The organism is Desulfonatronum sp. SC1 (assembly GCF_003046795.1).
Lineage (GTDB): Bacteria > Desulfobacterota > Desulfovibrionia > Desulfovibrionales > Desulfonatronaceae > Desulfonatronum.
In genome coordinates, this window is sequence record NZ_PZKN01000005.1 from 56,259 (window position 1) to 113,929 (window position 57,671).

The 57,671-nt window shown below is 57.6% G+C and carries 53 protein-coding genes and 2 riboswitches (2 of these 55 cut by a window edge); of the genes, 44 read left to right on the forward strand and 9 right to left on the reverse strand.

Annotated elements, in window-relative coordinates; translation table 11 throughout:
* The 24 genes from C6366_RS04060 to C6366_RS04175 all read left to right on the forward strand — a co-directional run.
* A protein-coding gene (locus tag C6366_RS04060; RefSeq protein WP_107736070.1) for an NAD(P)/FAD-dependent oxidoreductase crosses the window boundary here: on the forward strand, positions 1-397 show its 3' portion. Its footprint begins 524 nt before the window's first position; 397 of the gene's 921 nt are visible here — the last part of the coding sequence; its start codon lies beyond the left edge, outside the window; it ends in the stop codon at positions 395-397.
* The gene (locus tag C6366_RS04065; RefSeq protein WP_107736071.1) at positions 394-1,128 is read left to right on the forward strand and encodes an outer membrane protein assembly factor BamD; all 735 of its coding nucleotides are present in this window, start codon (positions 394-396) and stop codon (positions 1,126-1,128) included. Before C6366_RS04060 ends, C6366_RS04065 begins: the two co-directional genes overlap by 4 nt.
* 77 nt (positions 1,129-1,205) lie before the next feature.
* Positions 1,206-2,150: a hypothetical protein gene (locus C6366_RS04070; RefSeq protein ID WP_107736072.1), complete on the forward strand. Its 945-nt coding sequence runs from the start codon at positions 1,206-1,208 to the stop codon at positions 2,148-2,150.
* A gap of 135 nt (positions 2,151-2,285) precedes the next feature.
* On the forward strand, positions 2,286-4,376 hold the full coding sequence (fusA, locus tag C6366_RS04075) for an elongation factor G (RefSeq protein ID WP_107736073.1): 2,091 nt from the start codon (positions 2,286-2,288) through the stop codon (positions 4,374-4,376).
* A gap of 11 nt (positions 4,377-4,387) precedes the next feature.
* A complete protein-coding gene (locus C6366_RS04080; protein WP_107736074.1) occupies positions 4,388-4,954 on the forward strand; it encodes a DUF2062 domain-containing protein in 567 nt (188 codons plus the stop codon).
* Positions 4,951-5,769, forward strand: a complete 819-nt coding sequence (rsmA, locus tag C6366_RS04085; protein ID WP_233248386.1) for a 16S rRNA (adenine(1518)-N(6)/adenine(1519)-N(6))-dimethyltransferase RsmA — start codon at positions 4,951-4,953, stop codon at positions 5,767-5,769. The genes C6366_RS04080 and rsmA overlap by 4 nt, the downstream gene beginning before the upstream one ends.
* 216 nt (positions 5,770-5,985) lie before the next feature.
* Complete coding sequence (locus C6366_RS04090; protein WP_107736075.1) at positions 5,986-6,240, forward strand: PxxKW family cysteine-rich protein; 255 nt, start codon at positions 5,986-5,988, stop codon at positions 6,238-6,240.
* A 31-nt stretch (positions 6,241-6,271) separates the two neighbouring features.
* A complete protein-coding gene (locus C6366_RS04095) occupies positions 6,272-7,507 on the forward strand; it encodes a M20 family metallo-hydrolase (RefSeq protein WP_107736076.1) in 1,236 nt (411 codons plus the stop codon).
* A gap of 74 nt (positions 7,508-7,581) precedes the next feature.
* Entirely contained in the window at positions 7,582-9,567 is a 1,986-nt protein-coding gene (mnmG, locus tag C6366_RS04100; RefSeq protein ID WP_107736077.1) for a tRNA uridine-5-carboxymethylaminomethyl(34) synthesis enzyme MnmG, read from the forward strand.
* A complete protein-coding gene (locus tag C6366_RS04105) occupies positions 9,564-10,343 on the forward strand; it encodes an ABC transporter permease (RefSeq protein WP_107736078.1) in 780 nt (259 codons plus the stop codon). Before mnmG ends, C6366_RS04105 begins: the two co-directional genes overlap by 4 nt.
* A gap of 68 nt (positions 10,344-10,411) precedes the next feature.
* Positions 10,412-10,933 (forward strand): hypothetical protein, encoded by a 522-nt coding sequence (locus C6366_RS04110; RefSeq protein ID WP_107736079.1) that lies wholly within the window; start codon positions 10,412-10,414, stop codon positions 10,931-10,933.
* The gene (locus C6366_RS04115) at positions 10,930-11,913 is read left to right on the forward strand and encodes an MlaD family protein (protein ID WP_107736080.1); all 984 of its coding nucleotides are present in this window, start codon (positions 10,930-10,932) and stop codon (positions 11,911-11,913) included. Before C6366_RS04110 ends, C6366_RS04115 begins: the two co-directional genes overlap by 4 nt.
* An 11-nt stretch (positions 11,914-11,924) precedes the next feature.
* On the forward strand, positions 11,925-12,698 hold the full coding sequence (locus C6366_RS04120; protein WP_107736081.1) for a hypothetical protein: 774 nt from the start codon (positions 11,925-11,927) through the stop codon (positions 12,696-12,698).
* Positions 12,686-13,723, forward strand: a complete 1,038-nt coding sequence (locus C6366_RS04125; protein WP_107736082.1) for a hypothetical protein — start codon at positions 12,686-12,688, stop codon at positions 13,721-13,723. Before C6366_RS04120 ends, C6366_RS04125 begins: the two co-directional genes overlap by 13 nt.
* A 64-nt stretch (positions 13,724-13,787) precedes the next feature.
* Positions 13,788-14,618 carry a hemolysin family protein gene (locus tag C6366_RS04130; RefSeq protein ID WP_233248387.1) on the forward strand — a complete coding sequence of 277 codons (831 nt, stop codon included), beginning with the start codon at positions 13,788-13,790 and terminating at the stop codon, positions 14,616-14,618.
* Positions 14,618-16,153: an apolipoprotein N-acyltransferase gene (lnt, locus tag C6366_RS04135; RefSeq protein ID WP_107736084.1), complete on the forward strand. Its 1,536-nt coding sequence runs from the start codon at positions 14,618-14,620 to the stop codon at positions 16,151-16,153. Before C6366_RS04130 ends, lnt begins: the two co-directional genes overlap by 1 nt.
* A gap of 182 nt (positions 16,154-16,335) precedes the next feature.
* Positions 16,336-17,494, forward strand: a protein-coding gene (gene prfB, locus C6366_RS04140) for a peptide chain release factor 2 (protein ID WP_199221419.1) whose coding sequence is annotated in 2 segments (ribosomal slippage) — positions 16,336-16,443 and positions 16,445-17,494 — 1,158 coding nt in all. Because the reading frame shifts where the segments join, the coding sequence is not laid out codon by codon here.
* Entirely contained in the window at positions 17,475-18,338 is an 864-nt protein-coding gene (locus tag C6366_RS04145; protein ID WP_107736086.1) for a GGDEF domain-containing protein, read from the forward strand. Before prfB ends, C6366_RS04145 begins: the two co-directional genes overlap by 20 nt.
* Positions 18,339-18,360: 22 nt before the next feature.
* Positions 18,361-19,167 carry a MinD/ParA family protein gene (locus C6366_RS04150; RefSeq protein ID WP_107736087.1) on the forward strand — a complete coding sequence of 269 codons (807 nt, stop codon included), beginning with the start codon at positions 18,361-18,363 and terminating at the stop codon, positions 19,165-19,167.
* A 104-nt stretch (positions 19,168-19,271) separates the two neighbouring features.
* Positions 19,272-19,553 carry an HU family DNA-binding protein gene (locus C6366_RS04155; protein WP_107736088.1) on the forward strand — a complete coding sequence of 94 codons (282 nt, stop codon included), beginning with the start codon at positions 19,272-19,274 and terminating at the stop codon, positions 19,551-19,553.
* Positions 19,554-19,765: 212 nt separating this feature from the next.
* Positions 19,766-20,677 carry a diaminopimelate epimerase gene (dapF, locus tag C6366_RS04160; protein ID WP_107736089.1) on the forward strand — a complete coding sequence of 304 codons (912 nt, stop codon included), beginning with the start codon at positions 19,766-19,768 and terminating at the stop codon, positions 20,675-20,677.
* Between the two features lie 72 nt (positions 20,678-20,749).
* On the forward strand, positions 20,750-21,640 hold the full coding sequence (gene dapA, locus C6366_RS04165) for a 4-hydroxy-tetrahydrodipicolinate synthase (RefSeq protein WP_107736090.1): 891 nt from the start codon (positions 20,750-20,752) through the stop codon (positions 21,638-21,640).
* Between the two features lie 110 nt (positions 21,641-21,750).
* Positions 21,751-22,638: a DMT family transporter gene (locus tag C6366_RS04170; protein WP_199221420.1), complete on the forward strand. Its 888-nt coding sequence runs from the start codon at positions 21,751-21,753 to the stop codon at positions 22,636-22,638.
* A 192-nt stretch (positions 22,639-22,830) separates the two neighbouring features.
* Positions 22,831-24,159 carry an MFS transporter gene (locus tag C6366_RS04175; RefSeq protein WP_107736091.1) on the forward strand — a complete coding sequence of 443 codons (1,329 nt, stop codon included), beginning with the start codon at positions 22,831-22,833 and terminating at the stop codon, positions 24,157-24,159.
* A 59-nt stretch (positions 24,160-24,218) separates the two neighbouring features.
* Here the strand turns inward: C6366_RS04175 and C6366_RS04180 are convergent, their stop codons facing one another.
* Entirely contained in the window at positions 24,219-25,187 is a 969-nt protein-coding gene (locus tag C6366_RS04180; RefSeq protein WP_107736092.1) for an alpha/beta fold hydrolase, read from the reverse strand.
* A gap of 17 nt (positions 25,188-25,204) precedes the next feature.
* Complete coding sequence (gene ade / locus C6366_RS04185; RefSeq protein WP_107736093.1) at positions 25,205-26,851, reverse strand: adenine deaminase; 1,647 nt, start codon at positions 26,849-26,851, stop codon at positions 25,205-25,207.
* A 131-nt stretch (positions 26,852-26,982) separates the two neighbouring features.
* On the opposite strand from ade, the gene C6366_RS04190 reads away from it, so the two are divergent.
* The 3 genes from C6366_RS04190 (at position 26,983) to C6366_RS04200 (ending at position 29,479) form a co-directional block, all read left to right on the forward strand.
* Positions 26,983-28,347 carry a DUF1343 domain-containing protein gene (locus C6366_RS04190; protein WP_158269632.1) on the forward strand — a complete coding sequence of 455 codons (1,365 nt, stop codon included), beginning with the start codon at positions 26,983-26,985 and terminating at the stop codon, positions 28,345-28,347.
* A 131-nt stretch (positions 28,348-28,478) separates the two neighbouring features.
* The gene (locus C6366_RS04195; RefSeq protein WP_107736095.1) at positions 28,479-28,748 is read left to right on the forward strand and encodes an amphi-Trp domain-containing protein; all 270 of its coding nucleotides are present in this window, start codon (positions 28,479-28,481) and stop codon (positions 28,746-28,748) included.
* A complete protein-coding gene (locus tag C6366_RS04200) occupies positions 28,745-29,479 on the forward strand; it encodes a SagB/ThcOx family dehydrogenase (protein WP_199221421.1) in 735 nt (244 codons plus the stop codon). Before C6366_RS04195 ends, C6366_RS04200 begins: the two co-directional genes overlap by 4 nt.
* A gap of 44 nt (positions 29,480-29,523) precedes the next feature.
* Here C6366_RS04200 and C6366_RS04205 read toward each other — a convergent pair whose 3' ends face one another.
* The 3 genes from C6366_RS04205 to C6366_RS04215 form a co-directional block, all read right to left on the reverse strand.
* Positions 29,524-31,845 carry an HDOD domain-containing protein gene (locus tag C6366_RS04205; RefSeq protein WP_158269633.1) on the reverse strand — a complete coding sequence of 774 codons (2,322 nt, stop codon included), beginning with the start codon at positions 31,843-31,845 and terminating at the stop codon, positions 29,524-29,526.
* Between the two features lie 155 nt (positions 31,846-32,000).
* The gene (locus C6366_RS04210; protein ID WP_107736097.1) at positions 32,001-32,387 is read right to left on the reverse strand and encodes a type II toxin-antitoxin system VapC family toxin; all 387 of its coding nucleotides are present in this window, start codon (positions 32,385-32,387) and stop codon (positions 32,001-32,003) included.
* Complete coding sequence (locus tag C6366_RS04215) at positions 32,384-32,632, reverse strand: type II toxin-antitoxin system Phd/YefM family antitoxin (RefSeq protein WP_199221422.1); 249 nt, start codon at positions 32,630-32,632, stop codon at positions 32,384-32,386. Before C6366_RS04215 ends, C6366_RS04210 begins: the two co-directional genes overlap by 4 nt.
* A 636-nt stretch (positions 32,633-33,268) precedes the next feature.
* Here C6366_RS04215 and C6366_RS04220 point away from each other — a divergent pair.
* From C6366_RS04220 to C6366_RS04250, 7 genes are all read left to right on the forward strand, one after another.
* Positions 33,269-34,636 carry a flippase gene (locus tag C6366_RS04220; RefSeq protein ID WP_107736099.1) on the forward strand — a complete coding sequence of 456 codons (1,368 nt, stop codon included), beginning with the start codon at positions 33,269-33,271 and terminating at the stop codon, positions 34,634-34,636.
* Positions 34,633-35,430 (forward strand): sulfotransferase, encoded by a 798-nt coding sequence (locus C6366_RS04225; RefSeq protein ID WP_107736100.1) that lies wholly within the window; start codon positions 34,633-34,635, stop codon positions 35,428-35,430. Before C6366_RS04220 ends, C6366_RS04225 begins: the two co-directional genes overlap by 4 nt.
* A gap of 71 nt (positions 35,431-35,501) precedes the next feature.
* Positions 35,502-36,581 carry a glycosyltransferase gene (locus C6366_RS04230; RefSeq protein WP_199221423.1) on the forward strand — a complete coding sequence of 360 codons (1,080 nt, stop codon included), beginning with the start codon at positions 35,502-35,504 and terminating at the stop codon, positions 36,579-36,581.
* Positions 36,582-36,625: 44 nt separating this feature from the next.
* Entirely contained in the window at positions 36,626-37,819 is a 1,194-nt protein-coding gene (locus tag C6366_RS04235) for a glycosyltransferase (protein ID WP_107736102.1), read from the forward strand.
* A 1-nt stretch (position 37,820) separates the two neighbouring features.
* On the forward strand, positions 37,821-38,588 hold the full coding sequence (locus tag C6366_RS04240; RefSeq protein ID WP_107736103.1) for a glycosyltransferase family 2 protein: 768 nt from the start codon (positions 37,821-37,823) through the stop codon (positions 38,586-38,588).
* Between the two features lie 107 nt (positions 38,589-38,695).
* The gene (locus C6366_RS04245; protein ID WP_158269634.1) at positions 38,696-39,349 is read left to right on the forward strand and encodes a bifunctional 2-polyprenyl-6-hydroxyphenol methylase/3-demethylubiquinol 3-O-methyltransferase UbiG; all 654 of its coding nucleotides are present in this window, start codon (positions 38,696-38,698) and stop codon (positions 39,347-39,349) included.
* A 7-nt stretch (positions 39,350-39,356) separates the two neighbouring features.
* A complete protein-coding gene (locus tag C6366_RS04250) occupies positions 39,357-40,823 on the forward strand; it encodes an MraY family glycosyltransferase (protein ID WP_107736105.1) in 1,467 nt (488 codons plus the stop codon).
* Positions 40,824-40,868: 45 nt separating this feature from the next.
* Here the strand turns inward: C6366_RS04250 and C6366_RS04255 are convergent, their stop codons facing one another.
* Positions 40,869-43,085, reverse strand: a complete 2,217-nt coding sequence (locus C6366_RS04255; protein ID WP_158269635.1) for an STT3 domain-containing protein — start codon at positions 43,083-43,085, stop codon at positions 40,869-40,871.
* 489 nt (positions 43,086-43,574) lie between these two features.
* Positions 43,575-43,665: riboswitch (cyclic di-GMP riboswitch) on the forward strand.
* 240 nt (positions 43,666-43,905) lie between these two features.
* Here C6366_RS04255 and C6366_RS04260 point away from each other — a divergent pair.
* From C6366_RS04260 to C6366_RS04295, 8 genes are all read left to right on the forward strand, one after another.
* On the forward strand, positions 43,906-44,436 hold the full coding sequence (locus C6366_RS04260) for a GspH/FimT family pseudopilin (RefSeq protein ID WP_158269636.1): 531 nt from the start codon (positions 43,906-43,908) through the stop codon (positions 44,434-44,436).
* 115 nt (positions 44,437-44,551) lie between these two features.
* Complete coding sequence (locus C6366_RS04265; protein WP_107736108.1) at positions 44,552-46,744, forward strand: hypothetical protein; 2,193 nt, start codon at positions 44,552-44,554, stop codon at positions 46,742-46,744.
* A gap of 31 nt (positions 46,745-46,775) precedes the next feature.
* Positions 46,776-47,231 (forward strand): type IV pilus modification protein PilV, encoded by a 456-nt coding sequence (gene pilV / locus C6366_RS04270; protein WP_107736109.1) that lies wholly within the window; start codon positions 46,776-46,778, stop codon positions 47,229-47,231.
* A 10-nt stretch (positions 47,232-47,241) separates the two neighbouring features.
* Complete coding sequence (locus C6366_RS04275) at positions 47,242-48,288, forward strand: PilW family protein (protein WP_158269642.1); 1,047 nt, start codon at positions 47,242-47,244, stop codon at positions 48,286-48,288.
* Positions 48,289-48,299: 11 nt separating this feature from the next.
* The gene (locus tag C6366_RS04280) at positions 48,300-48,818 is read left to right on the forward strand and encodes a PilX N-terminal domain-containing pilus assembly protein (RefSeq protein ID WP_107736111.1); all 519 of its coding nucleotides are present in this window, start codon (positions 48,300-48,302) and stop codon (positions 48,816-48,818) included.
* A gap of 81 nt (positions 48,819-48,899) precedes the next feature.
* Complete coding sequence (locus C6366_RS04285; protein ID WP_146164764.1) at positions 48,900-49,199, forward strand: hypothetical protein; 300 nt, start codon at positions 48,900-48,902, stop codon at positions 49,197-49,199.
* A gap of 17 nt (positions 49,200-49,216) precedes the next feature.
* Positions 49,217-52,966, forward strand: coding sequence for a pilus assembly protein (locus tag C6366_RS04290; RefSeq protein ID WP_158269637.1), 3,750 nt, complete (start codon positions 49,217-49,219; stop codon positions 52,964-52,966).
* Positions 52,967-52,998: 32 nt separating this feature from the next.
* Positions 52,999-53,403 (forward strand): type IV pilin protein, encoded by a 405-nt coding sequence (locus C6366_RS04295; RefSeq protein ID WP_107736164.1) that lies wholly within the window; start codon positions 52,999-53,001, stop codon positions 53,401-53,403.
* Positions 53,404-54,136: 733 nt separating this feature from the next.
* Here the strand turns inward: C6366_RS04295 and C6366_RS20550 are convergent.
* Entirely contained in the window at positions 54,137-54,799 is a 663-nt protein-coding gene (locus tag C6366_RS20550; RefSeq protein ID WP_304481804.1) for a type IV pilin protein, read from the reverse strand.
* Positions 54,760-54,864: riboswitch (cyclic di-GMP riboswitch) on the reverse strand. It overlaps the preceding gene by 40 nt.
* Before the next feature lie 251 nt (positions 54,865-55,115).
* On the opposite strand from C6366_RS20550, the gene C6366_RS04305 reads away from it, so the two are divergent.
* Positions 55,116-55,370 carry an antitoxin gene (locus C6366_RS04305; protein ID WP_107736114.1) on the forward strand — a complete coding sequence of 85 codons (255 nt, stop codon included), beginning with the start codon at positions 55,116-55,118 and terminating at the stop codon, positions 55,368-55,370.
* Complete coding sequence (locus tag C6366_RS04310; RefSeq protein ID WP_107736115.1) at positions 55,367-55,777, forward strand: type II toxin-antitoxin system VapC family toxin; 411 nt, start codon at positions 55,367-55,369, stop codon at positions 55,775-55,777. Before C6366_RS04305 ends, C6366_RS04310 begins: the two co-directional genes overlap by 4 nt.
* Positions 55,778-55,790: 13 nt before the next feature.
* Here the strand turns inward: C6366_RS04310 and pstB are convergent, their stop codons facing one another.
* Complete coding sequence (gene pstB / locus C6366_RS04315; protein WP_199221426.1) at positions 55,791-56,561, reverse strand: phosphate ABC transporter ATP-binding protein PstB; 771 nt, start codon at positions 56,559-56,561, stop codon at positions 55,791-55,793.
* Between the two features lie 155 nt (positions 56,562-56,716).
* A protein-coding gene (gene pstA, locus C6366_RS04320) for a phosphate ABC transporter permease PstA (RefSeq protein WP_107736117.1) crosses the window boundary here: on the reverse strand, positions 56,717-57,671 show its 3' portion. 716 nt of this gene lie beyond the right edge of the window; the window shows 955 of its 1,671 coding nt (coding positions 717-1,671); the start codon falls outside the window, past its right edge — the gene reads right to left on this strand; the stop codon is at positions 56,717-56,719.

The window sequence follows — 57,671 nt, forward strand, 5'->3', positions numbered from 1 at the left end:
CCGTGACGCCTTCCGGGCCGACAAGATTCTTCAGGAACGGATCAAGACCGTTCCGAACATCGAGTGCGTGATGCAGTCCGTGGCCACGGAACTCGTGGGCGACACGGAACTCAAGGGAGTCCGGGTGAAGCGTCTGCCCGACGGAGGCGAACGCCTTCTGGACGTCTCCGGGCTGTTCGTCTTCGTGGGTTCCACTCCCTTGACCAGCTTCGCTCCCGAAACGCTGAACCTCTCCCCGACGCGCTTCATCGTCACGGACCAGGAAATGGCAACCAACCTGCCGGGAGTTTACGCTGCCGGCGACGTTCGCGACAAGCTCTGCCGCCAAGTGGCCACGGCCGTGGGAGACGGTGCCACTGCGGCTCATTCCGCATCCCTTTTTCTGGACACTCTGTGAACAAAACACCCATTTTCGCCTTCCTGTCCTGCGTGCTGCTCACCGTGTATCTGTCGGGATGCGGCATCATCGACTATTATTTTCTGACGCCTCCCGAGGACACGGCCCAGGAACTGGCCCAGGCCGGATTCGAAGCCATGGAGGAAAAGGATTATCGCCGGGCCATCACCGCCTTTACCAAGCTCAAGGACCGCTATCCCTTCAGTCCGTTTACCTCCGCGGCGGAACTGACCCTGGGCGACGCCTATTTTCTTTCGGAGCAATACGAGGCCGCGGTCCAGACCTATCTGGAGTTCGAGTCCCTGCACCCAGGACATGAGGCCATCCCCTACGTCCTGTTCCAGGTCGGCATGGCCAATCTCCGACAATTTCGCTCCATCGACCGCCCCACGGACAACCTGCATCTGGCCCTGCAGTATTTTCAACGCCTTCAACAGACCTTCCCCCAGTCTCCCCAGGCCCAGGACGCCGAGCAAGCCATCCAGGAGACCCGGACCCGCATCGCCGAGCACGAACTGTTCGTTGCCGACTTCTATTGGCGAAGAAGCCAATACGGGCCGGCTTGGCGGCGATATCAAGCCGTCCTTCAAGAGTTCGGTGACATTCCGGAAATTTCGGAGTACGCCCAGCGGCAAAGTGCTTTTTCCTACTACCGCTTCCAGAAACAGCAGTCCCAGGAAGACCGTGAAGAGCGGGAAGGCACCTGGAAGCGTCTGCTGGACTGGCTCTGATCCTGCCGCCCGTCGCGTAACGATGCTTTCGCTCCGTTTCCCCGCTTTTTCACGGCATTTCAGCCCGCCCGTTCGCCATGGCTGAACCCGGAAACTTGGCTTGGCCCGTTCTCTCAGACGAACTGCGCGTCCCGGATGACGTCCTGGCGAACGCCTATGCGTCAATCAACGATGTTGAGCGCTCCTGGATCAAGAAGAACATCGCCCAGCTCTACGCCCTGCACCCCCCTGCCGGCACGGACCGCGCCAGCACCCGAACCCGCTGGAACGGCGGCTTTGCCACCACCTCCACTCGCCTTGCCAGACCCTGGGCGTGTTTGGTGTACCCGGAATTTCCGAAAAGCCGAAGCGCTTCAGGTTGCCTTTCCAAATCCCTCGCCGGGTCCGGTCCGGCCGGAGTCGCCGCCGCCCTGGTGCCGGTGATGACCGCGGGCATTACCGACATTCTGACGATCCTGCACCCTTCGGCCTTGCGGTCCGCTCATCTGCTGACCACTCTTGAACTGTGCGGCCTGGAAAACGTGTACGCTGTTACTGGGGAAGCAATGCCAAAGGAACTCAACGCCCTGGTCGCACGGGAGCCGGCGGGCTTGATCCTGGATATGGGAGGTCTCGCGTCCCATGACCCGCTCTCAACAGAGGCCTTTCATCGGGCCATGGTCTGGCGTCCCCGACTTTCAGGGCGGCTCCGAATCTGGTGCGCCGCACCCGACCAGTGGGATTGGTCGACCCTGGAATGGAATCATCCGCGTGCCCGAATCGAAGCCTGGGGCCCGTGCCGCGACGCCGCGCCGGACCATTTCCTCCAGGTTGACGGAAACTGGGACGCCTTTCGTCGCTTACCCGGCGCTCTGGGCGTCGACGCGGACATGCTCCATGCCCCAGATTTGTCGGGAGTGTGGGGCCTTCCGGGCGACGGCCTGATCCTCACTCCGGGTCAGGAGGGCTGTTGGTACTGGCCGGACCTTGATCCGAGCTTCGTGTGTTTCCAAAACGGTATGGCCCTTGCTGATTCTCGATGACCACCGCCGAGGCGTTACCTTTCTCCTGCCCGTCGCGAACCAATCCGCAAGAAAGCAATCGTTCACTCCCCTTGGTACCCCCTTTCCTCGATTTCCCCTTGTAAGGCCGAGGGTTCATCTGTAAAAATCGCCTCCATGAGCAAAGCCAAATCCACGCCGACGACATCCTTCCCTGCCCACGGACCGGGAAAACGCTCCAGCTTGTCACTGGTTCGTAACATCGGGATCATCGCCCACATTGACGCCGGCAAGACCACGGTCACCGAGCGCATCCTTTATTTCAGCGGAGCCATTCACCGCATGGGCGAGGTGCACGAAGGCAACGCCACCATGGACTACCTGCCCGAGGAACAGGAACGGGGGATCACAATCACCTCGGCCTGCACCACCACCCAGTGGCATGAGTATATCCTGAACATCATCGACACTCCGGGCCATGTGGACTTCACCATTGAGGTGGAGCGCAGCCTGCGGGTCTTGGATGGGGCTGTGGGCGTGTTTTGCGCCGTCGGCGGGGTGGAGCCGCAGTCCGAGACGGTCTGGCGGCAGTCTGAAAAATTCGGTGTGCCCAAACTGGCCTTTATCAACAAACTTGACCGCCTGGGCGCGGACTTCGCCGCCGTGCTGGAGGACATGCGCTCCAAACTGCGCACCACGCCTCTGCCGCTGCAAATTCCGGACGGACAGGGCCAGGACTTCAAGGGCGTGATCGACCTGCTCCGGATGCGCTTTTTGAGCTTCCCCCCGGAGGACAAAGGCGCGAACGGCCAGTGGCAAGAGGCGGAGTTGACAGCTGAACAGGAACTGGCCGCTCAGCCCTGGCGGGAGCAGATTCTAGAAAAAGTCGCCGAACAGGACGACGCCCTGCTGGAGGCGTATCTTTCCGGCTTGCCAATGGACCTGGACGCTATTCAGGCCGTCATCCGCCACGCCACGCTGAAGGGCGCTCTGGTTCCCGTACTCTGCGGCTCAGCCCTTAAAAATGCCGGAATCCAGCCTCTGCTGGACGCGATCTGCTTCTACCTGCCTTCCCCCGAGGATGCCCCGGCCGCCAAAGGCGTCCATCCGGTCAGCCACGACTCCGTCTCCCTGTCCGCGGACCCCGGTGGGCCGCTGGCTGCCCTGGTCTTCAAGATCACCATTGAGGCCGGTCGGCGCTTGGCCTATACACGGGTCTACTCCGGCACCCTGGCCGAAGGCGAGCAGATCCGCAACGTGACCCAAGGCCAGGATGAACGTATTGCCCATATCTACCGGATGCACGCCGACAAAAAACAACGCCTGGACTCGGCGCAAGCCGGCCTGATCGTGGCCCTGGCCGGCTGCAAGGTCACCCGTACCGGGGATACGCTGGCGACGTTGAACAGCCCGGTGCTTCTGGAGCAAATCACCGCCTACCAGCCAGTGATCTCCCTGGCCCTGGAGCCCAAGACCCAGGCGGACGCCAAGAAACTCTCCGAGGCGCTTCAGTTTTTTCTGCTCCAGGACCCGACCCTGTTCCTGAGCCAGGACGAGGAAACCGACCAATTGATCCTATCCGGAATGGGCGAGCTGCACCTGGACGTTGTCCTTGAGCGGATGCACCGGGAGTACGGAGTTTCCCCACGGACCGGCAACCCGCAGGTGCTGCATCAGGAAACAATCCTCAAACCCGCCGAAGGGCAGGCCGTGTTCGAGCGCGAACTGGCCAAGATTCCACATTTCGGCGCGGTCCGGATCGCCGTGGCTCCGCGGGACCGGGACACGGGCAACGCCGTGCGCTGGACCATGGACATCCAAGGCTGGCCCGAAACCTGGATCAAGGCCGTGGAGCAAGGCGTCGCCGACGGCCTGCAAAGCGGCGTGGCCAAGGGATACCCGGTCCAGGACGTGCTGGTGGAAATCGTCCACTTGGAACGGCGCGACGGGGAATCCTCGCCGGTGGGCTACCAGATGGCCGCGGCCCAGGCCCTGAAGCAGGCCCTGAACGAAGCCGGCCCCGTGCTTTTGGAGCCGATCATGGACATCGAGATGACCGTGCCGGACGAATTCGTGGGCGAGGTGATCGGCCTCTTCAACTCCCGGGGCGGCCGCGTGGGCAACATGTTCGACCGCTCCGGAGCCAAGGTTATCACCGGCAGGGCTCCCATGCGACAACTATTCGGCTTTTCCACTGCCCTGCGCTCCGCCTCCCAGGGCCGGGCCGGCTTCACCATGCGCTTCGCCCGCTTCGACGCCCTGGCGTGATTCCCGCTCCCATGCAACCACGACGGACCAGGCTTTGGTGGGAAAACCTGATCAGGGGACTTCGCCATGGATACATGCGAATTCTGCGGCTCAAATCCAGCCCCCAAGACATCGCCCTGGGCATGGGACTGGGAGTGTTCATCGGCCTGCTGCCGATCATCCCGCTGCAGACCGTCGTGGTCCTGGCCCTGGCCCTGCTCCTGCGATGCAGCAAGCTGACCGCACTGATCGGCACCCTGATCACCAATCCGCTGACCATCCCGTTTTTTTACCTGATCATGCTCCGGATCGGCCGCTTTTTTCTTCCCGATGGGCGAGGACGGCTCAACCCGGATCATTGGACCATCGGAGAACTCCTGCAAGCCGGTTGGCATTTCTACGGCAGCATCCTGCTGGGCGGTTTCGTGATCGCCGTGCCCAGCGCCGTGCTGGCCTATTTCCTGACCCTGGCCGTGACCCGGGCACACCAAGCCCGCCGAGCCCGAAAGATGGCCACGTCGCCGTACAAAAAGCATCTCTATTCATCCTCGACCCAACCCTCCAGCCGACCTCCCGACTCCTCGGGATCGGGGGCATGATGCCGCCCGCTTTCAGAGCCGAGGGGCCGAAAACGCACCGGGTCGCGCACAGGCCCAAGCGCAGCCTGGGCCAGAATTTTTTGCACGACCAAGGCACGGCCTGGAAAATAGCGGACGCCCTGGAGGCTTGTTCCGGGCACCGGGTTCTGGAAATCGGGCCGGGGCGCGGTGCGCTGACCTGTCGACTCCTGGAGTCCGGCTGCGATCTGTACGCCCTGGAAAAGGACGGCGTCCTAGCCGGAGAACTGAAAAAACGCTGGCCGGAATTTTCAGTGACCGTCGCGGATGCGCTGCGGTTCAACTGGACGAAACTCGACGGTCCGTGGCGGATCATCGGCAACCTGCCCTACAATGTCGCCTCGCCGATCATCTGGGACTTGGTCGCCGACGTCCCGCGCCTGGAGCGGGGAGTATTCATGGTCCAAAAGGAAGTCGCCCAAAGGCTGGCCGCCGCACCGGGCTCGCGAAGCTACGGAGCCTTGAGCGTCTGGGTCCAGAGTCATGTCCAGGTTCGCGGTCTGTTCACCGTAGGGCCTCAAGTTTTCCACCCCCGCCCGAAAGTGGACTCCGCCGTGGTCCGCCTCACCACCTTGGCCCCAAAAGAACGCCTCCAACACTCCGATCCACTCCGCCGATTACTGCCCCTGTGCTTCCAGCAACGCCGCAAACAACTCAAGACCATCCTCCGCCCGCTGTGGGGCGACCACCTGGATCAGTGGTTCCAAGACCAAGCCCTGCGCCCGGAAAGCCGCCCCGAAGAACTCTCCCCCTGCCGCTTCCAACTCTTGGCGAACCTCGTTTTCCCATCATATTAATAAGCCGAAAAGCGCCCCTTCAGCCTCGCGCTGAGTATCTCGTGCTCGCAACGAATCGGCCAAGCCAGGCAAAGCAAGAAATAGCCGGCATTTTAACGGATGAGACTAGATGAAAACAAATTTTCCGCGGCCCCTCCTGATCATCACCTTGACAGACCGAAGCAGTTGTCCATAAGAGACTTCTTTTTTTCCAATTTCATTTTAGGGAGTTTTGCGATGCAAGTTGAAAAGACGAAAAACGGCGCCGCCGGCGCTTTTGTGTTTCAGGCCGTGGTGGAGAAGTGCGAGGGCTGTGAGCGGATCAAGGAAGACAATGGATTGCGCCATTGCACCAGCTACGCCGAACCCGAGGCCAAGTGGGCCTTGGGTGTCTGCAACTTCGCCACCCACGTCAAGGCCAGCGTGGACAAGCAGGGCAAGGTCAAGATCAACCCGCTGAAGGCTTCCAAACGCGCTGCTCGCGGACGTTAAGCGACCCTTTTGGTTTTGTGATCTTGTTCTGATGCGTGAAGCTTTGTGCTCCTTCATCTCCGGTGGACGCGACCGGTTGATTGAGTTGCAGCGAGACCTGGTGGCCATTCCGGCCCTGGGTCCGCTCAACGGCGGCCAGGGCGAACGGGAAAAAGCCGAATACCTCCTGCTCCTGCTGCGCTCCATGGGTATTCGGCAAATCGAGGAGATCCCGGCTCCGGATGACGCCGTGCCCAGCGGCTTCCGGCCCAATCTGGCCGCTGTGATTCCGGGCCGGGACGCCTCCCGGACCTTCTGGGTCATCTCCCATACCGACATCGTCCCTCCGGGCGATGCGGAGCTTTGGACCAGCCCCCCTTATGAGTTGCGGGTGGACGGAGATCTGATCTACGGACGCGGCGTGGAGGACAACCACCAGGGCTTGGTGGCTTCTTTGCTGGTGGCCGAAGCCGTGCTCGCCGGGTCTGAGCCGCCGCCCATCAATTTCGGAATGCTCTTTGTCGCGGACGAGGAGACCGCCAGCGCCAAAGGGTTGGACTACGTGCTCACCCACCGCCGGGATCTCTTCGCCCCCCAGGATTTGATCCTGATTCCGGACTTCGGAACCGCGGACGGAGAAATGGTTGAAGTGGCCGAGAAAAGCCTGCTCTGGCTGAAGTTCTCGGTCTTCGGCAAGCAGTGTCACGCCTCCACCCCCCAAAAAGGCGTCAACAGCCTGGTCGCCGCTTCGGACCTGATCCTGCGTCTGCGCTCCCTGTACGCCCGCTTCGACCACCAGGATCCGCTGTTCTTCCCCCCCACCTCCACCTTCGAAGCGACAAAGAAGGAAGCCAACGTCCCCAACGTGAACACCATTCCCGGGCTGGACGTCTTTTATGTTGACTGCCGGGTTCTGGTCCAATACGACCTGGATGAGATCCAGGCCGCCGTGGACGAGACCTGCGCCGGAGTGGCCGCGGATCACGGGGTGCGCGTGGAATGGGAGATCGTCCAGGAAGTCCGTTCGGCTCCGGCCACTTCACCGGACAGCCCCATTGTTCAGCGCATGCTGGCCGCGGTTCGAGCCGTGCATGGGACCAACCCCAGGCCCATGGGCATCGGCGGCGGCACCGTGGCTTCGTTTCTGCGCCGCCAAGGCATCCCCTGCGTGGTCTGGTCCACCCTTTTGGGCACGGCCCACCAGCCCAACGAGCATTCTTCCATCCGGAACACCCTGGCCGACGCCCAGGTCATGGCTCATGTCCTGTGCATGAATGACCCGGCCTGAAGACCGAACAGGAACTCGGGACGAATCTTTCCGAGATCGCCCGGACTTGACCCGGGTGATCCTTCGCCATCCCCATGCCTCGATCCTCCACCACTGAAGACCCTCCCTCTCCCCGGCCCTTTGACTGCGTAACCCTCCGCAAGCCCTTGGAGCCGGACCAGTTCGACGTAATCATCGTGGGTGCCGGCCATGCCGGGTGCGAGGCGGCCATGGCCGCTGCCCGGATGGGCCTGACCACTCTGCTGCTGACCATCAACATCGACCGTATCGGCCATCTTTCCTGTAATCCGGCCATCGGCGGCCTGGCCAAGGGACACATGGTCAAAGAGATCGACGCCCTGGGCGGATGCATGGGAGTCTGGGCCGACCAGGCCGGAATCCAATTCCGAATTCTGAACACCCGTAAGGGGCCGGCTGTCCGGGCCACTCGGGCCCAGATCGACCGGGACGCCTACATGCGGGTGGTCCAGCGGAACGTCTTCGCCCAGGAACGGCTCTGGGTCCGCCAGGAAATGGTGGATGGTCTGCTGGACCGGGACGGGCGCACCATGGGCGTGCGCACCCATCTGGGCGAGAACCTGCTCGCCCGGGCCGTGCTCCTGACCACGGGAACCTTTTTACGCGGCTTGATCCATATTGGCCTGGAACACTTTTCCGGGGGGCGACTCGGCGATCCGCCGACAAAATCGCTTTCCGCGGATCTGCTCCGGCTCGGCCTGGAATTGGGTCGACTGAAGACCGGCACCGTTCCCCGGCTGCGCCGCGACAGCATCGACTACCAGTCCATGACCCCGCAACCCGGAGACGATCCGCCGCGCCCCTTCAGCTTTCATTCTCCCGGCATCCGTCTGCCCCAGGTTCCCTGCCACCTGACCCATACCAACGCGGCCACCCACGCCGTGATCCGCTCCGGTCTTGACCGCTCCCCGTTGTATACCGGGATCATCCAGGGAACCGGCGCGAGATACTGCCCGTCCATCGAGGACAAAATCGCCCGGTTTCCGGACAAGGACCGCCACCAAGTCTTCGTGGAGCCCGAAGGCGTGGACCATCCGGAAGTCTATCCCAACGGCCTGCCCACCAGCCTGCCCCTGGAAGTTCAGCGGGCCATGCTGCGGACCATCCCCGGCCTGGAAGCGTCCCAGATCGTCCGCCCCGGCTACGCCATTGAGTACGATTTCGTCTTCCCGGAACAACTTCTGCCGACCCTGGAGACCAAAGTCGTTCGCGGTCTATACTTGGCCGGACAGATCAACGGCACCTCCGGCTACGAAGAGGCGGCGGCCCAGGGGCTCTGGGCAGCGCTGAACATCGCCGCGGCTCTGAACGGCGCCCCGCCTTTTCTTCTCGGACGCGACCAAGCCTACATGGCCGTGCTGGTGGACGACCTGGTGACCAAAGGCACCCGCGAGCCCTACCGGATGTTCACCTCCCGGGCCGAACACCGCCTTCTGCTACGCGAAGGCAACGCGGACCAGCGCCTGACCCCTTTGGGCCGGTCCCTGGGCTTGGTCCGGGACGATCACTGGCATATTTTTTCGCGAAAACACGGCGCCCTGCACGCCGCCTTGGAAGGACTGCGCTCCGTCACGGTCCGACCCGACGCTGCCACCAGGGCGTTTTGCGAGTCCCGGGGCACGGCCCTGCCGGGCAAGGCCCTCACCCTGGAGGAACTGCTCCGCCGACCGGAACTGCATCTGGCCGACCTGGCCGTATTCTGGCCGAACCTGGCCGGCCTGGAAGAGGATGTGGGCGAGGAAGTGGAAAACCGGGTCAAATACGCCGGATACCTGACCCGGCAGGAAGAACTGGCCGGCCGAGACCAGTTCCTGGAACGGCTTTGCTTGCCGGACGACCTGGATTACGAAATGGTGGCTGGACTTTCCCGTGAGGTTCGTGAAAAGTTGACTCGCGTCCGACCAATGAACCTGGGCCAAGCAGGCCGGATTTCCGGCGTCACCCCGGCTGCCCTGGGCTGTCTGCGCATTCACCTGCGTAAAATGGAGAAAACGCCTTCCCCACCATCACGGTCAAGTCCGTTGGGCACGCCCGAACCATGAACCTGCCCCTGGTCCGAACCCTGGGACGCTGGGCCATCGACCGGTCCCAAAGCTACACCGGGATGGCCCGCATTCTGACGCGGATCACCGCGGCCTTCCTGCGTCTTTCCGTTTTCAATCCGGCTGTTTTTTTCGTCCTCGTCCGGCAGATATACTTCACCGCGGTCCAGCCGCTGACCATCATCATCGTAGCGGCCCTGGTCCTGGGTTCGATCACGGTGCATATCCTCCTGCGCGCCCTGCTCACCCTGGGAGCCTACGAACAGATCGGAGACTATCTGATCACGGCCATGCTCCATCACATCGCGCCCATCACCTGCACCCTGATCATTGTCCTGCGTTCCGGGACCGCCGTGATCACCGAAATGGCCTTGATGAAGATCAACCGGGAAATCGACACCCTCGACGCCATGGCGGTGCCGGTGGAGGAATATCTCTATCTTCCGCGCTTTCTGGCGTTTGTGATCGCCGGTCCCTGCCTGAGCTTTTGTTTTTGCGTCATCGGCCTGTTCGGCGGCTTTTTGACACTGGGCTTTCTGCACGACATCACCTTTGCCAACTACCTGGACCGACTCCTGGCCGCGGTGCATGTCTCGGACGTGCTGAACCTGATCGCAAAGTCCGCGCTCATGGCCGGGTTGGTCTGCCTGGTGGCCCTGCAACGTGGGCTCAGTGTCCAGCGCTCCTTCACCGAAGTTCCGATCCGTTTGATCCAAGGCATGATCCAGATCGTGACCCTGATCATCGCCGTGAAAGTGCTCTTCAATCTGTTCTGAAGCTGGAATCGGTTCACCCCGAATCAACCCCAATCACCCAAAAACACCTCGAAACACCCAGAGTCACCATGTCCCCGTCACCGGCCTTCGTATCACAACTCACGGCAAAACGTCGGCATCTCCTTCTGGTTTCCGAAAACGAGCCGACAATTTCCCGGCTCACGGCCATGATTGTCCAGTCCGATTTCCACATCGGGGTCATCAGTGAGAACTTCCCCTTTTTGGCCAACCTTTCCGCACTGGAAAACATCGTTTTGGGGTGCATGTACCACAAGGCCATGTCCTTCCAGTCCTGCCGGGAGAGAATCCAGGGGCATATCGACATCCTGGGACTGAATGACGCCCTGGACCAGCGGGCCCAGATCCTGAGCAGATCGATGCTGCTGAAAATGCATCTCCTGCGCTGCATCGCCAACGAATCCGCCTTCATCATTTTACCTCTGCCTTCCCGCTCGGACTGCGACATCCTGAGCCGGGCCTTGGAAAGCTTGGAGCGCGAGATTTTTCTCTGGGTTGCCTGCTTGTCAAACAATCAGGATATCTATACTTCCTTGGAATACCCCATCATTGACCTGAACTCCCTGCAATGAGCCTCAATCAACGCACCCTGGAACTCAAAGTCGGCTTCTTCGTGCTGGCCATACTCGTCGCCGTGGTCCTTTTGATCGTCCATATCGGAATCAAAAAAGACCTCTTCGCCGAGCGCATCCAATATACCGTGGTCAGCCAGACCGGTGAACGGATCGAGCCGGGCGTTCCCGTTCGGCTTTCCGGCTTCAACGTCGGCCAGGTCACGGAAGTGACCCTGGATCGGGTGGACCAGGTCCGGATGACCATCCTCGTCCTGAAGCGCTATCAGCAATGGTTCACCGAGGACGCCAGGATCATTCTGGAACAGGAGGGCTTCATCGGCAACAGCTTCCTGAAACTGATGCCCGGCTCGGAAACCTCTCCGGTACTGGAGGAAGGCGCGGTGATCCGCCTGGACAAAATCGGCGGCATCAGCGAACTGATCCAGGACATGCAGCCGGTGATCGAGGCCCTCAGGGCCATCGTGATCAACGTCTGGGACCTGACCGACTACCTCGTTGACCAAGACGGGCCTGTGCGCCGCATTCTGGTCAACGCCGAAACCATGACCGAACGTCTGCTGGTCGAACACGGCCTGATCCACTACCTCGCCGAAGACCCCCGCCCCGTCGAGCATATCGACCAAATCCTGGCCCGAGCGGATACCGCGATGCTAGGCGTCAACCGCCTGTTGGACAGCACCGCGCTGCGGGTGGAGGACTTGGCTCCGATCCAGGAAGAGATCGCCGGGGTGATCCGGGAAGTGAACATGCTGGTCGTGGAGTTCCATGGCATCCGGGAAGACATCTCGCCGCTCTTGGCCAACGTCACCCAGATTTCCGAAGACGTAAAAACCGCGACCCATGACCTGGTCAGCCTGCGCCGCCAGGGTGAATACAGCCTGCGGCTGGGCACGGAACTGTTGCTGCGGCTCAAGGAAACCTGGCCGCTTTCCCGCCGGGAAGCGACCGGACCGAAACACGCCTACCCCTGGCCATGAGAGTGCGCAAAATGCAGTTTCCCGCCGACCCTCTCCAACTCGCCTCTTCCCGCCTTCAAGGGTTGTCTCGGGTCGCGTCGCTGATGCTGATCGTGATGTTTTTCTCGTCTCTGTGGGCATGTGGACCTTCCCAACCGCGGTCCGCGTACCCTCCCCCGGACACTCTGCGTATGGCCGAAGCCCAGCGCCACGAGTTCATCCAACTTTTTCTGCAAGGCCGCTGGTGCGAGGCCCAGGGACTGTTTGAGCGCAGTCTGGAAAGCTATCATATCCAGGACGACTTTTGCTCCGCCGCGCAAAACCACCTGATTGCCTGGAAACTGCACCAATACCTGAACCTGGACGCGGACCACCATCTGAGCGCGGCCCGGGATCAGGCCGGAACCGGGTTGGATTGCCCGGGGCTCAATCTGCCCGACCTTGACGCGGTCCACGAGGTCCCAGCCGACGATCACCTCACGCCGCGGGATCGAACCTACCGGAAAATGATCGATCAGGGTGCGTTCACGGCCCTGACCGCCAAGCTGCGCGCGGAGCCGGATCCGCTCTTCTCCTCGGTCTACGGACGCAAGGCCGCAAAGGCCGCCTTGGACGCGGACCATCCGGACCAAGCCCGGACGCTCATCCACCAGACCCGCGAACTGGATGCCGAGCAAGGTTGGATCGTCTTTCTCATCGAAGACTGGAGCTTCATCCTGTCCCTGACTCCGGCCCCGGACGAGGTTCGCCACATCCAAAACCGTATTGGTCTCCTGCGCAATCTGATTCAGCCATGTTCACCGTAAAAACATTCGGCCCCCTTCCGCTGCCCGTCAGCCAAACCGAGTTCTATTTCCAAAACTGGGAATTCAGCTTTTCGGACGCCCAGAAGCCGCTGACTATAACCATCGCTCTGATCCTGTTTCTGGTCCTGGTTTCCGCGGCGGTCACCCTGTATCGTCGCGCCAAGGGCTCCGAAACCGCCGGACTTTCCATTCACGAACCAGCCAAGATTCAAGATATTCTCAACGAAGCGCTCCAACAACGCGCCACGTATGAATTGCGCTTCCAGGACGAAAGCGCCCAGCGCACGAGATTTACCTGCTCCCCCGTGGGTTTTGCTCCCGCCGTGGGGATCTCGCTGGAGCTTTCCGGATATATCAAGCCCCGAAAGTCTTGGATTGGCCGAGGCGTCGTCTGCTACTTCAAAACCGCCGGGCAACGCAAAGAAATCAAATGGTCATTTTTCTCCTTCACGACCACCATCGTCGATCTCGTCTCCTCCCAAACCCGCCAACACATCGTCCTTGCCACCCCGGAAAAACTGGAACGCAAGCAGCGTCGCGGCCACCTGCGCCTGGACCCGCCCAGTGAAGACATCCCGGAGGTTCAAATCTGGCCGGAGACTCTTTCCAATCTCGACCGCCCGGAGGATGATCTCCCCCTCCTGGAATTCATGGTCACACAACAGGACAACCCCCTGCGCGTTCTGAACATTTCCGGTGGCGGCCTCTTGCTGGAGTTGCGCCCCCCCCTGCCGAAGGTTTTGGGAGCAGACCTGGAAAAAGGGCATCGGTTCTTCATCCGCCTGGGCCTCCGCGACCCGGAGCAAGGCACCGTGCGGTCATACCAGCTCTTAGCCCAGGTCCGGAATATTTTCATCGACCCGACCCATGGCAAACGCTTGATTGGACTCTCCTTCGTCGCCCACCTCCCCGAGACGGAAGGCCCAAGACGCTGGGAGCCCCTGAACGGCAATGGCGTTGAAGAAATCGAGGACTGGGTTTTTAAACGACATCTGGGTTTATACCGGGAAAAAGGCCTGGTTTGAGGGTGGGGCGGAACCCACTAAAACCCATAAACCAAACAACACGGGAGGAATCTTGGAAGAGGGCATGGAAGGCAAATTCTGGAGCATGTTCAAACGGATTTTTCGCAAGGACGACGCATCCAGCATTGAAGCCATCATTCTGGCGGCCAGGGACGAAGGCGAGATCCGCAAGGAGGAGGCCTCCATCGTTCTCAAAGTGCTGCGCCTGGGACGCAAGCAGGTCCACGAAATCATGATTCCGCGCACGGATATCGTCTGCGCCGAGATCGAGGACCGGATCGAAGACGTGGCCGAGTTGATCATCGCCCACGGTCACACCCGTATCCCGATTTACAAGGATAACAAGGACAACATCGTGGGCATCGTGCACGCCAAGGACCTGTTGCAGTTCGTGCTCCACCCCACGTCGTCTCCCCAAAACAGGCTGGAGGAAATCCTTCGCGAGCCCCTGTTCATTCCGGAAACCAAGAACGTCATGGAAATGCTCCAGGAGTTTCAGTCGCGCAAGAACCATCTGGCCGTCGCCCTTGACGAATACGGCGGGACTTCGGGCATGCTCACCTTCGAGGACGTCCTGGAGGAGATCGTCGGAGACATTGAGGACGAGTACGACGCCCCGCGGCCCGACGACATCCAGATCCAGGAAGATGGAGGCTACCTGATCTCCGGCAGGACCGAGCTGACCGAATTGCGGGAAAATCTTGTGGTGGCCCTAGACAGCGACCAAGTGGACACCATCGGGGGCTACCTGTCCCAACTGGCCGGTCGGGTACCGCGCAAGGGCGATGTTTTCGACATTCAGGGCTTCCGCTTCCGGATCAAGGACGCGGATCAGAAAAAGGTCCGCTGGATCGACGTCCATCCCCTGGAAACGGAAGCCGGCCCGGAAGCATGATGTCCTCCCCGCTGTCGGCCGCGCTTTTGGTCGCCCTGCTCGGAGCTTGGTTCGGCCACGCCAACCCGATCTCCCACGTGCCCGGAGCGGCCCTTCTTTTTCCAGCCGCGCTGTTCTGGATCGCCCTGAAGGCCTCCTCTCCCTCCGCTGCCTTTCGCTCCGGCTGGATCTGCGCCGCCGCGGCCTACGCGGCCTGCCTGTACTGGGTCTTCATCCCGGTCCACGTCCACGGGGGCCTGCCTTGGATACTGGCTCTGCCCTGCCCGATCCTCCTGGGTCTATATCTTGGCCTGTACGGCGGCGTTTTTTCGTCCCTGATCCATTGGGCGCGCCCCGCCCTTTCCCCCGCCTTCCTCGGCTTGAGTGCCGGCCTACTCTGGGGCGGGATGGAAATGGCCCAAGGCACGCTGTTCTCCGGCTTCTCCTGGTTGACCCTCCCGGCGGCCCTGGCCCCTTGGCCCGCGGCCATCCAGGGCTTGGCCCTGGTGGGCGAATACTGGCTGTCCGCGATGTTCGTGGCCGCGACGGCCTGGCTGATCCTGTCTCGCGAGAGCACGTTCAGCCTGTTGCTGGGCATCGCCACTCCCCTGATCCTGATCGGTTTCGGGATCATGACCCTAGCCAAGCCCCTCCCGGAAGGGGAGTCGGTCCGGGTCACGCTGGTCCAGGGCAATATCGACCAAACCGTAAAATGGGAGACGGAATACCAGGAAGCCACTGTCCGGGCATATCTGAATCTGACCGCCAAGGAATTGTCCTCCGGGCCGGAACTGGTGGTCTGGCCTGAGACGGCCATGCCCTTCTACCTTCAGGAAGAACACGCCTTGTCCAGGCAGGTCCGGGACTTCGTCCGCTCCCAGGAGCACTTCACCCTGCTCACCGGCGCTCCGCGTTACGAAGTGAACCTGTCCACCGGCGAGATCGGGTACGCCAACTCGGCCTTTTTGCTCGGCCCCAAAGGAGAAACCATCGACGTCTACGACAAGGAACACCTTGTCCCCTTCGGCGAGTACGTTCCCCTGGCTGGCCTCCTGCCCTTCATCCGCCGCCTGGCCCACAGCGAAGGCGACTTCGTGCCCGGCAACGACCCCGCTCCACTGCGTTGGGACCGGCTTGCTCTGGGCATGCTCATTTGCTACGAAGCAATCTTTCCCGGATTGAGCCGGGAACGGGTTCGCGCCGGAGCGAACCTCCTGGTGAACATCAGCAACGATGCCTGGTTCGGCCGATCATCCGCCCCGCGGCAGCACTTGAACCAGGCCGTCCTCAGGTCCGTGGAGCAGGGCCGATTTCTCGTTCGTTCCACCAATACGGGCGTCTCGGCGATCATCGACCCCCGGGGCCGACGACTGGAAGCCGGAGGATTGTTCCATCGCTTGACCCTCTCCTATCCGGAAGTTCTCCTTCTCGAAGACCGCACGTTTTATCATCGGCACTTCGCGTTCCTTCAGGCGCTCTTGCCCGCGGCCGTCGCCCTGTTGCTCGGATCGGTCTGGTGGCTTCGCCGACGACGAGCGTCTTTCGGGATGAAGTAAGTTTTTTTTGTAACTGCTCAGAAAATGTTGGTGTTAAAAAAAAGAGCGATCTCTTGAATGCCGCGGAAAGAACCTGGATTCCGGCCTTCGCCGGAATCCAGTCCGAATTGTCCCGAGTGAGCTGAGTAGTCCCTTTGTTTGACTATCATCATGCACCGCATTGAACCACGGAGTCTTGTTTCATGAGTACGGCTGAAGCCCAGCGCGCCGAGAAAGGGAAAAAACTATTGCAGTTTTCCGAACTGAAGACGGAAAACGCGAATATGGAAGAGCAATTCAACAGCTTCTGGAGGAGTCTTTGACCGGGATTCCTACGAAGCTCGCCTGGTGGAGATCGACAAGGCCATCTCCCATCCCGAGGCCTGGAATGACCCCCGGAGCATGACGCCCCTGCTTCAGGAAAAGACACGGCTCAGCGGAGCGCTTCAGGAATGGAATGGTCTGCGCAAAGCCAAACAGGATCTGGACGAGTGGCTGATCATGGCTGAGGACGAACCCGACCAGGAAGTCCTGGAAGAGGTTCAGAGACACATAACCGTTTTGTCCGACAAGCTGGAACAGGCGGAACTGCATACCTTGCTCAGCGCACCGGAAGACCAGCATCCGGTGATCCTGGAAATCCATCCCGGGGCCGGAGGCACCGAAGCCCAGGACTGGGCCGAAATGCTTCTGCGGATGTACCGGCGCTGGGCCGAGCGCCACCAGTTCAAGGTCCAAGTATTGGACTACCTGCCCGGAGACGAGGCGGGGGTGAAGAGCGTGGTGCTCCAGATCGAAGGTCCGTACGCCTACGGCCTATTGAAAAGCGAAAAGGGCATCCATCGCCTGATCCGCATCTCGCCCTTCGACTCCTCCGGCAGGCGGCACACCTCCTTCGCCTCCGTGGACGTCTATCCGGACGTGGGTCAGGAAATCGAAATCGAAATCAACGAGGAAGACCTGCGCATCGACGTATTCCGGGCCAGCGGCCCCGGCGGGCAGCACGTGAACAAAACCAGTTCCGCGATCCGGATCACTCACCTGCCCACGAACATCGTGACTCAGTGCCAGAATGAAAAGTCCCAGCACCGCAACAAGGACGCGGCCATGAAGATGCTCAAGGCCCGCCTCTACGAACTGGAGTTGCGTAAACGCGAGGACGAAAAACAGGCCCAATACGCCACAAAAGACGCCATTGCCTGGGGCAGCCAAATCCGGACCTACACCCTCCAGCCCTACCGTTTGATCAAGGACCATCGCACCAATTTCGAAATGGGCAACGTCGAGGCCGTGCTGGACGGAGACATCGACGACTTTATCCGAAACCATCTCCTGGAGACCCATGTCCGAAAAGCCGCCTAGCCTTCCCGCACCTTCGGAATTGCGGGCCGAGTTGGAAACCCTGCGTGGCCGACTGGCCTCCCTGCATCCGGACTCAGAGCCAAAAGACAATCCCGGTGCGGACGCGGTTCTGTTTCGACTGCTCAGGGGTCTTTCTCCGGAACGCTCCGACGACGTGCAGGCCGTGCTTCAAGGATTCCCCTGGGTTTTTCTGCCTCTGGAAGACAATGCCTACCCGGCTCTGAGTCGACTCCAGGCCCGGCTCGACGACCTGACCCACGCCGCCGGTCACGACGATCTGACCGGTCTGGCCCGACGAATCGTGTTCGATCAGGCCTTGCTCACGGAGATGGAGCGCGCTCGCCGCTCCAGGCTGTCCTTGAGTCTGGCCATATTGGACATCGACGATTTCAAGCAAATCAACGACGACTGCGGCCATGTCCACGGAGACTTGGTCCTGCGAACCGTGACCGAGGTCCTGCGTAAAAACATTCGCAGGGCCGATCTGGCAGCGCGCCTGGGCGGGGAGGAATTCGCCCTGCTGATGCCCGCCACGACACAGACCAGTGCTGTGTACCTGCTGGAACGGATCATGGACGCCGTCCGCAAACTGCGCTTCGACTGCCCCACCGCCAGCGGCCCCCAGGTGACCGTTTCCGTCGGACTGGCCTGCTACAAGGGATTCCGGGATATGCTGCCCGTGGAGTTGGTCGAACTGGCGGACAGCGCTCTGTACTCGGCCAAGCGGACCGGGAAGGACCGCCTGGAGAAAGCCCCTTTCAGGGACATCGCTCCGGATCCGGCCTCCCAAACCTTGGTGGATACCACGGAAAAAAACTTCCTCTTCCACGGTCTTTCCTCCTGATCACCTCAAGCACCGACATCTCATGCGAACCAACCCAAACAAAACTTTGAGCATTGCCGTATTCAGCGGCAAAGGCGGCGTCGGCAAGTCCAGCCTCAGCGCAAACCTGGGCTTTTGTCTGAGCGAATCCGGCCAGCGTTGCCTGCTGATGGATTGCGACCTCGGACTGGCCAATCTGGATGTCCTGCTGGGTATTTCCAGTGAAATCACCATCCAGGATCTCCTGACCCTGGACATCACCGCCCAGAGTATCGTCCAACCTGTGGCCCCGAACCTGGATCTGCTCCCCGCCGCAAGCGGCGTGCCCGAACTGGTGGAAATGGACGAGGATCAGCGCGCCCTGTTGCTGAAGAAGCTGGAACCGATCATATCCGAATACGCCTTCCTGATCCTGGACATGGCCGCCGGTCTGAACCCCACTCTGCTGTCCATGGCCAGGGCCGCGGCCAAGCGAATCGTCGTGCTCACACCGGAGCCCACCTCGTTGACCGACGCCTATGCCGTGATCAAAGTGCTTTCGACCAAGGCCGACATTCGCGATTTCCTGATCCTGGTCAACCAGGTTGCTGACCGGGAAGAAGCCCAAACCACCCATCGACGCCTGGACGCCGCCGTGGAAAAATTCCTCGGCTTCAAAACCCACTACCTGGGCATGGTCCGGAGTGATCCGAACATGGGCAAGGCCGTGGCCAAGCAGCAGGCCCTGATGCGCTTCGCGCCCGAATCGCCGGCCGCCGAGGACATCCGAGTGCTGGCCGAACGCCTGCGGTCCCTGCGCACGGCCCTGATGCCGGAACTGATCGACAAACCGGCTCTGGCAAATTTTTAGCCCTCAACCTATAGAATTTTTTCACGTATCGGTGTAAGTAGTCACGAATTGGCCCTCACCGTGTGTTTTATATCGTCTGCCATACCGCTTTGGGGAGAATGCTTATGAATAAAAGTGAATTGATCCGCACCCTGGCCGAAAAGAACGACATCCCGATGGAATACGCCAACATCGTGGTGAGCACCTTTTTTCAGTCCATCAAGGACGCGATGATCCAGGGCGATCGCGTGGAAATCAGGGGGTTCGGCAGCTTCAAGGTCAAGGACTACCAGGGGTACAAGGGCCGCAACCCCAAGACCGGTCAGTCCGTGGAAGTCCAACCCAAACGCCTGCCCTTCTTCCGACCAGGCAAGGAACTTAAGGACCACCTGAACGAAGACGCGTAGCGAGACGAGCGGAACACCGCAGTCAAATCGGAAAATTCGTGCTCGTGCTCAGCCGGTCACGGCGATGCTCGTGCTCGTAATCGCCTGTTTTTTCCGAGCTTCACAGCTCGATTCCGATTACGAGTATGAACACCGCTTCGCTGAGCACGACAGGACGGCCCGATTTTTTGACAGGTACCGCCACACGGCGTCGGTGCGCTTTAGGAATCGTTATGAACCAACGGATAGCAACCAGCGATGCGTTCGGTCCCTGGGTGGAGTGCTGCAAGATGCAGGGCAGCGGCAACGACTTCGTGGTCCTGGACAACCGGGCCTTGCAGCTTGCCCCGGATGAAATGCCCGACTGGGCCAAGGCGGTCTGCCGCAAGGCGTTCGGCGTGGGAGCCGATGGGCTGATCCTTTTGGACACGACGCCTCCGGGCGTGGACGCGGACTATATCTGGCACTTCTACAATGCCGACGGCTCCCGAGCCGAAATGTGCGGCAACGGCTCCCGGTGCGCCGCCAGGCTGGCCCATGAACTAGGGCTGGCCGAAAGGACGCATGTTTTGGGCACGGACGCCGGTCCCATCAAAGCCGAGGTTTTGCCCGACCAGGATATGGTCAAGGTCCAATTGACCCCGCACCATGATCTGCGCCTTGGATTGAACATCCCTTTGGAGTCGTCTTCTCTGGACGCTTCCGGGCAAACAGCCACGACATCTTCCTGGGAAGCCCACTTCGTGAACACCGGAGTCCCGCATCTGGTCGTCTTCTCTCCGGATGTGGCCGCCCTGGACGTCCAAGATCTCGGCCGTCGCTTCCGCAACCACCCCCGGTTCGCCCCCAACGGCACCAACGTCAATTTCATCCAGGTCCAGGACCGGGATAATCTGTTGTTGCGCACCTACGAACGCGGTGTGGAGGGCGAAACCTACGCCTGCGGCACCGGAGCCGCGGCTTCGGCCCTGATAGCCCACTCCCTGGGCAGAACCGGACCGGAAGTGAACATTCGCACATCCGGAGGCGAGCTTCTCGGCATCACCATCGGCCAAGACGCTGTCTTTCTGACTGGAAATGCCGTCTTGGTCTTCATGGCCAACCTCAATCTCCGATCCCTGGGTCTGAGTCGGACCGAGCCCTAATCGACGACACGGTCCGCGACGGGTTCTTCATACGCCCGGAACCGGGGCGCACGTACAGCACAAGGAGGAAATATGTCTTTTACTGGAGCGTTCACCGCGTTGGTCACGCCATTCAACAACGGCGTGGTCGATGAAGACGCCTACAGAAGTCTGATCGAATGGCAGATCGAAGCGGGCATCAACGGCTTGGTCCCCTGCGGCACCACCGGCGAATCCGCGACCCTTTCCCACGCCGAGCACGCCCAGGTCGTCAAGATCTGCGTCGATCAAGCCAAGGGTCGGGTTCCCGTGCTGGCCGGTTCGGGCTCCAACAGCACCAAGGAGGCCGTCGAACTGACCAAGGTGGCCAAACAAGCCAAGGCGGACGGCGTCCTGCTGATCACGCCCTACTACAACAAGCCGACCCAGGAAGGACTGGTGGCCCACTTCAAGGCCGTGGCCAAGGAAGTTTCCATCCCCATGATCCTGTACAATGTTCCGGGCCGGACCTGCGTGAACATGCTTCCGGAGACCCTTTCCCGGCTGTTCCGGGAGGTCCCGGAGGTCAAGGGCGTCAAGGAGGCCACCGGGAACATGGCCCAGGTTTCCGAAGTGCTCGAATACTGCGGACCGGATTTCATCGTTCTTTCCGGGGACGACTTCACGGTCCTGCCCCTCTTGGCCCTGGGCGGCAAAGGGGTCATCTCCGTGGTTTCCAACATCGCTCCGGACAAGATGAGCGACCTCTGCCGCGCATACCGGGAGGGCGACACCGCCAAGGCCCAGGACCTGCATTATGAGCTGGCCCCGCTGTGCCGGGCCATGTTCCTGGAGACCAACCCGGTGCCCGCCAAGACGGCCCTGTCCCTGATGGGCAGGATCAAGCCGGAGTTCCGCCTGCCCATGGTCAGGTTGCAGCCCAACAACGAGGCCCGGCTCAAGGACATCCTCGGGCAGGCGGGCCTGATCACCCTGAAGAAATAGTCCACCGCCGCGCAGGGTCCGGCGACCAGGGGCGGGGGCTCTCCCTCGTCCCTTTTTTATTTCGCGTCCCGCGATCAGCAACCATTCCAACACCCGGGTAAAGCTCCCCCGTGCTCAAAACCTACCTCAAGCTGCTCTGCACCTCCATGTTCTGGGGCGGCACTTTCGTAGCCGGGCGAGTGGTGGCCGCTGACCTGCCGCCGTTCTCCGCTGCGTTTCTGCGCTTCGCCATCGCCGCGGTCAGCCTGGTGATTCTGGTGCGCGTGTACGAAGGCGGCCTGCCGCGACTTCGCCTGGGTCAGTTGCTTCCGGTGTTCATCCTGGGCATGAGCGGCATCTTCGCCTACAATGTCCTGTTCTTCACCGGACTGCGCACCGTGGAAGCCGGACGAGCGGCGGTGATCGTGGCCACCAACCCCATCTTCATCGCCCTGCTGGCCGCCCCGCTATTCAAGGAACCACTGGGCATGGACAGGCTGACCGGCATCGGCCTTTCGGTCTGCGGGGCGACCCTGGCCATTACCGGTGGTCGGCCCCAGGATCTCTTTCATCAAGCTTTATCCTGGGGCGATGTGGCCATTTTCGGCTGCGTGGCCAGTTGGGTGATCTATCTCCTGGTGGGCAAGGTGATGATGAAGGATCTTTCGCCCCATGCGGCGGTGACCTGGTCCTGCCTGGTGGGCGTCGCGGCCCTGCTGCCCTTCAGCCTGGCCGAGGGCTTGCCGGGTCACGTCCTGGCGCTGACCTGGACGAGCTGGGCGGCCCTGATCTATCTTGGAGTATTCGGCACGGTGCTGGGGTTCACTTGGTTCTACCAGGGCGTCAAAACCATCGGGCCTTCCAGGGCCGCGGTGTTCATCAACTTCGTGCCCGTCTGGGCCATTGTCTCCGGATTTCTGATCCTGGGTGAAACCATCAGCCTGACCCTGATTCTGGGAGCGGCCATGGTCGGCCTTGGCGTGTACCTCACCAATCGCAAAGGGGCGGCGCCCCGATGAACAAGGCAGATTCCTTCTCAATCTTCGGACGCTATCCGGATCGGTATCGAAATCGAAATCGTGATCGAAATCGATTTCTGATAACTTTCCGATTGCGATAGCGATTTCGATTTCGACTGATGCTGGCCCACCCTGACATCTCCCATGCTTGAATTATTACAGTTTCACAAAGAACCAATTGAGACTGCCCCGATGAAGCCCCAAACAACGTTTATTGATGATCGCGCCCAAGCAAACCTCGCCCCTCCCCCCCTCGGGCTGTCCTGGCTGATCTGGGGGCTGGGGGCCGCGCTCTACTTCATGAGCTTTTACCAGCGGGTGGCCCCGGCGGTGATGACCGACCTTCTGATGAGCGACTTCCAGATCGGAGCCGCGGCCCTGGGAAATTTTTCGGCCTTTTACTTCTACAGCTACGTGGCCATGCAGGTTCCCACGGGTATGCTGGCGGACTACTGGGGACCGAGACGTCTGCTCACCGCCGGGGCCTTGCTGGCGGCCCTGGGAACCTTTTTTTTCGCCCTGGCCGACACCGTGCTCCTGGCCAACATTGGGAGGCTGCTCATCGGCGGTTCCGTGGCCGTGGCCTGGGTAACCCTGATGAAACTGGCCACCCACTGGTTCCCGCCGCGGATGTTCGCCTTTGTCACCGGGATCGGACTGCTGGTAGGGGTGATGGGCGCGGTCACCGCCGGGGCGCCGTTGCGCCTACTGGTCGACATGATGGGTTGGCGCGGGGTGATGTGGATTCTGGGACTGATCTGTCTGGCCCTGGGCGCGGCCATCTGGCTGATCGTCCGCGACGACCCGACGCAGCGAGGATATGCCTCCCATGCTCCCCTCCTGGCCGCGAAAACGGGCCACACCGGCGGGATGTTCCACGGGCTTGGAAGCATCTTCCAGTACCGGAACACCTTACTACTCACCGTGGCCCAGGGCGGCATGGTCGGCACGGTCCTGACCTTCGGCGGACTCTGGGGGGTTCCGTTCCTGGAGGCCCGCTACGCCCTTTCCACGCTGGCCGCCGCGGCTCTGAGTTCTGCGATCATGATCGCCTGGGCCCTCTCCGGCCCCCTCCTGGGATTCTTCTCGGACAAGTTGTGCGCCAGGAAACGGCTTTACGTCACCGCGTCCCTCATCGCCTTGACGGGCTGGTCTTCAGCCCTGCTCATCCCCGGACTACCCTTGCCCCTGTTCGCCGCGGCGGCCATGATCGGAGCCGCGGCCTGCGGCGTGGTCATCGTGGGCTTCGCCTTTGCCAAGGAATCCGTGCCACCGCGACTGGCCGGGACGGTCTCCGGAGTTTGCAACATGGGCACCATGTCCGGCCCGATGATCCTCCAGCCGCTGGTCGGCTGGCTCCTGGACCGTCAATGGCGGGGCGAGCTGCTCAACGGCGTCCGGGTCTATGACGCCCAGGCCTACCAAGCGGCCTTCCTGCCCATGCTTGCCTGGCTCTGCCTCACCCTCGCCCTGGCCTGGTTCACCAGGGAAACCCACTGCCGTCCGGCTCGCGAGACCTGATATCCGGTCCGGGAGAATCCATCCCTGACAGGAATCAATCCAGAGTACGTTTTCCTCTTTCACTCCACCGCCAGAAAACCACCGACCAACCCGGCCAGCCTTTCCGGCTCCTGATACATCACCCCGTGCCCGCCCCCCTGGATTTCGACGGCACGGGCGTGGGGCAGGGCTTGGGTCAGGATGTGGGCGTTTTGCGGGGGGATGACCCGGTCTTCGGTTCCGGTGATGATCAGGGTGGAGTTGGTGACGGTGGGGAGGCGGTCGCGGGTGCCGGGCCAGGAGCACAGGGTTTGGGCTTGGCGCTGGATGTGGGCGTCGATGATCGGGGCGGTGATGGGGGGAAGGTATGCGGAGGGGTCGGGGTTTTGGCGCAGCCAGTCCTGGGGGAAAAGGTTGTTCAGCATGCGCTGGATGCGCTCTTCCAGGGTGCCGGAAAGGTCGGTCAGGGATTTCCAGGTTGCCTCGTCCGGCCAGATCGCGGCCTCGCCGCCGCATGATCCCGTCAGGAGGATCAATCTGTCCACCCGGCGCGGATGGCGCAGGACCAGTTCCTGGGCAATGAACGCGCCCATGGACCAGCCCAGGACGTGGGCCCTTTCGATGCCCAACCCGTCCAGCACGGCCAGGGCGTCCTCGGCGAACAACTCGATGGAGTACGGCGCGTCCGAGGAACCGCTGAACCCCATGCCCCGATTGTCGAAAACGATCACCCGTCGGTCCCGCGCCAACCCCTGAATCAAAGCGGGCGGCCACATTTCCATCAGCCCGCCGTAGCCCATGATCAGCACCAGGGGCGGTCCGGAGAATGATCCGAGGGACGCTTTGGCAGGGATCTCCGATCCGGCCTCCAGCGGGCCGTATTGACGCCAGGCGATCTGAACGTCTCCGGCCTGGACAAAGCCGGACTTCATTGACTCTTCCATGATCAAATCCTCACTTCCCCCGGCCCGGGCCGTAGCGCCGCAAAGGACAAAGGCCATCAGCAGAAACACGGAAGCCAGAACAGAAAATACACCCTGAATCATCATCAAGAGCCTCCTGTGGATTACGAGACGAACAGCGGCACGAAGGAAAACGTCGTTCCGTCGAACAGTCCTTTGTCGCTGAGCTTCAGAGCCGGAATGACCAGCAGGGCCATGAAGGAGAGGGTCATGAACGGCGCGGTCAGCGGGGACCCCAGATTCTTGGCCGCGGCGTCCAGGCGCTGATAGGCCGCGGCCACGGCCTGGGCCCCGTCCGCGCTCATCAGGCCGCCGTAGGGCAGGGGCAGCACGTCGGACTTGTCGCCGTGAACAACGCTGATGCCGCCTCGGTTCTCCACCAGCAGGTTTACGGCCCGGGCCATGTCCGCGTCGTTCGCGCCCACGGCGATGATATTGTGGCTGTCGTGGGCGATGGTCGAGGCCAGGGCTCCGGTCCGCAGGCCGAACCCCTGGATGAAGGCCAGGGCCGGCGGTGCCTGGCGGTAGCGCTGCAGGACCATGAGCTTCAGGATGTCCCGCTCCGGGTCGCTGATGGCCAGCCCGTCCTTGATCCGGGCGCGGGCAGTGGTCGCCTCGGTGATCAACTGGCCGTCCAAAGCCCGGATCACCCGAATGGTTTCGGTTTGGGCGGGCAGGGCCAGGGCCTGCTCGGTGAAGGGCCGGGCTTCGAAAATATTCACCGGCCCTTCGGCTACAGGCTCCAGCAAGCTCCGGCCGTCCCGGGCCGCGAGGCGGCCGTCGATGTACGTCTTCAGGACCGTGAAGCGCTCCAAATCGTCCACTATGATCAGATCCGCCGGGTCGCCTTCCTGAAGCAGCCCCGCATCCAGGCCGTAATGGCGGATCGGATTCAGGGTCGCGGCCCGGAGCACGTCGAACAAATCATACCCCTGAACCAGGGCGCGACGGATCAGCCGGTCGATATGTCCTTCCAACAGATTGTCCGGGTGCAGATCGTCGGAACAGAACATGACCATGTCCGGACGGCGGGCCAACACCGGCAGCAGCTCGTCGAAATTCTTGGCCGCGCTGCCTTCGCGAATCAGGATCTTCATCCCGTACTTGATCTTTTCCAGGGCCTCTTCCAGGTTGAAGCATTCATGATCCGTACTGATCCCGGCCTGGGCGTAGCGCCGGGCGTCCTCGCCGCGCAGCCCCGGGGCATGACCGTCCACGGGTTTGCCGAAGCGCCTGGCCAGGGCCAGCTTGCGCATCACGGTCTCGTCCTGATGGAGCACCCCTGGAAAATTCATCATTTCAGAGAGATACTTGATTTCGGGCATCTCCAGCAGGGCTTCCACGTCCGCCGCGTCCAGCACGGCCCCGGAGGTCTCGAAGCCCGTGGCCGGAACGCAGGAAGGCGCACCGAAAGCGAACTTGAACGGGGACTTACGACCGTTGTTCACCATGAATCGCACCCCTTCGACGCCCAGCACGTTGGCCAGTTCATGAGGATCGGACACACTGCCCACGGTCCCGTGTACCACCGCGGCCCGGGCGAACTCGCTGGGAATGAGCATGGAACTCTCGATATGCACATGGCTGTCGATCAGCCCGGGCAGGATGAACCGGCTCTCCGAAGCATCGCCCGATTCTTCCTCCGAAACGATCCGCGCGATGCGACCGTTCCTGATCTCCAGACGACCGGCAAAAATTCGCCCGGCAAGAATATCGACGATGTTGCCTCGAATGGTTATGCTCGTTTCCATGGCGCGCCTCCTCCACCGTCACGTTGGACGGATTCTCGGGCGAGGACCGTTCCCAATCCCGATCCTGGCCCCGGTTGTCGTCTTCCGTGTTCGATAGTCCGGCGCCGCACTCCATGCAAGGGTCTTTTTTCATGAAACGCATCCCGGCCATTCTGGCTTGCCTCGTTCTCGCCGCCTTTTCCAGCGGCTGCTTTTTTCGGACGGCCCAAACCGTTCCGTCTCCCGCCCCGGGCGTCCCGCAGGCGACCCAGCCCCATCTTCGTCCCTCCTCGTCGCATGTGATCGCCGGCGTGGACGTCCTGCTGGACCGGGATTGGCGGACCACGGTCCGGGGAGCGGACGGCGGGCAGGCGATGATTTCGTTTTTCGATCTGCTGCTTAAAGGCCGCACCGTGGGCCTGCTGACCAACCCCACGGGGGTGGACGCCAAGCTGCGCTCGACCATCGACCTGCTCCACGACCATCCCGAAGTCCGCTTAGGGGCCTTGTTCGCGCCGGAGCACGGCATTCGCGGGGACATCTACGCCGGGGAGGCCGTGACCGACGACGTGGAGCCCCTGACCGGCGTGCCCGTGTACAGCATCTACCGCAGCAAACCCACCCCGGCCATGCTGACCGGACTGGACGCGGTGCTCTACGACATCCAGGACATCGGAGCCAGCTCCTACACCTACATCTATGCCATGGCCGACATGATGGCCGCCTGCGCCGAAGCCGGAATCCCGTTCATCGTCCTGGACCGGCCCAACCCCATCGGCGCGGATTTCGTGGACGGCCCGGTGCTGGACACCAGCCGGTTCCGCAGCGGGATCGGCCAGTACGACATCGCGGCCCTGTACGGGATGACCCCCGGCGAACTGGCCTGGATGCTGAACAACGAATTCCTGGCCAACCCCTGCCAGCTGTCCATCATCCCCATGGCCAACTACCGGCGGACCATGCGCTTCGCGGATACCGGTCTGCCCTGGACGCCCACCTCCACGCACATCCCCTGGCCCATCTCCGCGGTGCACTACAGCCTGACCGGCGTGCTGGGCGAAACCCGGGGCGGCCTGAACATCGGGGTGGGCTACACCCTGCCCTTCGAGTGCCTGGCCGCGCCCTGGATGGACCGCCACAAACTGGTGGCGGCCATCAACTCCCGAAACATCCCCGGACTACGCGCCCGGCCCATCTCCTACGTTCCCGGTTACGGCGGCCACGCCGGACGAACCGTGCACGGCGCGCACCTGGTGGTCACCGACCCCCTGGCCCTGCGTCCCATGACCGCCCAGATCACCCTGATGACCATCCTCCAGGAACTCTATCCCGAGCGCAATCTGTTCGACAATCCGGGCATCCGGGAAAGCCTGTTCGATCGCGCCCTGGGCACGGACCAAATCCGGCTCATGGTCGCCCAGGGCGCCAGCGCCGCAGCCGTCGAACAAGCCATCGCCCCCCGGCGGGAGCGGTTCAAGGAAATGCGAAAAAAGTATTTGTTGTATGAGCCGAGGTGAGGGGAGGGAGAAGAACTCAGGAGTCAGAAGTCAAAATCGAAATCGGCACGTTCCGGCTACCCGTGCCGTATTGAACGTAAAAACGGAATGATCACCCATGAACCGTTGAATCCCCAACAAAGGAGGCCGACATGGAAGAAGTTCTGTTCAAAAGCGAAGAGCCCAAAAGCCGGGGCGATGTGGCGACGTTTCTGCGCCAGTTGGCGGACAAGGTCGAGGGTGGGGAAGTGATCTTGCGCCAGGGAGATCAGGAGCAACAGGTCCGGATTCCCCCAAACCTGGTTCTGGAAACCAAGCTGGAGCGGGAAACCAAGCGCGACGGCGAGAAAATGAGCTTGGAAGTGGAGCTGGAATGGCGGCCCGGCGGCGGTTCCGCAACCAGCGGGATCGAGTTGGCATGAGGGACTTGATCACGTCTCGGAACATGCCCTGGAGCGCCCTGAAGGTGGCCGCCACTCTCCTCTGCCTGGTGTTCTGGGGTATTGCCTGCAATGCTGACCAACAATCCGGAGGTGAGGCCATGCCCGCAACGCAAACCATCCAGCTGCCCGAGCCGTCGCTGTCCGGCCCCGTCTCCCTGGAGGAGGCCCTGACCCGGCGCCGGTCCGTACGCGGCTTCAGCGACCACCCCGTAACCCTGACCGAGATCGGCCAACTGCTCTGGGCCGCCCAGGGCGTTACCGAACACGGGCGCGGGCTGCGGACCGCGCCCTCCGCCGGGGCGACCTATCCCCTGGAGATCATCGTCATTGTCGGCCGAGCCGAAGGCCTCGCCCCTGGAGCGTACCGCTACGCGCCGGGACGTCATGATCTCATCCCGGTACTCCAGGACGACCAACGGCAGTCTCTGGCCCGGGCAGCCCTGAACCAGTCCGCCCTGCTCCAGGCCCCGGTCACCTTCGCCGTCACCGCGGTTCATGCCCGGACCGAAGCCCGCTACGGCCGACGCGCGACGCGCTATGTGGACATGGAGGCCGGTCACGCCGCCCAGAACCTGTCCCTGCAGGCCGTGGCCCAGGGTCTGGGCAGCGTGGTCATCGGCGCCTTTAACGACCGGGACGTGTCCGCCCTGCTGGATCTGCCGCCCGGCGAGTCCCCGCTGTACCTGATCCCGGTGGGCAAGCCGCGCTAAGAAAAGGAGGACCTGCTTAACCGCCCCTTCGCCCCCACCTCCCATCAGGCCAGGAGGTAAAAGCCAAGATCCTTTGCATATGGTGGAGGGTTGTAGAATTCCGCGTCTACCTGCTCACCCTGGACGCTTCTGACGATGACACGTCGTTCAATCAATGAGTGTAACGTATCGTCCAGGCGAAAGGAGACTTCGAGAAAGTCACCGGGTTTGACATTGAGCGGCCCTGTTGTCACCCGAAAGCCGATTTCGGTCAGGGCGATCTCTTCGACCAGGATGTTTCCGTAGCTCTTGGCCGAAGGGTGCTCGAACACCCCGTCCAGGCGGACTTTTTTCCGGTAGATCTTTTTCCTTTCCGGCTGCTGCTCTGTTTCCTGCTCAAGCACGGGCTGGAGTTCCACTTCTCCGGATGCATCGGGCGCGCATTCCAGTACCGCCTTGTCCTGGGCAAGACGCTCCTCAAGAAAGGTGATCAGCCCCTTGGCATGGTCCGGCTTCACGGTATGGACAAAGATGCTCAGGGTGACGCCCATTTCTCGCTTGAGCACTTCATAGGACGTGAGCATCCGCGATCTGGCTTGATCCGCGGCCTGTTTGTCGGTTCCGGGCAGCAGGGCGATGAACTTGTCGCCCTCGTAGCGGAAGACATTATCTGATTTTCTGAAGGTGGAGCGGAGAATGCCGGCCACCTTTTTCAGCAATTCATCAGCAGCCTTGCGCCCCTTAACCTCGTTGATCCGTTTGAACTTGTCGATGTCAATGATCATGATGGAAAGATCATGACCATACTGCCGCAGCATCAGATCCCTATTGCTCAGCATCCGCTCCAGGGAGCACCTGTTTTTCAACCCGGTCAGGTAATCCGTCGTGGCCATTTTCCGCAGCGACTGCTGGTAGGAGAGTCTTTCGATGGCCATGGATGCCTGTTCTGTAATGGATTCCAGTATTTTCAATTCTTCCGAGGTATACGGCAATCCATTAATTTTATTGACAAGCTCGACGACGCCAAAAAACTGTTGATTGATTTTGAGCAAGGCCCCCATGCAGGACAGGGGTTCAAAATCAGCATACAGCTCCATGCGCCCGGCCAGCTGGGCATCCTGGGAGATATTCTCAGAGATCAAGGGCATATCCCGTTCCGCGAGATATCCGGACAGCCCTTTGCCCCTGGGCACTCTGAGACCCCGGAGTCGTTCCTTGTTCAGCCCCTCCACGGCGTTGAAGACCACGCCCTCGCTCTTTGGGTCCTTGAGCAGCAAGGCCCAGTGCATTGGCTCAAAAATGGACCCGATATGGAACATGACAATATCCATGACCTCCCTGGCGGTTCCGGCCTGTGACAGGGATTTGCCGAAAGCAAACCCCACATCGTGGAGGGAGAGTTTCTCGCTTGCCTGGCGATGGCCATGCGCGCCTTGCGTGACGTCTCGATGCGCAAGCCTGGTATTCACCCTGGAAAGATTGAAGCTCATCCAGAGCATGCTCTCCTGGATCTCACCGGGGGTTGGAAATACGAACCGGTAGAACTCGGAAATCCGTTCCATTTCCCTGTTCATAGCTCTGATCCTGGCGATGACGTCGATTTTGTCCAGGTCAACAAGCCGCTCGATTTCAGGGGCCAGAACCGGGGGGCAGACCGTCTCGCTCTCAAAGGACCCGACGCCCTGGGTCCAGCAGATGAAGTTCGAGAGGGCCACGATGGAGATGAGCAGCGCCTGATCAGTGGGCAGGCCCTCGTCCGGGAAACTCCGGTGATGGTACTTCACCGGCAGAATGATGCTGTCGGGCAAGCCCCAGAGGGAACAGAAGTAAGCTCCCACGTCGTCATGACCAAGGCCGAGGGTTTCCCGTTCCAGATCGACGATCGTCTCCTGGAACGAGCCGGTATCGTGAAGAAATCCACCGTAGTCCCTGTGACCTTGAAGATCGAGAAAGATTTTCCCCACGTCGTGCAGGAGACCGGCGACATATGCTTCTTCAGGGTTTGGAAGCTCAAGTTTCTTTGCAAGTTCCATGGCTAGTACGGCCACGGACAGGGAATGTCGCCAGAAATGTATCCTGTCGAACGTTCTTGAGTTGGATGTCGCGAACAGGCCCTGAAATACCGTCATCCCGATGCACAGTTTTCTGATTGCATCAATTCCAAGAAAAACCACAGCTTCTGTTAGCGTGGTGATCTTCCGCGTAAGGCCAAACCCCGCGGCATTCACCATCTCCAGCACCTTGGCGGCAATCCCGGGATCAGATTCTATCACCCGGGCCATGTCCTTCACGGAAACATCCTCGTCCCCGACCATTTCCAGAAGCTTCAAGGCTGCCTGTGGAAAGCTGGGCAGTTTGCTGCCTTCCAGGGTGATGACTTTTTTCAACTCATCTGATGTAGGGAGATCTAAGGCATGTTTCATTGATCACCAGAACCCTTCGAGGTTCCATGACATTAAAAAAATAAATCGCATCCCATGGTGGAGTGTGTACGCCCACTTCCTCAGCTCGCCTTTACTGACCCTCATTTTTCTCATTCTTATCAGACCATGAGCACCGTATCGCCATATGCCGGAAGAGTTCCGTCGCTGGTCAGCAGGAACATCGGCTCACTGAGGGATTGAGCCACAAGCATGCGATCAAAAGGGTCCGCGTGAAGCAAGGGCAAGGACTCGACAGCCAAGGCATGGTCCCATGTCATGGGCAGCCTGAAATACCCTGCTCTTGTAAAGCAGTCGGCGGCGTTCGCGCCCGAAAGAGGCATGCCCCCTCGCCCAATAGAGAACTTGATGGATATCTCCCAGATGGTGGCCGCGCTGACGTACACCTCGGCGACCGGAGCCAGGATCAGCTCACGCGCCTTTGCGGAGAGCCTGGGACTGTCCACGACGGCCCACAAAGCAATATGCGTGTCCAGGAGCAGTCTCACGAAATGGATTCCTGAAACAAGGCGGCAATATGCTCATTGTCCGCGTCAATATCATCCGGAACCACGAACTCCCCCTTGGCAACCCCAATTCGTTTGGCGACCGGCTGCCTGGGAATCGGGGCCAGCCTGGCCACCGGGGTTCCGTGACGGGCGATGATCACCTCGCTCTCTTTTCCGCTTTCAATGGCCTCGACCAGCTTGGAAAGCGTCGTCTTGGCCTCGAACATGTTCACGACGAGCATCATGCCCTCCTTCGATTCTTTCCAACCAGCTTCTGTTTGAAAACATGCCCCAGCAAAAAATCTAGTCAAATCTAGCTAGAAAATCAAATACACGCGCCTGATCAAGGTTCTCATCCCGTAGCCTTCGGGTACGACGATATGCACCGGGTCCGGCTGCATGTGGTAATGAACGGATAACATAAATGACTCGCCCCCTTCAATGTCAACCAATCTGCATCTCAGTTTGAATATCACATGATTTTGGGATGCGATTCCCGCCTTGCATAGTTTCAGAATCATTGCCAATCTGGAAGTCGGTGGACAAAGTATCGGGGCGTATGACAATCAGATAACAGGGCATGCAAGAAGTAGAGGGTTGATCTTGGTCACGAATAGTTTTCGCGAGTTCAGCAGAGTGCCTGGATTGCTTGTCGAAAACCGGATGCCTCTTCGATAAAATCACCGGGGGCTGTTCACCACCCTCTGAATTCGACAATCACCTCCCAAGCATCCTCCCCTTAGGATACTGGCGGCGTGGCGTGTCCCGGCACCCTGGGCCGGCCGCCTAGGCATGTCGCCTATGAGCAACTTTACATCAACATTCTAGCATATTAAACACGACCAAATTTCCAGCAAAGATCAGCACCACAGCAAAGAAACATGATTACTTTTCCCGGAAAGATACTTCAGAACTTGACCTCGGACGTAAATTTTACCGAGATTATTACCGGCTCGATATGGGCGCTGGGCGCGAGAGTTATTGCAACTTTTCTGGGTCTACTTTCCACTATTATTATTGCCCGCTTTTACGGGGCAGACGTGTTGGGCGTCGTGGCCCTACTGACATCCTTCCTCGCCTTGGCATCAATTATTGCGGTCATGGGCACGGGGACCTCCATCCTGCGCCTTATCCCCGAACACCTTGCCAAGCATTCCCCGACATCCGCTTTTCGGGTTTATCGCAAAACCCAGCTTTTTGTTATCGGGGTCTCGCTAGTATCAGGCATAATTATGTTTTTATGCTCCGCCCTTATCGCTGAGACAGTTTTCTCCAAGCCCAACCTTCGGATATATTTTTCCCTGGCTTCTTTTTTCATTGTATTCATGTCGTTGATGCAACTTAACACTCAGGCTGTCCGAGGGCTGCGCCTGATCCGAGTGTTTGCCCTCATGCAGCTTCTGCCTTCTCTTTCCAAACTGATTATTCTCATTCCCATTACCATATTCTTATATCATCAAAGCAACCCCATCTATGCCATGCTTGCGTCCATATTCATCACTGCCCTGGTTGGAGTATGGATAATGGATAGAGCGTTCAAGAAAAAGATAGCCCCAGGCGAAGCCCTGCACCCGGTCCCCATGAAAGAGCTCCTGACTATTTCGATGCCCATGCTGATGACCGCGGTGATGACTTTTGTCATCGGTCAGACAGGAATTATTATGCTGGGCATATTCAGATCGCAGGAAGAAGTTGGTTATTATGCCGTGGCCGTAAGTCTTGCATCTTTGACTAGCTTCATACTTTCCGCAATCAATACCATGGTCGCTCCAAAATTTTCAGAGCTTTTTCATTCAGGGAAAATGGATGAACTATTTCATATCGCCCAAAAATCAGCAAAACTCATCTTCTGGACCACTTTCCCGATACTCATCACATTGATATTACTTGGAAAGCCTATCATCGCCATGCTGTATGGGGCGGATTTCAAGGTCGCATACATGGCCATGGTTTTTCTGGTAATTGGACAGTTCGTCCATTCCATCTCCGGGTCGACAGGAATATTCATGAATATGACTGGAAATCAACACTCCTTAAGAAATATTCTATTCATCTCTGCATTAATCAATGTAACTATGAGTTTCGCTCTTATACCAAATTATGGAATGCATGGATCTGCAACAGCTGCATCATTTAGTATTCTTTTTTGGAATTCAACAGTAGTTTATTGTATAAAGAAAAAATATAGAAATACAATATCATATTTACCAGTGTGTTGCAATACTAAAAAAACACAACAGAAACCATGATAAAGTTCAAATCAAAGTATTCACCGTATATGCAAGTCTCGGCTACAAGTTGGATCAAAAACTTTATCAAAACTTGCTACTTTTCAATATCTGATCCTTTTGTAAAACCTATTGAAATAAAAACGAATCCAGTTTTTGTTGTTGGATGTGGACATAGTGGCACTACACTATTGACAACACTAATAAGCCGCCACACATCTTTTTTTCCAATAGGGTATGAGTCAGGAATTTTTTTACCTAAAAATGGATTATATACTTCGAAAAATGTTGTTAAATGCTGGGACTTTTTATCTAAACAATACAATAAGAATTTTTTTATTGAGAAAACACCAAAACATTGCTTATGTATAAAAAGAATTTTTCGATTAACACCAAATGCTAAAATTTTGTATACTGTCAGAGATGGTCGGGATAATATATTGTCATTAAAGAAAAGGCTTTTAAACTTAGACAACTCAATCGAAAGGTGGATCATTGACAATGAACCAGCAAAAGACTGGATTTTTCATAACCAGATACATATTGTTCGCTTTGAAAATATTATAAATGACACAGCATATACAATTCGTGAGATATGTGATTTTTTAAAAATTGATTTTGATGATTCCATGCTCTACTCGACATATACCCCATATAAAAATAACGACAATTCTAATATGGCTTTGAGGGCGGAACAAACAAGAAAACCGATATATAATAGTACTAATACGTGGCAAGATGGTCTATCAAAATCAGAATTGGATATTTTCTGGAAAAGATCTAAAGACATGATGGTATCATTAGGATACATGTAATTTTTGATTCAATTACAATAGAAATCATTTTTGCAAGCTAAATGCCCTCACTTCCCTCAAAACGAGTTGCCTTGTTCCTCCCCATGCTCAGCGGCGGCGGAGCGGAACGAGTAATGGTCACACTGGCTAACGCCTTTGCTGATCGCGGCATCAGGACAGACTTCGTTCTGGCCAAGGCTGAGGGGCCGTACATCAAGCATGTCTCCCCAAGGGTCCGTATCGTGGATCTTAAAGCTTCTCGTGTAACGACAAGCATACTTCCCCTCACTAGGTATATCCGCGGGGAACGACCGCAGGCTATGCTCTCAGCATTACGCCATGCCAATATTGTCGCGATTTTGGCCAAAAAATTTTCCCATGTACCGCTTCGGCTTGTAATTTCCGAAAGGAATACGTTACGTGCTGCGCAAGTGTATACAGGTGACTTGCGAAAACGATCAATTCCCTTTTTTATGCGATCATTTTATCCAATGGCGGATGAGGTTGTAGCTATTTCCAAAGGCGTAGCCGAGGATCTTACTCGACTAATCGGCCTACGACCAGAACATATACGGGTGATATACAACCCTATTGATGCAATGCGTATTGAGCAAGCCAGCCAAGTAGCATCCGAGCACCCTTGGCTTTCCTCACGTCACCCTCCAATCATTCTTGGGGCTGGTCGCTTGACACTTCAAAAGGACTTTCAATCCCTTATACTGGCTTTTTCAATGTTTTGCGAAAAGGCCCCCGCACGCTTGGTCATCCTTGGTGAAGGCGAACTTCGAAATGAGTTACAAGCGTTGATTGATAGATTGAACTTGTCAACAAAAATTCTTCTGCCCGGATTTGTTGACAATCCTTACTCATGGATGCGTGCAGCAAAGGTTTTTGTGTTGTCCTCACGTTGGGAGGGATTATCTTGCGTCTTGATCGAATCCATGGCCTGCGGGACCAAAGTAGTCAGTACAGATTGTCCTAGCGGCCCTTCGGAGGTATTAGAGAATGGAAAATGGGGAAAACTTGTACCTGTAGGAGATGTGAAAGCGCTTGCCACAGCAATGAGTGACGCATTTTTCAATTCGAATTCTCCTGATGTGAGGGAACGTGCCGCTGATTTTTCCGTTGATAAAGCTGCCAAAGATTATTTGAAAGCATTAAATATATATTAAAATATAGCTTTTTTATTCACGATGATTCGCTAAAAGCTTTACTTATGGACAAAAAATTAAAGATTGCGTACATAACCACTCAATTCCCTGCGCCTTCAGAAACATTTGCTTGCAGTGATGCACGCATACTACATAGACTTGGAGTTGACATCGAAGTTTTTTCACAAAAACCGGCACATCGTGATTCTGAAGAGATGGTTAAAGATCGCGACCTAAATAATATCTCGATCACATGTTGCGGCACCAAGGAGTATATTTTCGGCCTATTCGCGTGCTTGCGTGATTTAAATATGTCAATTCCATTAATTTTCTGGCTGTTGAAAAATGACTTTAACAAGCCTTTCAACTTACTGAAATGTCTCGCTTTGGTGCCTGCAAGCTTTTTCATTTTTAGGCGCATCAAAGAGCACAATCCAAGTGTTACGCATCTGTATTGGGGACACTATCCAAGCATCGTCGGCTATCTAATAAAAAAGTATTCGCCACAAATTAAAGTTTCTATGTTTTTGGGGGCGTACGATCTGGAAATGAGGCTTGGCATAAGTGCCAGTCTTGCGAGAATGGCAGACTTCATTTTCACTCAAAGCAGTGCAAATGTCGAAGCGATGAGGGGAATTGGGCTTGATGAGTCTCGAATATCTGTAGTTCATAGAGGCATTGACATAGCATACCTTAATAGCTTTTCTAATATAACATGTGCAAAAAGAAACAAGATACTCACCGCTGGAAGATTAATTAAAGAAAAAGGATTTGATAAAGTTATACAAGCATTCGATATTGTTTTAAAAAGAACACCAGACGCTCAACTTTCAATTGTTGGTGATGGTAATTTTCGAAAAAAGTTAGAAAATCTATCAGATTCAAAAGGAATACGAGACTATATTAAATTTTATGGCCATATACAGCAGCATAACTTATTTCAAATGATGAAAAAACATGCTTTTTTTGTTTTATTGTCATATAAAAAAGGTGAAAGACTTCCCAACGTTATCAAGGAAGCAATGCTTGCAAAATGTATATGCATTTCTTCTTATACTCCAGGCATTGAGGAGCTAATTTTGCATGGCGAAACAGGATTTATTGTTTCAGATAATGATGTAGAAATTACTGCTAATATAATAACGCAACTGTCTTATTTTGAAAAAGAAAGAATTGCAGAAAATGCTCATAAATTTATAGAAAAAAAATTTAATGCAGAGATTTTAATGAAAGAATATATAGGCAAATGGAGACAATAGAATGCCATCTGGGGTTTCTTTTCTCATTTCCATCATCACCCCAACATTCAACAGTGCTGCGTTCATGGCCCAAACCGCCGCCAGCGTCCGCTCCCAAACGCATCAAGACTGGGAATGGCTGATCACGGACGATTTTTCACAGGACGGTACATGGGCGAAGCTCCAGGCCCTGTGCGCTTCGGACAACAGGATCAAGGCTGTTCGCAACGATGCAAACAAGGGGCCCGCTTTTTCCCGTAATTGCTCTATGGACAGAGCCAAAGGGCAATATTTTGCCTTTCTTGACGCGGACGATGTTTGGCTTCCATCCAAGCTCGAAGCCCACCTGGATTTCATGACCTCTGGAAACATCCCGTTTTCTTTCACTGCGTTCGAAATCATTGACCAACATGGCCAATCCACGGGCAAGATCGTGGACGGCAAATCACAAATACCATTCAATTACAAGGATATGTTGCGTAAAAAGGCGACCATGGGCTGTTCCACGGTGATGATCGAACGGTCCCTGATCAGTGAATCGCGCATGCCCGAGTTACGCACAGGACAGGACTATGCTTTCTGGCTTGCTCTCTTGCGGACGGGTGTTCCCGCTACATGCCTTCCAATAGCGTTGACGAAATACCGGATAGTTCCTGGTTCGATTTCCAGAAATAAAATCGGCAAGGCTCGGCGGCAATGGCAAATATACCGTGAGCTTGAAAAGCTCGGATTCCTCGAAAGCGCGACCTGCTTTTCTTCGTACGCCTGGCGGGCCGTATTCAGAAAATAAGCTTTTTTGGCCTCACCAACAACGCAAACAACCACCTCCCAATGCCTCTGGATCACTCCCTGACATACACGGACGGCCGACTACGCAACCTAACGCATCGAATGCGTTTGCGGCACATTGCACGGCTTGCGAAAAAACATGTTCCCAGCCATGTCGCCAATTATGCCGACTTTGGCTGTTCCAACGGCTACCTGACAAATCTCTTGGCCGGATTAATTGGTGCACGGCAATCATATGGCTTTGATTCCAATACGGACAATCTCAAGGCAGCCCAGGCGGCCTATCCCACAATCAACTTTCAGAAGCTCGACCTGAACAAGCATCAGGCTGACCTTCCATTCGATTTTGTCACCTGCCTGGAAACCTTGGAACATGTTGGCAATCTCGACAATGCCCTGCAAGTATTGCTGAACAGCGTTAAACCCGGCGGCACGTTGCTGATCGCAGTTCCCATCGAGATCGGGCTAGTCGGTCTCGGCAAGATCATCGCCAAGAGAAGCCTTGGCAGGGAGCTTAAGGAACTTGGCATATTACCCAAGGACTATCTGTTAGCCTTGTTGCGCGGGCGGCGTCTGTCGCAATTCCGACCAGGGAAAGAGCGGTACGCAACACACCTGGGATTTGATTACCGTGACATTGATGATTTCTTGTGCAGTCGCAAGAACAAGGTACTGACCAAGGCCATCAACAAGTCCACAACCAGATTTTATGTGGTCCGGCATTCCGATGTTAATTTATTTTTGACGGACGCAAAAATCTGATTTCCCCATGACCACTATCCTGGCCACATTCCTCCTCGCCCTGCTTCTGGGGCTGATCCTGACCCCGCTGGCAGGCTGGTTTGGACGGGCAGTGGGGGCGGTGGACCGACCCGGCGGGCGCAGGGTGCATGACGGGACCATTCCCCGGGCCGGAGGGCTGGCGATTTTTATCGCCGTTTCACTGGCCCTGCTCGCTGCCTGGGCCTGGGGCACGGATGTCTCCAGGCTGATAATCCCGGATCGGTCTCTGCTCGGCCTGCTGGCCGGGGCGTTGATCGCCCTGGGGTTGGGACTTTATGACGACCTCTTCCGGTTGAATGCCTGGAGAAAGCTCCCGGTCCAGATTCTGGCGGCCTCGGCGGCCTATGCCGGGGGCATCGCTCTGGAAAAGTTTGCGTTGTTCGGCATGACTATCTTCTTCGACCCGGTCACCTCGTACATCTTGACCGTGTTCTGGTTCCTGCTGTTCATGAACGCCCTGAACCTGATGGACGGGCTGGACGGGCTGGTGGGAGGGATTGTTTTTTTCGCGTCCCTGGTGATGATCGTGCTGGCCATTCCGCGGGAGGATTATCTCACGGCCCTGTTTTTCGCGGCCCTGGCTGGTTCGGTGCTGGGCTTTCTGCGTTCCAATTTCCACCCGGCCTCGATCTTCCTGGGGGATGCCGGCACGTATTTTTTGGGCTATGCCATCGCCGGTTTCGGACTGATCACCTCGGTCAAGAGCCATGTGGGTGCCGCGATCCTGATCCCGATCCTGGCAATGGGCCTGCCGCTGCTGGACACCCTGTTGGCCGCAGTGCGCCGCTTCGTGCAGGGTAGCGGCGTTTTCCAGCCGGACAGCGACCATATCCACCACCGACTGCTTCAAATGGGCCTGGGTACGCGTAAGGCCGTCCTGCTGCTCTACGGCCTGACCGCGACGCTCTGCATTCTGGCCATTATCCTGGTAAACCTCCGTGACGAGCGCAGCGGCGTATTCCTGGTCCTGATTGGGGCCGGGGCCTTTCTGTTCGCCGGACGGCTGGGCTACATGGAAACCTTGCGGTTGCGCTGCATCCCAGGCTGGAACGAAACCATTCTCCGACGCAAGGACGACATGGCTCCAGGCCGAAGCACGGCATTGAACGAAATGCTTAAGAAACTGGAAAACGCCCGGAACCTGAACACGCTGCACCGGAATGCAGAAACGGCGATGCATGCGTTTGGCTTCGAGGGCCGCCTCGTCGTGTCCCTTGATGACGCGCAACAAGTCATATCTTCCGAGCCTGCCGACAAAATCAACCGCCTGCTGCTCCGAATTCCCTTGCTCAATGGCCAAGGGGGCCGCTTGGGAATCCTGATTCTGTCCAAAGACCCGCGAAACCGCTCCATGACCGGCTCATCCCTGGCCGATGCCGAACTGTTGCGCCGATCAGCAACAATAGCCCTTAACCGCCTGACAGCCACCACAACGACGTCTGCTCTCCCCTGAGCACGGTCAAGATCACTGCCCGTCGGCATCTCCAAGCATGCCAAGTCACCGGACCCGGTAGACCCTGGTCCAGGGAAAACGGTCCACCACCAGCTCAAAGTGCTCCGCGAACTCCTCGGGGTCGGCCAGGAGCATCTGGACCAGCATGGACTTGTACAGGGTCCTGTCCATCAGCAGTAACTGCTTCAGGGAGTCGTTATACACGGCAAAACGACCACTGTCGTTTCCCCACTGCTGTTCTCTCGACAGCTTTCCCTCGACATGGAGAAACCCGTCCAGCGGGATCGGTTCCCCTTGCGCCGGAACGATAAAACCGGTTTCCAGGTCGAATTGCACATCAGCGGACACTCGCTGCATCCTTCCGCCCTGCCCCTGCCCCGTGCGCAGGTCCCAGTTGCCGAAGGTGGTGATCCAATGCGCAAGATTCAGGTTGCCCCAGGAAAGCAGGAAGAGCTGTTCCGGGAGATCATCCGGCCAAGCGCGGCGGACCTCGGCCAAGTCGTCAACAATTGCTTGCGCCTCATCGGCTGGAATGTCTCGCCAATCGACCAGGGGCTGCTGAAGATAGAGCCGCCAAGGAATCTCGCCATCGTCAGACCCCGGCGAGCCGGCCCCGCGCCAATGCTCCATTTGGGAGCTGGTGACCAGCTTGATCATCTGCGCGGCCTGCATGGGCGAATCCGTGGAATGGACCAAGGCCAAGGGAAACAGGTAGTTCCGGGAATTCAGCGCACCGTCGCCAAAAGAGGCCCGCCGGGCATAGTATTGCGTCGCATAGCCGTAGTCCCACCACAGCCAGACCCTGGCGTTCTTTGCGGCCACGTCGCGCAGCTCCTGGAGGGTCTCGGCATAGGCCCGGGACATGACCGGTTGGGGAGACAAACCCTCGGCCTGGGCCCAAATCAGGGCCGCGGCCACAAGCCCGAAGGCGCTGAGCACCAGCGCCCCGACACGTTGGCGCAGCCCCAGGTTGCGCAACAACAGGGCCAATCCGATTCCCAGCCCCAGCCCCGCGGGCACCCCCCCGTACATGGTGAACCGGGCCCCCAGCTTGACCGAGCCGAGGGCCAGAGCCATTAACGGCAAAAAAATCAGGTACAAGGGCCTGTGCCAACAAAGATAGACATAGCCGACCACCCCGGCAGCGAAAATCCACCACGTCCCTCCGGAGCGCTCAGCCATGAAAAACGGCGAAAGCAGACGGGCCTCGCGAACGCTTTGCATCACCGACGGCCAGGCCAGATCAGCGGCGGTCTGATTGCCTTCACCGAGCAGGGGGGCGTATTTCCCTAGCTGTCGCATGACCTCGAAAAAAAGAAGGTGGATTTCCGCGCCGATCAGCACCAAGGCGACAATCCCGACAACCGCGATACCCAGCGGCCCTCTTTTCTCAAAGTGTCTGGACAGGGGGCCGAAAACCAGCCCCATTAGCCCGAGAATCACCAGACCAAAGGGCAGGTTCACGGCCAAAACATACACCGCGCCCAGGACCGATCCCAACAGAACTCGTTGCCGCATATCCCGTCCCAGGACCAGCGTCAGAACAAGCCCCATGCCCACGATCCCCGCCAGGATCGGCAGGCCGGAGGCATAGAAACGCAGGTATCCCCAGCCCAGAAGCCCCAGGCCAAGACACCCCGCGATCAGACCGGCCATGCCCGGTTCCGGTCTCTCGCTCTCCGGATCGGAACGGCTCGGCAGCCCGCGATCCAAAAAAACCAGCAGCCCAACGGCAATAAGTACGGGCAGCAACAGGGAGAGCATGTCATGGTCATAATATCCCAGCCGAGTGCGGATCAAAAATCCCATGCTCCCCCCGGCCAGGATGCCCATGGGCAGGACGGCCTCAGGCGCTCCCTCCCGCCAAGCTAGAAAGGCCAGGGGAAAGACCACCAGCGGAGCGAGAAACACCGGCAGCCAGAACCCCAGTTGATTCAGAGACATTCCAGTGACTGCTTGGAAAAACCGGGTCAACCGGAAAAAGCCTTCGTGGTCCGGGTGCGGCCGCCCCGTTCCCTGGGCCCCAGCCAGAAAATAATAGGCATCGTGGGTGGACATCAGCGGCTCGCCCTGGACCTGAAACCACTCGCTGTTCCAGGCAGGGGCTTCCATCAGACGCAGGTTCAGGCAGACGGCAAAAGCCAAAATCGAGGCCAAAATCGTGAGGAGGAGCAAGAGGCGCCGGGATGGTTGAGGGGCAAGGCCAGGGGAAGATGCCGAGGATGGCGCGGAAAAAGGCGCGGAAGATGGGCCGTCAATCATGTCAGCTCCAGATGATTCATCAATTCGTGTACGGACATATGCTGTTTCAGACATGATCGAGTATCTTTGATGGATGCACAGATCAGCGACACCGACAAACGGGGAAAGAGGCGGGACGGGATAGGCTGTGGTCAAGGTCGCGGAATAAGATTAAAATCGTCATGACGTCTCCCGGCAATATGTCAATTCATGGCCACTCAAGAAATTTTGCAACATCGAAAAATTTTCGATTTCAAACCTACTCGTCAAACTTACTGAAATCAAACTTCCCGTTCCACACTCCATGGACCCATCAAAGTCCCCTGCATCGCAAAATCTGACTCCCTCATAGCCTTGTTATCACTGGATACTTTGCTTGACACGTTCCGTGATGAACTTTTTGCCTGTTTAGTAATAACATGCAGCCATGCGATTTTGACGTAGAACTGCTGGAAGCTGTCCAGGACATATAGACAAACTTCTTGAAACAGATTAATGTTGACTCCAAATATCCGACAAGGGCAAAACATCCGAAAGGATGCGACGCAAAGCCACCGGCCTACGTTTCGTGCAAACGGGATAGGGTAGCGGGGTCGCCGGACTGTTAAGGATACGATCCTTTTTCCAGCTTCCTTCCCCGCCCTGCGACCTTTCCGGTCCGCTCGCGTGCTCTTCCCCTTTCGCGATATTCGGCTCGTTCCCTCGTCCTTCCGGCAACCGATCCAAACCATGACCACCGTTCCGGGTCGTTTAGAATCGGCCCCTTTGTCATGAGTTAGCTTTGGAGTCAGGGTTCTTAATGTCAAACCGTGCGATGACAAACAATGGATTCCCAGATGCAATGGCTGGAAAAGCATCCGGACTAAGCATCATTGAGGTGTTGGTGGTTGTGGCGATTATCTCCATCATCGCGGCAATGGGCATCCCCTCTTTGCAATACTTTGTGCACAGAACTCGGATTTCGACTACTGCCGACGAATTCGTGAGCACCCTGAGCTTTGCCCGGAGCGAAGCCATCAAGCGCGGGCATAGGGTCACGGTGTGCAAAAGCGCCGACGGTGAAGACTGCACCGAAAACGGCGACTGGGAGCAAGGCTGGATCGTATTCCTTGATCCGGCCAACCCTGACGATTTCGAAGATTCCGGCCTGATTCTCAGGTACCACGGGGCCTTGGCCAAGGGTATGACAATGACCGGCGACAATGACAGCGGGAATAAAACGAATGTCAGCGACTATGTTTCCTACGTGGCCGGAGGAGCGACGCAACTGTCCCAGGACGGAACAATCAGGCTGTGCGGTTGGAATCGCGGCGTGAACTTCGATGTTGCCGTGTCGGGCAGGGTCCGCATGGAGAGGGTTTCCTGCCCGTGAAGGTCATGCTGATCCGCGGGAAAAGGCCCAAGACATCCAGGGCAACCGCCGACCAAGAGAACGCCATGCGGTATGTTTTGAAAGTTTCATGTAAAATATTCACAAGGAGCATTTCATGAGGCATGTCTTCCTGCTTCTTCTGGCCTTGACGCTCACTGCCGGCGTTGCCCGCGCCCAGTCCGATCTCGTGGTCTACAACATCCGTGGTCTGTCCGCGGCAGCATGGAACGGTTCCCAGCTGAACTGGACCTCGCCCAGGGATTCCAAGCATGCCAACGTGACCCCCGGGTCGATAGTCGTCAGGAAGGGAACCACGGTGTACGACAGTAACTGGTGGGGCTATAAAAGCGAGAACATGTGGCTCATCAACTGGCCGCAGACGTTTGAGACGCTGAACATGGGGCAGGACTACTACGAGTTTACCGTCAGCGCGGACAATCCGAACACGCACCGGATGAACCTGACCAGCATCTCCGTGGGCGTGGCCCGCGAGGCTTACGATAACTTCATCGGCGGGGACAAAAAAGGCGCGCGGATATACCGGTTGTATTCCAGCATCGACGGGTATGATAAAGACAACCACATCGCCCAGTTGACCCTGCCCGCCCCTTTCAGCGACCCGAACAACCAGCGCATTGACCAAGGGGTGCTCACCGCCAACCTGGGCTCCCAATATGATAACATCCCCACGGTGACGTTCAGGGTCTACGGGTATGGGGATTCCAATATGGACCCCAACAAAGATCCTGAGCAGATCAGAGGCGGAGGAGGCATTGCCAACTTTGCCGGGTCCTTTGAGCATCGGATTTCGGAAATCGAGCCATTGGTTCCGTACACCGTGGCCGGAACAGGCTCCAACATCATTGTCCGGGGGACCGTGGTCAGCGGTTCAACCCCGCCCAACCGCACAGTGAGCACGAACAAACAGGGCTTGGGCACCATTTCCCCGACTTCGCAAACCGTTGCCCACGGCTCCACCACGTCGTTCAGCATCACGCCGAGCGGTGGCAATGCCATTGTCAACGCGACCGGGTGCGGAGGCACGCTGTGGCGCGATTCCACCTCCAACAGCGGCATCTATTATACGGCCGCCGTGACCCAGAACTGCACGGTTTCCGTGGAATTCGGCCTGATTCGGGAGGTCACGGCCACAGCCAGTCCCGGAGGCCAGGTTTCTCCCACTGGGACATTCAACGTGGCCAGCGGGACTCCAGCAGTCTTCAGCGCGGTTGCCAACTACGGCATGCTGCGCGGCGCAGTGGGCGGCACGTGCCCGACCGGTTCATGGAGCGGCGACACCTACACCACAGGCAATATCACCTCCAACTGCACGGCTCATTTTAATTTCACAAGCGAGAGCCACACCGTGTCGGCCAGCGCCGGGTCCAACGGCAGCGTCACGCCCTCGTCCCGCACGGTCAGCCACGGCAACCCGGCCGGCTTCACGGTCACGCCCGTCTCGGGTTATCTGCACGGCGCCGTGGGCGGCTCGTGTCCGTCCGGGTCCTTCAGCGGCAACACCTACACCATCCCAAGTGTCATTTCCAGCTGCTCCGTGGAGTTCAACTTCACCCAGAACACGCATCCCGTGACCTCGAGCGTTGGACCCAACGGCACGGTTTCCCCGCTGGGAACGCGTCAGGTGGCCCACGGCGCGACATTCAGCTACACGGTCACACCGGCGGGCGGGTATGAACACGGCGAGGTGGGCGGGGATTGCCCGCCGGGGGCCAGCGGCGGGTGGAGCGGCAACACCTACACCACCGGGGGCATCACCAATGCCTGCGACATCAGCTTCAGCTTCACCCAGGCCAAGCGTACGGTAACCGCGCAGGTCAGCGAGGGTGGCACGGTCTCGCCCTCTTCCCAGCAGGTGGCACAGGGGGGCACGGCCAGCTTCACGGTCACGCCACCAACGAACAAACACTACCACGGCGGAGAAACAGGAACATGCCCGAAAGGTTCATGGAACGGCAATGTCTATACCACGGGTGTAGTGGACACAAATTGCTCGATCAATTTTAGCTTTGCCACGGGACAACGCACCGTCACGGCCACGGTCGGGCCCAACGGCATGATCACGCCCGGTATGCGCCAAGTGGGTTTCGGCTCCACGGCCAGCTTCACGGTGGTGCCGGACTTCGGCTTCTTCAAGCGCCCCATGGGCGGCAATTGCCCCAAGGGTTCGTTCAACGGCAACACCTACACCACGGGCCCGATCACATCCAACTGCACGCTCAACGCGAGCTTCAGCCGGTCGCGCCACGGCATGTCGCCCGGCGTGATCCTGCTGCTGCTGGGCGATTGAGGCCGGACCGGCCTGGGGAGGCGCTTTGCGCATGGACAATGGACACGATCCTCTTCTTTCGGCCCCTCCGAGGCAGAGAACCCCTCGCGGTTTTTCCCTGCTTGAGGTCCTGGTCGGCCTGCTCATCCTGGCGATAGGTCTGCTGGGTTTGGCCGCATTGCAGGTCAGATCGCTGCAGCATAATAACGACGCCTACTTCCGCTCCCAGGCAACACTGATGTCCTATGACATTATCGACAGGATGCGGGCCAATCGCCCCAATGCCTCCCAGTATGTCATCGATTTCGGGGAGGGGCCGGCCGTGAATCTGCCGGACACGGTCAAGACGGACCTGGAGCAGTGGAAGGACGCCCTGGCCACGGTCTTCCCGGGATCCGGCGGAGATGGTGCTATAGAAATGAACGATTTAGTGGTCACCGTGAGGATCGCCTGGAAGGAGTCCGGCGATGCACCCCTGCAGGAATTTGCAACCCAGTCCGAGCTGTGAGGACGCGAGCATGAACGACACCGTGCATAAACAGAGGGGGCTGACCATAGTCGAGGCCTTGGTGACCATGGTCATCCTGATGATCGTCCTGGGCGGCGTATATCAGATCTTTCAAAGCGTCACCCTGACCTACCGGATGCAGGCAGGCCTCTCCCGGGTGCAGGAGAACGGGCGTTTCGCCCTGGACTTCATCACCAGGGACGTACGGCAGGCGGGATATCGCGGCTGCGTTTCCTCCGGCCCCCTGACCAACACCCTCAACAATGCAACAGATTGGGCGTATGATTTCAATGTGGGAGTGTTCGGGTATGACGATGTGGGGACGTCGGTTTCCGATCTCGAGAACTTGCCGACTCGCGCCGGGTCTGATGTCATTGTCGTTCGCACCATGGCTGGTGATTCCGTACAGTTAGTCCAGAATAAGGAGTCAGCAAACTTAACCGTGGAAGTCACCTCTGATGAACCTAAGGCTTGTGATGGCGCACAGCGAGTCAGTGGTCTTTGCGAGGGAGATATCCTTTTGATTTCCGATTGCGTCAAATCACGAGTTTTTCAAATATCTAGTTTTCAAAAAATACCAGCGGGTTTGCGTATTGTGCATGGTGTATCAGGCGACCCGGGGAACATGCCTGAGTATGCTTCCTGGGGCGGGGCCAGCGCACCCGATAATGAGCGCTTCGGTCCGGACTCCGAGATAATGAAAGTGGCGACCTTGATTTATCATGTGCGGGACAATTTTGCCCTGTATCGAAAAGAGGGGACAGCAGCCGCGCAACCCCTTGTCGAGGGGGTGGAGACCATGCAGGTTCTGTATGGCGAGGATACGGACGGTGACGGGATCGTGAACGAGTATGTCGTTGCCGACGAAGTCGGTGACTGGGAAAGGGTGCGCAGCATCCAGATCGGCCTGCTGATGCGGACCATGGAGGAAATTCGGGGTATGGATCCGCACACGAAGCCCTATGACGTCTTAGAAACAGAATTTGGCCCTTACAACGATCGGCATATCCGGCGTGTTTTTACAACCACGATCGGCCTGCGCAACAGACTGAAATAGCGAGAAGAAACATGCGACGCAAACCTCCTCCTGAAATCGCAAGCTCGAGCACCGAACAAGGCTCGACCCTGGTTCTGGCCCTGGTCATTCTTCTGGTGCTGACTCTCATCGGTGTTGCCGGGATGAATTCCACGTCCCAGCAGGAAAAGATGGCCGGGAACCTGCGGGACAAGGACCTCGCGTTCCAGGCCGCCGAGGCGGCGTTGCGCGAAGCCGAGCAGTTTCTCCAGGTCGCGTCCTTGCCGGCTTTCGAGGGGACCGACGGTCTTCATCAGCCCGACAGGACCCTGTGGCTGCATCCAGCCACCTGGGCCGCTAACAGCACTGTTTCCGTGGAGTATGACGTGGGGGTCCAGGGAGTTGCGCTACAGCCCAGGACGATCATCGAGGAACTGGAGCCTGTTCAACTGGACGGGGAAAGCGTCAAATTCGGGGAAATGCCGGATATCGCCATGTTCCGGGCGACAGCCAGAGGGGTTGGCGGCACGGCTGGCGCAGAGGTGATCCTTCAGACAATAATCAGGCGCTGATCCAACCTTTTGGAGGTTTGCGCAATGCAAAAGAACTCTTTCATGTTACCCCGCCTTGCGGTTGTTCTTTTGGGAACAGTCATGGCCATGCATTTCGGGATCGCATCCCATGCCGCTGATCCTGGAAAGACGTTTGAGGCATTCATCGAGTATATCGGCAAGGACCATATTCTGGCACAGGATCAGCTTTTCCCGTTGCAACTGTCCAGCGTTTCGTCCGAAACAGGAAAGCAGAAAGTAGGGACGCTTTTCTATCTTCCGGAGGACGACATCTATTTATCCCATCAAAACTTGATGGACGTCGGCCACATAACCCTTGGAAGAATTTTTCTTGAGGCGGGATTCGTCCACCGGATTGAGATCCTGGAAATGCACCAATAGGAATCATGGAGATGGGCATGAAAAAAACCATTTGTTCCATATTGTTTCTGGCCTGTTTATTTTGCGCGACATCCGTACATGCGGCGGTGTCCGACATGCCCTTGTTCCTTGTAGCCGGAGCCGAACCCAATGTGCTTTTCAACCTGTCCATTGAAACACCCGTGGGCGGGGCCGCATATCCAGATCACGCGGATGCCGCGACAGGGTGTACCGGACGCTGGGCATCCGGAGGCAACACCTACGGCGTGTGCTATTTCCCGACGCAGGAATACATCGGCCTTTTTGATCCGAAAAAGTGCTACACGTACGGTGACGAGTACTTCATCCCCGCCGGGAGTACCAATGCCAGCCACCAATGCAGCGGGTTGTTCAGCGGCAATTTCCTGAACTGGGCGACCATGACCGCCAACGATGCTTTTGTCTGGACCATGACCGGAGGAGATCGCGTTCAGGATACCGAGAGCATTACAGTGGTGCAGCGCGCCCGCAAGTACAACAATGATTCCTGGTTCCCGCACAAGCTGGTCAACTCCACCCGGAATGTGGCACCTTCTACAATCATGCCCTGGAATGTGACCAATGTCTACGTCAACAATACGGATACCGGTACGGGAGATACTTTTCTGCCCAGGGTCACCTTCGGCACGACCAGGGCCGGCACCAACCTTGGCCTGGGCACATACAATGTCAGGGTCCAGGTCTGCGACTCCACCCTGGGACTGGAAACCAACTGCCAGAGATACGGCAGCCATTACAAACCCGAAGGCTTGATCCAGCGCAACGCCAAGAGAATGCGTTTCGCCGTGACCAGTTATATTCTGGACAACAGCACCAGCAGGCATGGCGGCGTGCTGCGCTCCAACATGAAGTTTGTCGGGCCGGTCCTGCCGGACGGGACGGACAACACGAAAAAGGAGTACGGAACAGACGGCATTCTCATCAACGATCCCGAAGGGCTTGCCGGCACCGGAGGAGTCAGCCACAGCGGGATAATAAACTACATCAACATGCACAGCCGCTACGGCTACAAGAATCACGACCCCATCAGCGAACTCTATTATGAAAGCCTGCGTTACCTGCAGAATCTTGCTCCAACGCCGGAGTATTTCAATATAACGAACAACAATCAAAAGGGCGCGTTTCCCGTGATCACCGACTGGGAGGACCCGTACATCAACTGGTGCCAGCGATGCTTCATCGTCGGGGTCAATGACGCCAACCCGTGGTACGACAAGAGACTGCCGGGGACGTTTTTCACGAGCCAGAATTTCGGCAATATTTCCTTGAACGCCGGATCTCAGGACTGGGGTGAACCAAGCAATGCCGGCGATTATCCGATCAATGTGCGGGAATGGACCAACAAGGTCGGTGAAATCCAGGGCATCAACAACACCTATAGAAAAATCGGCTGCACCGCGAACAACTGTGACTGGAATGCAAGTAATGAAAAACTCATCCCTGGCCTGGGAGAGGTGGCCGGCACCTATCCTTATGGCCCCAAGCAAAACTCCTACTATATCGCCGGTCTCGCCTTTTACGCCAACACTCAGGACATGAGGCCGGATTTGCCGAACAAGCAAACCGTGTCGACGTTCATGATCGACACCCAGGAGTTCCAGGCCAACCCCCTTGTCGGAGAGATGAATATGCTTTGGCTGGTGGGCAAGTACGGGGGGTTCATCGACAAGAACGACAACGGTATTCCTGATCTGGTTGAAGAGTGGGACACCGTGGGCGACGGCGAGCCGGACAACTATGTTCTGGCCACCAATCCCGCGAAGCTGGTGGAGGGGCTCTCCGCTTCCTTTCTGGATGTCATCCGGCGCACCTCCTCAGGGGCTTCAATTGCCACCAACACCACCCGCCTGGGCACGGAAACCCTGATCTACCAGGCCAAGTTCAACAGTGACGACTGGAGCGGCCAGATCGTAGCCTACCAGGTGAATCCGGACGGCTCCGTGGGCGATGTGGTTTGGGATACCGACGATACAGGAACGTTCCCCCCCAACCATTCAGCCCGAAAGATCTACACCTGGAACGGAACCTCCGGTATTGAATTTACGGAAGACAAATGGTCCAGCCTGCATGCTGATCAACGGGAAGATCTCCAAGCCGGTGGGAGTGAGGCCGAAGGCAAGCAACGCCTGAACTGGTTACGCGGTGACGTCAGCCTTGAAAGAAAAAACAACGGGCCATTTCGCAACCGTTCCGTGCTTCTTGGGGATATTGTCAACTCGGATCCGAATTTTGTCGGAACGGCGAATTTCGGATATGAACGACTGCCCGTGGATGTTCCCGGACAAGACTCATATCTCGCGTTCCGGGAGTGGTCCAGGGATAATCGCCGCAAGATGCTCTATGTCGGTGCCAACGACGGCATGCTGCACGCGTTTGACGCGGAAACAGGCCAAGAGCAGTTCGCCTTTATTCCCAAGGACGTTTTTCCCAGGCTGGCCAGCTTGACTGACCCCGACTATACCCACAAATATTATGTGGACGGCTCCCCTTTTGTCGGGGATGCCTACATTGACGGACAATGGAGGACCATCCTGGTCGGCACCACGGGCGCCGGAGGCCGGTCCGTTTTTGCCCTGGACGTGACCAACCCGGACCTCTTTGACGAAACTAAGGTCCTCTGGGAATTCACCCATGCCGATTTGGGGTACACCATTGGCCAGCCCGTTATCGCCCGGATGCAGACTGGGGACTGGGCCGTGATCTTCGGCAACGGCTTCGGAATGAATCTGAGCGCCAAGCTGTTTATCGTGAACGCCTCAACTCGGGCCTTGATCAAAATGATCGACACACAGGCAGGCGGTGACAACGGCTTGGCCACTCCGGCCCTGCTGCCGGATGCTTACCGTACTATTGATTATGCCTATGCCGGAGACCTCAAAGGCAACCTTTGGAAGTTTGATTTATCCCATAAATCATCAATTGCTCAATGGAAATCAGCGTATCCCAAAACGGGTTCTACACCCGCTCCGCTTTTCACTGCGCGCAACGCCGCGGGCCAGGTGCAACCCATCACGGCGCCCATGGAAATCATCCGGCGCGGTGCTGATCACATCATATTGTTCGGCACGGGCAAGTATTTCGAGGTGGGGGACCACATCGTGGGAAATGATCCCCCCATTCAGAGCTTCTACGGCATTCTTGACAATGGTTCGAGGATCACGAACTTCGACAGGAATGATGCCGACTTCCTCCTGGTGGAACAAGAGATCATCCATGAAGGGATCGAGGAGTTCGAAACGCCGGATGCCGAAACCGTTTCCTGGCCCGTGCGGGTAGTGACGGACAACCCTGTAGACTATACCGATAAACGGGGCTGGTATCTCGACTTGGTCTCTCCGAAGCTCGGCCTGCAGGGAGAGCGGGTGGTCAGTGCGGCCTTGGCCCGTTCCGGGCGGATTATCTTCACGACCCTGATTCCGTCGGAGGATCCCTGTGAATTTGGCGGGACCAGTTGGCTGATGGAACTGGACAGCCAAACAGGTGGGCGCTTGAGTTATTCAGTTTTTGATTTGAATTCCGATGGTCAGTTCAACCAGGCCGATTACGTGACCATCGTCATAGACGGAAAAGAAGTAAGCGTTCCGGTCAGTGGCTTGCAGTCTTCAGTTGGCATTATCAAAACACCGGCAATTATTTCAGCTGTTGACGTGGAGTATAAATTTTTCGGCGGATCAAGTGGAGATATTGAATCAATAAAGGAAAAAGGGAGTGAAGTGTCAGGAAGACAATCCTGGCGACAGTTACGATAGGCCAATCCCTGGCCTAATCGGAATTATACATTATGTTGAAAATAAATGGTTTTTCTCTCGTCGAGGTTATTGTTGTTGTTGCAATTCTTGGCATTTTGGCGGCCATCGCCATACCAAGCTACACAAAATACGTTACCAACGCCCGCCGAGCGGATGGAAAAACTGCATTGACAGTAGCTGCCCAGGCCATGGAGCGGTATTTTATCAACAACTATACATTTGAAAATGCTATAATCGGAGATAATACAGTCAACACAAGATACACCGTTCAAGAAACATCAGACAGTGGTTATTACACCCTGAGTTTTTCACAGTCCACCAATGCCACTGCCTTCACCATCCGGGCTACGGCCCAGGGCAAGCAAGCCAGCGACACTCAATGCCAGGTCATGGAAATCAATCAACTGGGACAAAAAACACCTGCCAACTGTTGGTAACAACACAAATTCCGCGGAAGAGAGCCACATAAATATCGTCCCAATCACGCCGCAGTCGAAAACAACCGGATTGCTCCAGTTGCTTGTTCTTGTTTACTCGACCCAAGAACGCGAGCCAAAATCGTCGGCAGTAGAGCAAAACCAGCCCATCCCTCCAGGCCAGGAAAGCCAAGGGGAAAACCATTAGGGGCACCAGGAAAATGGAAAACCAAAAGCCGAGGTCGCCGTTGGGCATGTCCGTGACTACGTGAAAAAAATCGGATCAGCTTGAAAAACGGCTCATGATGAGGATTGGCCACGCCGTCCCCTTGCTCCAGCCAGAAAGTAGTAAGCGTCGTAAGTAGTCTAGAGCAGCCACGACAATGCAACAGGTGCGAACACTCCATTCATGTCTTTGTTGGAATGCCGGCGCACGGAAGGCGATACGTAAGCTTGAGGAACCAAACGAAGTCCAGGCCCAGATAATGAAGGCCATGGACTACGGAGTGAACAGTGGGGCCTTACAGATATTTTCGGCCTAACACACTGAAATAGCATGCGTTTGTCGGAAAAATGACGTTTAATCCGCTAAACTCCTGTCAGATTCCACCTCGCGGTGGACATCGTTACCGTCCGGTTATCGGTTCCCTTGCCAAGCCGTAGAAGACTTGCACCTCCAAGTGTGTGCGCCCTGCTGGGCGCACAAAAAAAGGGGGCCTAAGCCCCCTAAGAATATAAAAACACAAAAATTCAGTTATGGCTCAACACAATCCACAACTCCTGGGTCTGACACTGAGCAAACCATTGGCACATTACTTGCCGTAAACGTTGCGTTTACAGGCAATATCAAACCTTCTTGTGAATCAAATTCGACTCTAAAAGTAGTATCTGCAACGATACAATTTTTAAACCAATCAGAATCAGTATTGTCAATACCTAATGATTGAAGGGTAGCGTTATCATCGCCAGCTGCATAAGCTGCTGCCATTTCAGTTACACATTGTTTAATTGACGCCATGGCTGCTTTTCTCGTTGAATTCGCCTTGTACTTGCCGAACTGCGGAATTGCGATTGCTGCCAAAAGGCCGATGATCGCCACAACGATCAACAATTCGATCAACGTAAAGCCTTTCTCACCTTTTCTTGGCATTTGCATGATGCCCTCCTTGGTAAAATTAATTAGTTTGCCCATTTCGTTCCAACAATGAACAGAACGACGCCACGACTTGTCACCAGCACTGAACGACGGTCCTTTTGGCGTGGGCTTTTTCAGAGGGCTGAAGGCTTGAAACAGAAGGCTGAGAGCTGCGTTTCTGCTTTTCCTTTGCTTAACCCTGTCGGGCTTGGCCAAAAACCATTTGGCGTCTGCCCGTTCTGTCCGGCAACCCTGCCGCCCTATCCCGCCCGCTTTGGTCATAGCGGGCGAAACGTAGGCCGTCGGCTTTGCGTCCCACCCTTTCGGATGGTTTGCCCTTGGCGGACTTCGTCATTCAGTTTGTTTAGCAAATACATCCTTGGATAAAAGAATGTCAAGGGGGAAAGCAAGAAATAATGGTTGATGCTGCACATGATTGGTTCAGGAGGGTCTACGTCTATCCGGATTAAGCATGTGGATGGTGAAAAAAACGTCGCACTCAAGAATAGCTGCAACATAGCGGAGCATGTTCCTTATATGCTTGAATAGTGGATCGCGATGTCATACAATGATGTCAACACGTACAGAGGAGGATATCATGACGACTATCAGTCTTCGCGGAATTGACACGGATACCAAGCAGATGCTCAAAGCCGAGGCCGATCGTACCGGGGCCAGCATCAATTCTTTAATTCTTGGATATGTCAGGAAGGGCCTGGGAATTGGCCAGGATCAAGGGGCACCTCATGACGACCTGGACCACCTGGCCGGCACATGGACCGAGGCGGACGAGAATTCGTTTCGCGAGGCCACGGAGCCTTTCGGGCAGATTGACGAGGGCATGTGGCAATGAGATGCATCCTGATCGACACGAACGCCTACGCGGCCTTCAAAAGAGGTCACCCTGAAGCCGTTGAAGTCATCAGAAGAGCCGAAGCGATCCGGGTCAGCGTCATAATTCTAGCGGAACTCCTGGCCGGATTTCATTTTGGCAATCGAGAAAAAGACAACCGCGTGGAGTTGAATAATTTTTTGAAATCACCACGCGTTGCCTGCGTTCCGGTGGACACGGAAACAACGGAACACTATGCGCGGATTTATCGGCAACTCCGCGAAGACGGCAAGCCGATCCCGACAAACGACCTGTGGATCGCGGCAACCGCCATGCGACACGGATGGCCCGTCTTCACCCTGGACCGGCATTTTGCCTTCATCCGCAACCTGCTGCTTTGCCGGTCTCCAGCGGACATGCTTCCTTAAGGCGGGGACGAGCCTACCCGAAGCGACCGGTGATGTAGTCCTCGGTGGCCTTCTGCTTGGGCTGGGTGAAGAGGGTGATGGTGTCCATGTATTCCACCAGGTTACCCAGGTACATGTAGGCCGTGTAGTCCGAGACCCGGGCGGCCTGCTGCATGTTGTGGGTGACGATGATGATCGTGTATTTTTCCTTGAGCTTGAAGATCAGATCCTCGACCTTGGCCGTGGAAATGGGGTCCAAGGCCGAGCAGGGTTCGTCCAGGAGGATAACCTCCGGCTCGATGGCCACTGCCCGGGCGATGACCAGGCGCTGCTGCTGTCCGCCGGACAGGCCGAAGGCATTTTCATGCAGCCGGTCCTTGACCTCGTCCCACAGTGCCGCGCCGCGCAAGGCATATTCCACCACCTGATCCAGCTTTCTTCGGTCGTTGACCCCTTGCAGCCGCAGGCCATAGGCCACGTTTTCATAGATGGACTTGGGAAACGGATTGGGCTTCTGGAAGACCATGCCCACCCGCCGCCGCAGCTCGGCCACGTCCACGGTCCGGTCGTAGATGTTCTCCCCATCCAGCTTGATGCCGCCCTCAATGCGACAGATGTCGATCAGGTCGTTCATCCGGTTGAAGCAGCGCAGCAAGGTGGACTTGCCGCAGCCGCTGGGGCCGATGAACGCCGTGACCCGCCGGGTGGGGATCTTCATGGAGATGTCCTTCAGGGCCTGGTCCTTGCCGTAGAAAAGCTGAAGGTTCTCCACTTCCAGAGCGAACGATTCCTTGCTGAAATCCATTTTCTGTCTCGGAGAGTCGGCGAAAAAATTGGACATGACGCCGTGGGTGGCTGATGAGGTGCTGTTCGGGGTGCTCATATCTTGGATCCGTGGAATGATGGTTGCGATCGTGTATCGATTGAATGACGTCTTGGTTTCGACATTCAGCGCAGCGCCTAATCGCTTTCGCTGCGATACTTCTCCCGTAGATAGTTGCGAATGGTAATGGCCGTGAGGTTCAGGGTGATGATAATCAGCACCAGGACCAGGGCCGTGGCGTAGACCAGGGGCCTGGAGGCCTCCACGTTGGGGCTCTGGAAGCCCACGTCGTAAATATGAAAGCCCAGGTGCATGAACTTGCGCTCCAGGTGCAGGTACGGGAAATATCCGTCAACCGGCAGATTCGGGGCCAGTTTGACCACGCCCACCAGCATCAGCGGAGCGACCTCCCCGGCGGCCCGGGCCACGGCCAGAATCAGCCCGGTCATCATCGCCGGGGTGGACAGGGGCAGGACCGTGCGCCAGAGGGTTTCGGCCTTGGTCGCGCCCAGGGCCAGGGAGCCGTGGCGGATGGTGCTGGGGATCCGAGCCAGGCCCTCCTCCGTGGACACGATGACCACGGGCAGGGTCAGCAGGGCCAGGGTCAGGGAAGCCCATACCAGCCCCGGCGTGCCGAAAGTCGGGGCGGGCAGGGCGTCCTGGTAGAACATCCGGTCCATGTTCCCGCCCACGAAGTAGACGAAAAAGGCCAGCCCGAACACACCGAAGACAATGGACGGCACCCCGGCCAGATTGTTCACCGAGATGCGCACCAGGCGGACTATGAGCCCCTGCTTGGCGTACTCCCGCAAATAGATCGCCGCCAGCACGCCCATGGGCGTGACCACGATGGACATCAGGATGACCATCAGCACTGTCCCGAAAATGGCCGGAAAAATCCCGCCCTCGGTGTTCGCTTCCCGAGGAAAGCCGCTCAGAAATCCCCAGACCATGGTCACATAATGGCCTATTTTCTGAACCAGGGACATGTCGTTAGGCCAATGCACATGAACTACGTTGGCCAGAAGAATCTCCACCTGTCTGCCGTCCATGGACTCAGCCACCAGAATATCCCGGCGCATCTGTTCCAGC

Excerpts from the sequence above, each read along its gene's own strand:
- C6366_RS04070 (WP_107736072.1), top strand. The coding sequence starts at position 1,206 with ATGGCTGAACCCGGAAACTTGGCTTGGCCCGTTCTCTCAGACGAACTG.
- fusA (WP_107736073.1), top strand. The coding sequence starts at position 2,286 with ATGAGCAAAGCCAAATCCACGCCGACGACATCCTTCCCTGCCCACGGA.
- C6366_RS04080 (WP_107736074.1), top strand. The coding sequence starts at position 4,388 with ATGCAACCACGACGGACCAGGCTTTGGTGGGAAAACCTGATCAGGGGA.
- rsmA (WP_233248386.1), top strand. The coding sequence starts at position 4,951 with ATGATGCCGCCCGCTTTCAGAGCCGAGGGGCCGAAAACGCACCGGGTC.
- C6366_RS04090 (WP_107736075.1), top strand. The coding sequence starts at position 5,986 with ATGCAAGTTGAAAAGACGAAAAACGGCGCCGCCGGCGCTTTTGTGTTT.
- C6366_RS04095 (WP_107736076.1), top strand. The coding sequence starts at position 6,272 with ATGCGTGAAGCTTTGTGCTCCTTCATCTCCGGTGGACGCGACCGGTTG.
- mnmG (WP_107736077.1), top strand. The coding sequence starts at position 7,582 with ATGCCTCGATCCTCCACCACTGAAGACCCTCCCTCTCCCCGGCCCTTT.
- C6366_RS04105 (WP_107736078.1), top strand. The coding sequence starts at position 9,564 with ATGAACCTGCCCCTGGTCCGAACCCTGGGACGCTGGGCCATCGACCGG.
- C6366_RS04110 (WP_107736079.1), top strand. The coding sequence starts at position 10,412 with ATGTCCCCGTCACCGGCCTTCGTATCACAACTCACGGCAAAACGTCGG.
- C6366_RS04115 (WP_107736080.1), top strand. The coding sequence starts at position 10,930 with ATGAGCCTCAATCAACGCACCCTGGAACTCAAAGTCGGCTTCTTCGTG.
- C6366_RS04120 (WP_107736081.1), top strand. The coding sequence starts at position 11,925 with ATGCAGTTTCCCGCCGACCCTCTCCAACTCGCCTCTTCCCGCCTTCAA.
- C6366_RS04125 (WP_107736082.1), top strand. The coding sequence starts at position 12,686 with ATGTTCACCGTAAAAACATTCGGCCCCCTTCCGCTGCCCGTCAGCCAA.
- C6366_RS04130 (WP_233248387.1), top strand. The coding sequence starts at position 13,788 with ATGGAAGGCAAATTCTGGAGCATGTTCAAACGGATTTTTCGCAAGGAC.
- lnt (WP_107736084.1), top strand. The coding sequence starts at position 14,618 with ATGTCCTCCCCGCTGTCGGCCGCGCTTTTGGTCGCCCTGCTCGGAGCT.
- C6366_RS04145 (WP_107736086.1), top strand. The coding sequence starts at position 17,475 with ATGTCCGAAAAGCCGCCTAGCCTTCCCGCACCTTCGGAATTGCGGGCC.
- C6366_RS04150 (WP_107736087.1), top strand. The coding sequence starts at position 18,361 with ATGCGAACCAACCCAAACAAAACTTTGAGCATTGCCGTATTCAGCGGC.
- C6366_RS04155 (WP_107736088.1), top strand. The coding sequence starts at position 19,272 with ATGAATAAAAGTGAATTGATCCGCACCCTGGCCGAAAAGAACGACATC.
- dapF (WP_107736089.1), top strand. The coding sequence starts at position 19,766 with ATGAACCAACGGATAGCAACCAGCGATGCGTTCGGTCCCTGGGTGGAG.
- dapA (WP_107736090.1), top strand. The coding sequence starts at position 20,750 with ATGTCTTTTACTGGAGCGTTCACCGCGTTGGTCACGCCATTCAACAAC.
- C6366_RS04175 (WP_107736091.1), top strand. The coding sequence starts at position 22,831 with ATGAAGCCCCAAACAACGTTTATTGATGATCGCGCCCAAGCAAACCTC.
- C6366_RS04180 (WP_107736092.1), bottom strand. The coding sequence starts at position 25,187 with ATGATGATTCAGGGTGTATTTTCTGTTCTGGCTTCCGTGTTTCTGCTG.
- ade (WP_107736093.1), bottom strand. The coding sequence starts at position 26,851 with ATGGAAACGAGCATAACCATTCGAGGCAACATCGTCGATATTCTTGCC.
- C6366_RS04190 (WP_158269632.1), top strand. The coding sequence starts at position 26,983 with ATGAAACGCATCCCGGCCATTCTGGCTTGCCTCGTTCTCGCCGCCTTT.
- C6366_RS04195 (WP_107736095.1), top strand. The coding sequence starts at position 28,479 with ATGGAAGAAGTTCTGTTCAAAAGCGAAGAGCCCAAAAGCCGGGGCGAT.
- C6366_RS04200 (WP_199221421.1), top strand. The coding sequence starts at position 28,745 with ATGAGGGACTTGATCACGTCTCGGAACATGCCCTGGAGCGCCCTGAAG.
- C6366_RS04215 (WP_199221422.1), bottom strand. The coding sequence starts at position 32,632 with ATGATGCTCGTCGTGAACATGTTCGAGGCCAAGACGACGCTTTCCAAG.
- C6366_RS04220 (WP_107736099.1), top strand. The coding sequence starts at position 33,269 with ATGATTACTTTTCCCGGAAAGATACTTCAGAACTTGACCTCGGACGTA.
- C6366_RS04225 (WP_107736100.1), top strand. The coding sequence starts at position 34,633 with ATGATAAAGTTCAAATCAAAGTATTCACCGTATATGCAAGTCTCGGCT.
- C6366_RS04235 (WP_107736102.1), top strand. The coding sequence starts at position 36,626 with ATGGACAAAAAATTAAAGATTGCGTACATAACCACTCAATTCCCTGCG.
- C6366_RS04240 (WP_107736103.1), top strand. The coding sequence starts at position 37,821 with ATGCCATCTGGGGTTTCTTTTCTCATTTCCATCATCACCCCAACATTC.
- C6366_RS04250 (WP_107736105.1), top strand. The coding sequence starts at position 39,357 with ATGACCACTATCCTGGCCACATTCCTCCTCGCCCTGCTTCTGGGGCTG.
- C6366_RS04255 (WP_158269635.1), bottom strand. The coding sequence starts at position 43,085 with ATGATTGACGGCCCATCTTCCGCGCCTTTTTCCGCGCCATCCTCGGCA.
- C6366_RS04260 (WP_158269636.1), top strand. The coding sequence starts at position 43,906 with ATGGCTGGAAAAGCATCCGGACTAAGCATCATTGAGGTGTTGGTGGTT.
- C6366_RS04265 (WP_107736108.1), top strand. The coding sequence starts at position 44,552 with ATGAGGCATGTCTTCCTGCTTCTTCTGGCCTTGACGCTCACTGCCGGC.
- pilV (WP_107736109.1), top strand. The coding sequence starts at position 46,776 with ATGGACAATGGACACGATCCTCTTCTTTCGGCCCCTCCGAGGCAGAGA.
- C6366_RS04275 (WP_158269642.1), top strand. The coding sequence starts at position 47,242 with ATGAACGACACCGTGCATAAACAGAGGGGGCTGACCATAGTCGAGGCC.
- C6366_RS04280 (WP_107736111.1), top strand. The coding sequence starts at position 48,300 with ATGCGACGCAAACCTCCTCCTGAAATCGCAAGCTCGAGCACCGAACAA.
- C6366_RS04285 (WP_146164764.1), top strand. The coding sequence starts at position 48,900 with ATGGCCATGCATTTCGGGATCGCATCCCATGCCGCTGATCCTGGAAAG.
- C6366_RS04290 (WP_158269637.1), top strand. The coding sequence starts at position 49,217 with ATGAAAAAAACCATTTGTTCCATATTGTTTCTGGCCTGTTTATTTTGC.
- C6366_RS04295 (WP_107736164.1), top strand. The coding sequence starts at position 52,999 with ATGTTGAAAATAAATGGTTTTTCTCTCGTCGAGGTTATTGTTGTTGTT.
- C6366_RS20550 (WP_304481804.1), bottom strand. The coding sequence starts at position 54,799 with ATGACCAAAGCGGGCGGGATAGGGCGGCAGGGTTGCCGGACAGAACGG.
- C6366_RS04305 (WP_107736114.1), top strand. The coding sequence starts at position 55,116 with ATGACGACTATCAGTCTTCGCGGAATTGACACGGATACCAAGCAGATG.
- C6366_RS04310 (WP_107736115.1), top strand. The coding sequence starts at position 55,367 with ATGAGATGCATCCTGATCGACACGAACGCCTACGCGGCCTTCAAAAGA.
- pstB (WP_199221426.1), bottom strand. The coding sequence starts at position 56,561 with ATGGATTTCAGCAAGGAATCGTTCGCTCTGGAAGTGGAGAACCTTCAG.